The organism is Tissierellales bacterium, from assembly GCA_025210965.1.
In the GTDB taxonomy this organism is placed as follows: Bacteria; Bacillota; Clostridia; order Tissierellales; family JAOAQY01; genus JAOAQY01.
On record JAOAQY010000183.1, the window covers coordinates 1 to 40,563 of the forward strand.

Below are 40,563 nucleotides of genomic sequence, written 5' to 3' on the forward strand. Positions count from 1 at the left end.
TCTGTTGGTACACCGATTAAATCTAATTCGTTCGTTTCATATAAGTTTATTGGTGTATTTAAGTCAACGATCATATCGTACTCTATTCTATCGATGTTTACGTTTTCTTTATCCCAATAATTTTCATTCTTTTCAAGAATGATTTTTTGTTCTTGATTCCATGTCTTTATAACAAATGGACCGCTGCAAATCATATTATCTACACCATTTGCAAAGTTTTCCTTATGTGATTCATGGAACTCTTTTTTTACTGGCATATATGCTGTATACGCTGTCAAGCTCAAGAAATAAGGTGTTGGTCTCTCTAATGTTACCTTCAATGTCTTTTCATCAACTGCTTCAATAGCAACGTCAGCCTCACTACCTTCGCCTTTGTTATAAGCTTCTCCGCCTTTTATAGAATAAAGTAAATAAGCTGATTTAGATGCAGTCTTTGGATTTAATGCTCTTTTCCAAGAATACACGAAATCTTCTGCTGTAATTGCAGTCCCATCTGACCAAAGTGCATCTCTTAATTTGAATGTGTAAACTAATCCATCTTCACTGATATCCCATGACTCAGCTAAACCTGATCCTTCTTCTATAACTCCACCTTCTTGCATTCTAGCAAGGCCTTCAAGCATTTCGTTTAATACTTCACTTGACTGTGTATCAGCAGTAGTTTGAGGATCCATATCTGGTGGATTTGAATGTAAATTTAATCTCAAAACTTTTTCTTCATCTGAACTTGGTGCTGTATCTTGACCATCATCAGACGACTTTTCTGCGGTAGTTTCACTAGCAGTTGATTGATCCGCTGTTCCCTCTGTTGTGCTTTCTGAATTAGCTCCGCATCCTGTCAAAGCCATAGTAGACACCATAAAGCATGTCATTAATAATGCCAGTACTCTTTTTTTCATGTCACTTCCCCCTAGTTAATTTTTTTTAATATTTAAGCATTTACTTCTAAACTAATTATGACATTTGTCGCCTAAATTATAAGACTATATATAACAGTTTGTCAAAATATCGCCTAATTATTAAAAGGTTTGTGACGAATTATTCATTGTTTTTTTGTTTTTTTAATATGATTTATGCGCTCTCTTAATTTAGATTCTTATTTTATATCAAGGTTTAAATTTTTAGTGTCAAATATCCTAAGACTATTTTCTACATTCTCTTCTAACGCTTTTTTGCCATATTCATCTACTGCATTTCTATCTTTTTTACCATGCTTTAATGATGCTGGACCACCTATACATCCTCCTTTACATGCCATTCCTTCGATGAAATTGCCATTTAATTTACCCACTTTGGCCATTAATAAAGCTCTATCACATTCCTCCGCTCCATCACATTTTACTGGCTTAAATTCAACGTCAATTTTCTTTTCGTCAATTACATGTCTCACTGCTTCACTTACTCCACCTGACCTAGCAAAAATTCTTCCAAAGAAAGATGCATTGTTCATATCTATTTCATCACATTGATTCAAGTTAATATCTGCAGCATCAAATAACGCTGACAATTCTTCAAATGTCATCACATAATCTGTACTTTCTTTTAAATTGTCTCTGTATATTTCCATTTTTTTCGCTGTGCACGGACCAATAAATACTACTATTGCATCAGAATCCATACTCTTTATAAGTCTTGATGTAGCTATCATCGGTGATACGCTATTGGATATCTTGTCTTTTAGCATAGGATATTTTTGATTTATTAGCGCTACAAAAGCTGGACAACAGGATGTAGTCATAATTCCTTTTTCCTCTATTGTTTCTGCAAATTCACTAGCTTCATGTTCTGCTATCAAATCTGCTCCTAACGCAGCCTCTACTATATCGTGAAAACCTATCTTTTTTAGTCCACTTATAACCTGCCCCACACTAGCATAGTCAAATTGACTAGAAACAGCTGGTGCTACAACTGCATATACGTTTGGACCATTTTTTTCTTTTGAATTTTTTAAAACCTCTATTATTCTTACAATATCAGATTTATCCTGAATTGCTCCAAATGGACATTTATAGACACAAGCACCACATTGTATGCATTTTGAATCATCTATAACCGCCATTTTTTGCTCATTTATAGATATCGCTTTTGCAGGACATGCCTTTATACATGGTCTCATTATATCTGCTATCGCATTATACGGACATGCATCTCTACATTTACCACATTCAATGCATTTATTTTGATCTATATATGCCTTGTGATCTACATATTGTATAGCTCCAACTGGACATACTTCCATACATTGATGTGCTAAACAACCTCTACATGTTTCAGTAACTACAAATCTATTCGCCGGACATTGATCACAAGCAGATTCTAACACTTCTATTATGTTTTCTCTACTTCTATCCCCACCCATAGCAAGTTCTACTCTACTTTCAGTTATTGCTCTTTCATGATATATACAGCATCTTCTTCTAGGCTCCGGACCTGGATCGACTATTTTGGGTATATCTCTATAATTTTCAAACAGCTTTCCACTCAAAGCCATTTTAGAAACCTCTCTCAAAACTTCATATTTTACTAACTGAACTTCACTCTCAAATTTTCTCATATATTTTTTCCCACTTTCTCTTGATTATTCACCCATCTAATAATAATAAACATTAACTATTTTACCTAATTCTCTAACTACTCTAATTAAATTATCCACAACTTTTAATTTTATACTTAAGTCAATAGGAAAATCTGGATTTTGATGTGCTGGATTTACAGCTTTTCCTATTCTTAAATTCAAATGAGTGCAATCTTCTATAAGCATTTTTGCCAAAACAGTTGCTCCATCTTTTTCTTTCAATGTAACAACCTCTTCAGATTCAACATTACAATACTCTTTTATAACATCTATAGCTCTGCTAAGTGTAAGAACGCCTTCTGTTACCAAATCAATCCCCTTTATTTTCGCAGTAGGTGGAACTTTAGGATTTATATAGTCTAAATTTATTTCCATCTCTCTATTTAATTCTCGAGATATAATCTTAGCTGCCGTTCCTCCACAGACTATTTTCTTTCCCTTATCTCTCATAAATTGTTCTACCAAAACAGAATCATTGTCAGGATCTACTGGTGGTCCAGTAAATAAATCTATTATCTCTGGTTCTCTAATCTTTAATGCTGCAACAGTTGTATCATCTCCGGGCTTGTTTTCATATAAACATTTACATACATCTAGCAATCCTTTTGAAATATTTTCTGCGCATTTTTCTTTTGTAACATTTTTCACCAAATAATCTGCTACATTTTCCCATTGCCATCCTAGATTCAATATAGCCCCCACACCAGCGTGGATAACTCCATCACTTACCAATACCAATACATCATCTAGTTCTATATCAAAAAAACTTTCTTTAATAAGCCTTCCGTTTAATATATGGTCTTTCTTTTCAATATCTAATATTTCACCATTTCTTATCACAAATACTGGTGGATTATCATATTCTATAATATGGCACTTGCTATCTTTACTTATTTGTATTATTCCAAATGTAGAATACGCTAGCTTTCTAACACTACATACTGGCAACGTATTAGTTATAGTATCAACAGTTTCCTCTATGCTAACCCCATCTCTAAGCATTGTACCTGCCATCTTACTAGTCATAGTAGCTAATATATTTGCTTTAACCCCACTTCCTAGTCCATCTGCTAAAACTATGAATGTACTCTCTTCATTTTGGAAAATTTCAACATTATCCCCACACAATTCTTCTCCATACTTGTTGACACTATCGTATGAAATGTCAATAAAGTAACTCATTTTTATTCACCAGCCTCGCCCAATGTTATATTTTTTAATTTAGTCAATATGACTTTTGTTTCAGCTGTTGTTTCTCCCAGCAAACTAGCTATTTCTTGGGCAACTCTCATTTGCTTTTCAATAACTTCTTGAGCTGAATTTATTGTCGTTTCTTTGACTCTTGCCAATTCTTTTCGGCTCTTTTCCTCTTGAGTAACATCTGTAAGAATTGCTAATACTATGCCTTCTTTTTCGATATATATTATATTTTGATATATAACTGCTCCATAATTTGCGAATTCTTTTTTCTCACTTATTATATTTTTACCACTTTCAATGACTTTAGCAAAATCAGAATCGTCAATGATCATAGATATTGGTTTGCCAACAAGATCCTCTGCCTGTACGTTAAATAACTCTTCTCCTGCTGGATTGATTTCTTTGACAAAAAGCTCTTCATCTAGCATCAATATTACATTTGGACTCCTTCCAAATATTATATTTCTAAGACTCTCTGCCTTCGCTCTCATATACGGTAAGCACATAGTTATATCACTCATTCCCTCATATACCGCCTGAGCCTTCTCTCTACAAGTCAAATATCCACAAGCATTGCAGTTAAGTTCATCTTCGGGTCTAAACTTGCCCATTTTTCTCAAAATAGCCGTTATCTCACTCTCACTTGCTTCTCTTCTTATTACTTTTCTATCAATAAATAACTTTCTATAATCCATTTCTTTTTGTTCTTTTGTAAATAATTCAGCATTAACCTTCCAATAATCTTGCTCTTTTTCAACATATTCTCGTACTCTACGTTCCCTAACGTAATAATTATCCTTATTTTTAGGCATACCAGGACCATCTACACAGCTCCCCATGCAAACATTTATTTCTATACAGCTTTTTGTGATATCTTCATTTTTCAGTGCATCTAATATATCCTTACATCGATCGACTCCATCAACTCTAATAATTTCGTACTTATCTTTCGCAGCTTTTTTAACCTCTTCATTTATAAGTCCTCCCCCAATCGGAAAAGCTCTCCCCCTATGGTAAGATGCCTTATCAAAATCAGTTATATTCAATTTTTTCAAATCTATATTGTCTTCAGAAAACCATTCGCTAAGCTCTTCAAACGTCAAAACAGAATCTATTAATGTCCTATGTTCCGGTTCCTCTGCTTCAGCTTTTTTAGCTAGACATGGACCTATAAATACCATATAATTATCCATTCCATAGTGATGTTTCATGATTTTACCATGAGCTAACATGGGTGATACTACCGGCATCATATACTTAACTAATTCTGGATAATACCTTTCAATCATATAGTTAGCCGAAGGGCAACTTGTCGTTATAAGATTTTTTTTATCACCCTTTTCTATTTGCTTCTTATAATAATCGGAAACAATTTCTGCTCCTATAGCCGTTTCCTCGACTACATCAAATCCTAGTAATTTTAACCCCGTAACGATCTGCCTAGCATCATCTAAATCAAATGCTCCTACAAAAGATGGTGCCAAACTTACTAGTACTTTTTTTTCACTGCTGATCGCCATCTTAACTCTATCTATATCGCTTATTATAGTAAGTGCATTTTGCGGACATATCTCTTGACATTCTCCACATTTGATACACATCTCATCTACTATCTCAGCATAATCCTCCAATATAGTAATTGCTTTAGATGGACATTTTCTCAAGCATTTATAACAATGATTACATTTTTCGGTGTCAAAATGAATAAATTTCATCGTCTAAAGCCTCCCTAATATATCTTTTCTAAAAAAGTCCTCCACTGTCTCTTCGCTTACAGAACACACATCATCTTCATTTACCTTCACAGATACTGCTTGAGTACACTCGCCTAAGCAAAATGCCGCTTTAACCATAACCTCTTCTTGCACATTGTTTTCTTGTATCATTTCCTGCAATCGATTAATTACATTATAAGACCCTTTTAAGTGACAAGCACTGCCAATACAGACATTAATAGTTACCATAGTTAACCCTCCTAGAAATTTACATAATAAGTTCTGTTTAATCACCTTTAGTATATCTTATTGTTAAGTATTTATCAATCTTTTTTATTTGGATTTCTTTTTACGCTTTTTTAACAATTTAGACTAAAATAAATAAACCATCCTTTGCTTTAATAAGGATGGTTTACTACAATTATTCAAATTAGAATTTTACTAATTCCAATATTTTTTCTTCTCTATTTGTTGCCAATTTCTCTAAAATTTCGATTTTCTTGTTCATTGCTTCTACAAATTCTTCGTCTTTTATCGATCCTAAATTGATTTTCACATTCAAAAGTGCTGATAATATAGCTGTTCTCGCCATCATAGCTGCTACTAAGCCATCTGTAACTGCATTTTGATTTCCTTTTTTAACCAAAATTTCAATACCATCAAACAATTCAGCCGAAACTGCTGCTATTTCTAAAGGTACCTTCGCTGCCTCTTTAAAGCTTTTTTGCAAATATTCTTTTCTAGTCTTCTTATCTTCATCTGTTTCCTTAGGCAATTTAAATCCTTTCATAACAGCATTAAAAGATTCTGCATCTTCATCTATAAGATTCAGCAATGTAACTCTCTTGTCTTCAAAAGATGATGCTATCTTTTTCATATCTTCTTCTACTTCTATATATTTCTTTTTCCCAATAGTCAAATTAGCAACCATAGCTCCTAAACTACTAGCTAGAGCTCCACTAAGTGCTGCTACACTACCTCCACCTGGAACAGGTTCATTAGAAGCAGTCTTAGCTGTGAATTCATCCACATTTAAATTCTTTAACATAATTTTCTCCCCTTATCATAAATTACTTTTCCATTTTTTATAACAGTCTCAACACAATTAACCCCAATATGATATGGTAAAAATTTATATGATTCATGTTCCAATATTATCATATCCGCCTGTTTGTTCAAATCCAAACTACCAAGTCTATCTGCTCTATCTAAAGCTGCCGCACCATTGAGTGTGAGAGCTGTAACTGTCTCTTCTATAGTAAGATTCATATAAAGTGTTGATAATGCAATTAGAAGTGGGATAGATTCAGTAAAACAACTTCCAGGGTTTAAATCAGATGCCAAAGCAACCGCGCAACCTTGATCTATCATATATCTTCCTCTAGCATAGTTTTCCTTTAAACTAAAAGCCGTAGCAGGAAGTAAGGTCGCGATAGTACCTGTATTAGCTAGCATATCTATTCCTTCATCAGATGCCTGTAACAAATGATCTGCTGATACAGCCTTTAAGTTTGCCGCCAGTTCTGCTCCTCCTAATTGAACTATTTCATCCGCATGTAACTTTAGTTTCAATCCAATTTTACAAGCCTCTTCTAAAAGATATTTAGAATCTTCTATTTCAAAAACATTCTTTTCACAAAAAACATCGCAAAATTCAGCTAAATTCTTCTCTTTTATTTCAGGTAAAATTCGAATCATTTTTTCGATAAATTTTCTTTCATTCCCTTTGTATTCGTTAGGAACCGCATGTGCTCCTAAAAAAGTTGGCACAATATCAAGTTCGTGAACCGAATTTAGTTCTCTCATAACCTCTAATTGCTTAATCTCAGTATCGTAATCTAATCCATAACCGCTCTTTCCTTCAACTGTAGTTACTCCAAATCTCATCATTGAGTCAAGTCTTTTTTCGCCTAGTTTTAAAAGCTCTTCATAACTCGCTTTTTTGGTTCCTTCAACCGAATTGACTATTCCTCCACCGCGTTCCATTATTTCCATATATGACTTACCCTCAAGTCTCCATGAAAATTCTTCTTCTCTATATCCTCCAAACACAAAATGCGTATGTGAATCTACAAAACCTGGCAAGACGCTCTTTCCTCTAGCATCTATAATTTCATAATTGTCAAAATTAAACTTACTCTCAAGTTTATGGGTAGGTCCAATTGCAACTATAACTCCATTTTCAACAACAATCATACCATCTTCAATCCTAGTAAGTTTATTCATATCTTTACCTTTTTTTGCTTCATATCCTGAACTAAATACCAATTCAGATGCATTGTGAATAATTAAATTTCTCACTTGAAAGCCTCCTATTCCATAAGCCTAGATTCTAAGACTTGATTCATAGAAAAATCTTCAATTTGTAAATAGTAAACCGCGCTGTCAATAAGAGCTTCCATAGGAGCTAATCCTATGAGCTCACTTCCAATTATATTTACCCCGTATCTCCTAGCTTCGATTCTTATAAGCTCAACAACACTGTATATTGTAGTTTTGGTATAGTTTGTCAAGTTCATTGATACCTGAACTATTCCTCTATCTTCTAGCTCTACTCCCATAGCTTTGACAAACCTTAGACCGCCCCCTATATGTCTTACTTTTTTTGCTATTTTATCTGCAACATCTAGATTGTTTGTCCCTAAATTTACATTGAAGGCAACCAAAGGCATTCTAGCTCCTACCGCTGTTACACCTGCTGAGGGATGTACTTTGTTTAAACCAAAATCTGGATGCCAAAGTTCATCTTGCATTTTTTCATTCATTCCTTCAAACTGACCTTTTCTCACTTTTGCCAAGTTAGTTCTATGAGTTGCACTAGCTGCTTTTTCGTACAAGAATATAGGAATATCGTGAATTTTATTTACCTCTTCGGCTACTTCTTTAGCCAGTTCAATCGCCTCATCCATTTCCATATTTCTTATAGGAATAAATGGAACTACATCAGTCGCTCCCATTCTTGGATGTTGACCTTCGTGTTCTCTAAGATCTATTAATTCTTTAGCTACGCCAATTGCATCTATAACTGCCTTTTTTAAAGGTTCTACTTCACCAACCACTGTAACAACTGATCTATTATGATCTTCATCACTACTATAATCTAGTAACTTTACACCTTTTTTACCTCGAAAACAATCTACTATTTTTTCAACTTTTTTTAAATCTCTTCCTTCACTAAAATTTGGCACGCACTCTACTAATTTTTTGATTTCAGACATAATAAAGCCTCCTAGTAATGTTTTTTGACTAACTCTTTGATCATTTTTTCATCTGTTACATATGGAATAGTTATATGATCTTTTCCACTCATCTTTTCATTGTATTCAATTGATGTGCTCATAGAATTTTCATTTCTAGCCCAAGACCTTCTTGCAACTCCACCCATTACGTCCCATGGCATTGCAGATCGTATAATTTCATCGGTTCTTTCACTTCCATCAAGTACTAGACCAAAACCACCATTTATTGATTTTCCTATGCCTACTCCGCCACCATTATGAAGTGCTATCATCGTCATTCCTCTAGCAGCATTTCCTGCAAAACACTGTGTTGCCATATCTGCCATTATATTACTTCCATCTTTTATATTGGATGTTTCTCTATATGGCGAATCTGTACCACCTGTATCATGATGATCTCTTCCAAGCATAATTGGACCAACTTCACCATTTCTAACCATTTCATTAAATTTAAGAGCTATATTCATCCTTCCAAGAGCATCTTGATACAATATTCTCGCTTGAGTTCCAACAACTAGTCTATTTTTATCCGCATCTCTAATCCAAACCCAATTATCTCTGTCTTGAAATCTTCTATCAGGATCAATACAAGACATAGCTGCTTTGTCGGTCTTTAATAAGTCTTCTGACTTACCACTCAAGCAAACCCATCTGAATGGCCCATATCCATAATCGAATAGAAATGGTCCTAATATGTCTTCCACATATGATGGGAATATAAAACCATCTAACGTATTTTCTCCATTTTTACAAATTTCTTTAACCCCAGCATCATATACTGCTCGCATAAATGAATTTCCATAATCAAAGAAATAAGTCCCTCTCTTAACAAGTTTTTTTATCAGTTCAAAATGCTTTTGTAAACTTTCATCTACCTTCTTGCAAAAGAGATTTTTATTTTCTTTTAGCAATCTAGTTCTTTCCTCAAAATCAAGACTCTGTGGGCAATATCCACCTTCATATGCTGCATGACAAGATGTCTGATCTGAAAGCAACTCTATTTCTATATTATTTTCAACAGCATATTCCAACAAATCTACAATATTCCCCTCATATGCTATTGCTTCTGCCTTATTTGATTTTTTGCACTCATTTGCTCTATCAAAAACTTCTTTCAAGTCCGAACTTACAAAACTTACCCATCCTTGCTCATATCTAGTTTGAATTCTAGACGGATCAACTTCTGCAATAATGCCTACTCCACCGGCGATTTCAATAGATTTCCCCTGTGCACCACTCATTCCACCGAGTCCACTAGTCACGTATAAATGACCTGCTAAATCTTTATCTTTAGGTATGCCAAGCTTTTCTCTTCCAGCATTCAATATAGTACTATACGTTCCATGTACTATGCCTTGCGGTCCAATATACATCCATCCACCAGCTGTCATCTGTCCATAATTTGCAACTCCTAATTGCATAGCCCTGTGCCAATTTTCATGGTCATCAAACGCTCCTATCATAAGCGCATTTGTTATTATTGCTCTAGGCGCTCCTATATGCGAATGAAATAATCCAAGTGGATGACCTGATTCAACTACCAACGTCTGTGTTTCTTCTATTTCTTCTAAATACCTCATTATCAATTGATATTGCATCCAATTCTGACAAACTTGTCCCGTCTCCCCATAAGTAACAAGTTCGTATGGATACAAGGCAATATCAAAATCGAGATTGTTATTAATCATAAGTTGTATAGATTTCCCCGCTATACAATTTCCTTTATAATCGTCTATGCTTCCACCCTTTATTTCTCCATCTGGTCTAAATCTGTAACCATAGATTCGGCCCATAGTCAAAAGCTCTTCTAAAAATTCTGGTGCCAATTGTTCCTGCCACTGTTCTGGTATATATCGTAGTGCATTTTTCAGTGCTAATTCAGTTTCTGTTTGTGACAATGTAAATTCTCTTTTTGGCGCTCTCCTTTTAGTATCGTCAAATTCTTTTTTACTTGGTAATTCAGAAAATATATCCTCTAATTTAATTTTCATAGATGCTGATATTTGATCGTTGTTTATCATAAATATCCCCCTTTAGAATAAACCTGAAATATTACCGTTCTTGTCGATGTCCATGCCATTTGCAGCAGGTTTTTTTGGAAGACCTGGCATAGTCATTATGTTTCCAGTTAAAACTACTACGAATCCAGCTCCACTAGATAATCTAATTTCTTTTATTTGGACTTTAAATCCTTCTGGTCTTCCTAATAACTGTTTTTGATCTGATAAAGAGTATTGGTTTTTAGCCATACAAATTGGTAAATTATCGTATCCTAATTCCACTAATTTCTTCAATTGCTTCTTAGCTTTTGCTGAAATAGAAATTCCATCTGCTCCGTAAATTTCTTTGCTAATCGTTTCTATTTTTGCTTCAAGATTCATATCATCACTATACAATGTTTCAAAATGCGACTTCTCATTTTCTATAGTATCAACAACCGCCTTAGCCAATTCAACTCCGCCTTCGCCGCCTTTAGCCCAAACTTCTGTCAATATTACTTTTACATCCATAGCTTTACAGAGTTCCTGTAATTTCTGAATTTCAGCTTCCGTATCTGTAGGAAATTTGTTTATAGCAACTACCGCTGGTACTTTAAATTTTCTAACATTTTCTATATGTTTTTCTAAGTTTGAAAATCCTTTTCCAAGAGCATCAATGTTTTCTTCACTTAAAAATTCTTTTCTTACCCCGCCGTGATGTTTAAGTGCTCGTATAGTAGCAACTACCACTGTACAATCAGGTTTTAAATTTCCTTGTCTACACTTTATATTAAAAAACTTCTCTGCTCCTAAGTCCGCTCCAAATCCAGCCTCTGTAACAACATAATCAGTCAGTTTTAATGCAGCCTTAGTTGCTATTAAACTATTACATCCATGTGCTATGTTAGCAAATGGTCCACCATGTATTAACACTGGTGTATTTTCTACTGTTTGCACTATGTTAGGTTTAATAGCATCCTTTAATAAAAGTGTAACTGCACCAGTAGCTTCTATATCATCTGGTGTAATTGGATTCCCACTATAATCATATGCAATTGTCATTCTACCTATTCTATTTTTCAAATCATCTAAATCACTCGCCAAACATAGAATTGCCATTATCTCTGATGCAACTGTAATATCAAAACCATCTTCTCTTGGCACTCCATTTGTCTTACCACCTAATCCAGCAACTATATGTCTGAGTTCTCTGTCATTCATATCCAACACACGTTTCCAAACTATTTGTCTAGTATCTATATTCTTTGAATTTCCTTGATGAATATGATTATCTAAAAGCGCGGCAAGTAGATTGTGAGCCGTAGTGATGGCATGTATATCTCCAGTAAAATGAAGGTTTATATCCTCCATTGGAACTACTTGAGAATATCCACCTCCTGCCGCTCCTCCTTTAACTCCAAAACAAGGTCCTAAAGAAGGCTCTCTAAGTGCACTTATAGCTTTTTTACCAATTTTGTTTAAAGCCATTGATAGCCCTATATTAACGGTAGTTTTGCCTTCTCCTGCCGGAGTCGGATTTATAGCTGTCACAAGTATTAGTTTACCATCTGGTCTGTTCTCTATGCTTTTTAGAAAATTCCCATCTATTTTTGCCTTGTACTTTCCATAAACTTCTAATTGATCAATTCCAACACCAATCTGTTCTGCAATCTTTTCAATGTGTTCCATTTTTGCATTTTGTGCAATCTCAATATCACTTGGTACCTTTGTCATAGCATCCCCACCTTAATTCTCTAGTATTATATGTCATCAAAACATATCCTCACTATATTATACAACATAACCGCAAATGAATTGTCTGATTTTTTGCTATTATTAATTTTTTTTAACATTTCATATAAGACAATACATTATTCTTGGTCAATTTTACAATAACATGGTTATATGATATAATTAATTAAGAATGATTATCATTTTCTTTATCGATTATTTGAGAGGTGATCCTATGACAATATGTAAAAATTGTACTCTATGTGCACATCCAAAATCAAACTATATAAAATGGTTAGTAAATCTACTATCCCCTGTTATTTTTGGGCAAAAACCAAGCGAAATAATAAGCATCCCTAAAAGCAATTTTGAATCAATAGAAGAAATACAAGCGCATTTCTCTGCTTGTAGCAAAATCAAATTTAAAGTAATAGATTTTAGTCAATACAGCTATAAAGTGTTCTTTTTTCACCCTTCAAAATTAGAATCTACATTGAAGAATAAAAGTAATCTTATATTTTTATCAAAACTTGGCTATTCATCTTCTTTTGAAAAAATATTGTGTGAGCTTTTTTTAAAAATTTCATTTGGAAACATTCCAGATGAAATTGGTGTCTTTCTTGGATATCCTCTTAAAGATGTAATCGGATTTATAGGGCATCCTTCTCTTCCATATGTAAAAACTCAAGCATGGCGAATTTATGGAAATCCAAGATTATCAGACCAATTGTACTCGCAATTTGTAAAATCTAAAGAAAAAATGAGTTTTTTACTGGAAACTCAATCTATTGAAGATATATTTGCCTCATATTTACAATAACTTAGTGTTAATATTCCTAATAGAATTAATTCAAACGAAAAAGCTGATTGTATTCAAAAAATCATTGAATACAATCAGCTTTTTCATTTATTATCTAACAGGCTAAACCGTCCATAGTTTGTTTTACACTACTAAGTGATCTCTTAGAATACAGTACTGGAACTTCCGCTATTCTAGCACGTTTTCTTATATTTTCCATCATTGCATGATTTAGAAAATCAGTTAAAATTAGAACATAATCTAATTTTTTTGATATCTTAAATTTTCTCTGTCCTTTTTTCCTTCCATTGTAGTGGTTAATTTCATCAAACCCTTTTCTATTGAGTTCATAACTTATTTTTTCAATATTGTCTCCACCTACAACCAAAATACTCATAATTACACCTCCAATGATAATTATTATCTTTTGATACATATTATCATTTAGGTCTTTTTTTGTCAAGCTCTCTTTAAATTTTTTTCTAACTCTTCATACAATTCTTTGCATCCATCTACATCGTGTTTCCTCGATGTCATTTGTATTTTAAATGCATATTTCTTTATAGTCATCTGATTTTCCTCTTCAGCTAAATATTTTACTTTTTTTGCCAAATTTTCTATTTCTCCAAAGTTATTTGAATTCTGTACTTTATTTCCCAAGACTTCAAGCGTTTGTTTTAAACTACTTCCTATGATAGCAATCTCTGCTGTATTCCTCTTTTTATTTATACTATCCTTTGCTTTTTGGACTAACTCATCAATTTGAACATTTTCTTTCTCCATCTTATCCGCATAGTAGCTAGTATATTTATTTATAACATCGTAAAATTTAGAAACTTCCAGTGGTTTTGACAAGTAATCATCCATTCCAGCTTTTATAAATCTCTCCCGATCACCTTGCAACGCATGAGCTGTAATTGCAATTATAGGAACATGATTTTCAATATCTTTTTCCATAGCTCTAATTCTTTTTGTCGCTTCGATTCCATCCATTTCTGGCATCTGTATATCCATCAAAATTATATCGAAATATTCTTTTTCATATAGTTCTAGTGCTTCTACTCCATTATTAGCTAATAGTATTTGGTGCCCTTGTTTTTGAACTAAATTTAATGTAACCATTTGATTTATTTGATCGTCTTCTACAAGCAAAACTTTCAATTTTTTCAGCGCTTTTGGTATTACAAAATCATCCTCGCCTTCAACAGCTTTCACATCACTCGATCCTAGGTTTATACAAAATCTAAAACAAGTACCAACATGTTCTTCGCTCTCTACTTCTATGCTTCCACCCATCAATTCAATTAATTGTTTAGTAATAGAAAGTCCTAATCCTGTCCCTCCAAATCTTCTAGTTATTGAACCATCTACCTGACTAAAACTTTCGAACAATCTATCTAAATTGTGCTCAGCTATTCCAATTCCACTATCTCTCACTTCAAACTCCAAAACAACTTCATTATTCCTTTTGCTCTTAAGTCTAGCATCTACTTGTATACTGCCAAACTCTGTAAATTTAAGTGCATTACTCAGTAAGTTATTTAGTATTTGTTGTATTCTATTTGGGTCGCCAATAAAATTATTTTCACAACTAAAATGAATATTGTATTTCAACTCTAAACCTTTTTCATCCGATTTGAATTTAAAACTACTAATAATCTTCTTTATCAAATTTTCTAGATTAAATGGTATCTTTTCAAGAACTATTTTTCCAGCTTCTATTTTTGAAAAGTCCAATATATCATTTATCAATTTGATTAAAGTTTCAGCAGAGCTTTTTACCAAATCTAAATTTTCTCTCTGCTCTTCTGTCAAATCTGTCATCAGTGTTAAATTGGTCATACCAATTATTCCATTGACTGGCGTTCTTATTTCGTGGCTCATATTTGCAAGAAATTGGCTTTTAGCTTTATTTGCATGTTCTGCAACTTCCATTGCCTTTTTAAATTTTTCCTGTGCATCTTTTTTAATAGTTATATCCCTACAAGAATATATCTTTCCTTTTATACCCTCCTCTTCAATTTCATTTATTGCCGCCTCTATCCAAATATACGGTCCTCCAAACGTTTTAACCCTTATTTCCACAACTTCATCTAAATTTTTTTTACCGATTTTCTGTTGTGAAAGCCAGCTTCTATCTTGTGGATGAATAAATTCATGTACTGGTTTTCCTATAACTTTATTGTAATTATAACCAAGCAGGCGTTCCGTTGATGGACTAGCATATTCTATTGTTCCTAGATCATCAGTTTGGATAATAGCATCTTTCATATTTTTCGTTATTGTATTTAGTCGAGCCTCTCGCTCTCTTAATTTTTCTGCCATTTTTTTAGATTCTGTTATGTCTTGTTTTATACCTAAAAAACTAGTTACTTCACCATCATGATCGATTATAGGGGTGATCCACGCCTTCTCCCAATAAAGCGTTCCATCTTTTTTCCTATTCAGAAACTCTCCTTGCCAGGCTTTTCCACCTTCTATAGTACTCCACAATTCTTTATAGTAATTTTTATCATGATAGGATGATCTCAATATACTTGGATTTTTTCCAACTACTTCTTGAAAAGAATACCCCGTTATTTCTTCAAATTTTTGATTCACATACTCAATCTGTCCATTAGTATTTGTTATTAGTATAGATGTCGGATTTTGTTCAACCGCTCTCGAAAGCGTTCTTAGTTGTTGTTCGTTCTTTACCAATCTAGAAACATCTCGAAAAACAACAACCATACCAAATATCTTCTCACCAATTATTATAGGAGTACAATTTGCGGATAAATAATATGCATTTCCATGATTATCATATATAACCGAATTCCTTTTTAAATGCATTATTTGACCATTCTCCAAAACTTTTTCAAATATATTTTCGATCAATATATTCTCTTTATAATCATATATTTTTAATACATTTCGAATATTTTTCCCAAGTAAATTTTTTTCAGTCTTCAATATCTCCAGTGCTTTAGGATTGTAAAAAATAATTTTTCCACCTGCATCTGTGTGAATCAATCCATCTCCGATGCTTTCAAGTACCTTTGCCAAAAACATAGGATTTCTCTCAAATTCTCCAATCATCATTTCACCTACTTTACATATATTGATGGTTTTACATACTTAAATGGAACTATGTTTCTGTCAATACTTTCAGAGTGACCTATAAACAAATGACCTCCACTATCTAATACATTATAAAATTTCTTCATAATCTCGTGCTTAGTTTGAAAATCGAAATAGATCATAACATTCCTACAAAATATGACATCAAAATTCTTTTTAAACCTATAGTCGCTTAATAAATTAAGTCTTCTAAACAAAACCTCATCCTTTAACTTATTTGTTATATTGACCTCTGTACTTGTCAATTTATCAAAATACTTCTTGTAATAATAATTAGGTACTTCCATTACGTCATCCTTTTTATAAGAACCGGTTCTAGCTACAGCAAGTACCTTATCTGATATATCTGTGGCTAATATTTGTGTATTCCAAAGTGTTTTTTCTTTTCCAAAAAAATCATCAATAATCATAGCTAAAGTATATGCTTCTTGTCCTGAAGAGCACCCAGCACTCCAAATTCTGAGGTCTCTATCTTTTTTTACTTTTTTCAAATATGGTAATACTTCATTTCTAAAGTATTCAAAGTGCTCTTTTTCTCTCCAAAAATAGCTATGATTTGTAGTTATTCTATTCAAAAACTCTTTCATTAAATTACCCGATTCATCACTTCTAACCGCATTCATATAACTCGAAAATGAATCATATGATTTTTCTACAATATAATTTTCAAGCCTTGCCGCAACTAATGCTCTCTTCTTTTCCGTTAAGTTTATACCGTAATTTAACTTTACAAATTGTGATATTTCTAAAAACTCCTTATTTGTAAGCATATGACCGCCTCCTCACTTTTATTAGATACCCAACATATCAATTTTTTATATTTTTTTATATTTTTTTTATTTTTTTGCTTGACTAAAGCAAAGTGCTGCTATATAATCTATATAAATCAAATATACAAATGCAGTGACAAGGAGAGTACGTTGAGTTGGTAGTTTTAGCGAGTCGATGATGGTGAAAGTTCGATACGGATACCCAATGGAAGAACACCTTTGAGCAGCTGTCCGAAACTTTTACGAAGTAGGCACAGCCGGTTCCAAACCGTTATTTTTGGTAGATATCGAGCTCTAGTCTCCGTATCGATGAGTGATTTTATTTTAAAATAATTTGGGTGGTACCGCGTAAGTTCAGTCTTTCGTCCCATATGTGGGATGATAGACTTTTTTTATACCCAAAAATATTATTTTGCAAGCGTCCGGATGCTTATGCACTTATATTTTTATTTATACCATAATTTAAGGAGTGATTTTAATGGAAAAACTAATTATGCCAAAAGACTATAAAGGATCTCTTTCACTAAGAGAAACAGAACTAGCTATCAAGAAAACTAAGGATTTCTTTCAGAAGGAACTATCTAAAACATTAAACCTTACAAGAGTTTCAGCACCACTATTTGTAAGACCAGAAACTGGGCTAAACGATAACTTAAACGGAACAGAATCTGCAGTTAGTTTCAACGTCAAAGACGCCGACTCTTGCCATGCAGAAATAGTACACTCTTTAGCAAAATGGAAAAGAATGGCTCTTCATAGATATGATTTCGGATTATATGAAGGACTTTATACTGATATGAACGCTATACGATGTGAAGAAGATTTAGATAACATTCATTCTATATATGTTGATCAATGGGATTGGGAAAAAATAATACCAATGGTTGATAGAACAGAAGAAAAATTAAAAGAAACTGTTAGAAAAATTTATTCAGTTTTTAAGAGAACTGAACTTTATCTTTCTCTTGAATACTCTACTCTTCACCCAATATTGCCTGAAGATATTTCTTTTGTAACAACTTATGAATTGGAAAGTCGCTTTCCAGATTTAACTCCAAAAGAAAGAGAATATGAAATAGCTAAAGAAAAAGGAGCTGTTTTCATCATGAAAATTGGTGGAAAATTAGCTTCTGGCGAAAAACACGACGGTCGTTCTCCTGACTACGACGATTGGACTTTAAACGGAGACATCATATTCTATTACCCAGTTTTAGATATAGCTTTGGAACTTTCTTCGATGGGTATTCGTGTAGATGCCGAAGCATTGACTAAACAATTAGAAATAGAAGGTTGTTCTGAAAGAGCATCTCTTCCTTTCCATTCAAAATTATTAGCAGGTCAACTTCCTCAAACAATGGGTGGTGGAATTGGACAATCTAGAATATGTATGTTTTTCTTAAGAAAAGCTCATATAGGTGAAGTTCAAGCCTCGATTTGGCCTGAAGATATGCAATCTATTTGCAAAGAAAAAGGAATAAGACTTTTATAATCATTTAAACAAAAACACTGTTGAAATTTTAGTTATATAACAAAATCTCAACAGTGTTTTCTATTATTTAATTATCGTCACTACCTCATCAATAGATTTTCTTGGAGGTCTTTTACCGATATATTCAGGAACTCCTAGCGGCGTTATCGCAACCAAGTGATACCCCTCTTTTTCAAGTCCTATAAACGACTCTATTTCTTTTATTGCATAATTTGGACTTGTCATCCAGCATGTTCCATAACCTAAACTGCTAGCTGCAAGCATAAAGTTCTGAATTGCTGCTGCAACCCCATGTATTCCTGGCGCTGCCTTTTCTATAATTTCTGCGGTTTTTAAATCTCCCGATTTTCTAACTAGGTCTAAACCTGTTGGATTATAATTTCCTGCATAAACAAGTACCGTAACTGGAGCATTTTTGAATATAGTAGCATATTTAGAAAATTTAACAAACTTTTCTTTTTGCTCACCATTTAAAAATTGGCTCAACTCTTCATTCTTTTCAAGTACTATTTGTTCTAATCTCGCAATCATATCTCTGTTTTTCAAAATAACAAAATGCCAGTTTTGAAGATTTTTTGCAGAAGGAGCCTCTATAGCCGCTTCAATCATTTTTGTTAAATCTTTATCTTTAACATCCTCATCCTTGAACTTTCTAACACTTCTTCTTTCAAATATCATATTCATATCGTTCATATTATATCTCCTTGCATATGCCCTTAAGATACTCTTTAAAAGCATCTCCAACATCTTCGTGTTGCATCCCAAATTCAACAGTAGCTTTCAGGTAACCTAGTTTATCTCCAGTATCATAGCGTTGACCCTTAAAATCATATGCATATATATCTTCAAATTCAGCTAAAGCCTTTATGGCATCTGTCAATTGAATCTCTCCGCCTTTACCCGGTTCTGTTTTTTCTAATAACTCAAATATCTTTGGTGTAAGTATATATCTGCCTAGTATAGCTACATTAGAAGGAGCATTTTCTACAGAAGGTTTTTCTACCATATCATTTACTTTATATGTTCTATCTGATAGTTTTTCACCATCAACAATCCCATACTTGTCTACCTGACTTGGATCAACCGTTTGAACTCCTAGTACAGACGCCCTTTCTTTTTCAAAAACATTTATCAATTGTTTAACACATGGTTCTTCAGAATGTACAATGTCATCACCTAATAGTACTGCAAATGGTTCTTCTCCGACAAATGTCTTTGCACACAATATAGCATGCCCTAATCCTTTTGGCTCTATTTGTCTAACATAGTGAAGATTAGCCATATCTGTTATTTCTTCGACTTTTTGTAACAATTCTATTTTATTTTTTTCTTTAAGATTATGTTCAAGTTCAACAGCTCTATCAAAATGATTGATTATAGATGTTTTATTTCTACCTGTTATAATTAGTATTTCCTCTATTCCCGCTTTAATAGCTTCTTCTACTATATATTGAATTCCCGGTTTATCAACTATAGGTAACATTTCTTTGGGTTGTGCTTTGGTTGCTGGCAAAAATCTAGTTCCTAATCCCGCCGCTGGTATAACTGCTTTTCTTACTCTCATTTTTACCTCCTCCTATATGCGAATTTATTTCCATTTATTCAAAAACACAGGAGATTTGTATACAAATCTCCTTTTATAATTGTATCATTTTAATTTTATTTTGTCATGAATTTATCTCAACTGTGTTTATTCATTTGTCTTAATTTGTTCTGTATCTTTCATAACAAACTGTTTAACTAGCTCATTAGTATTGCTAAGTTTGAAGAATAGCTTATCTAAGAACATAAACAATATCTTATTTCCAACCTTAGGATCTTTTTGTATTAATTTTTCTATATCTTTTTGATCTACAGTCAATAGCTCAACAAATTCATCCGCAACTGCATCTACATGATGATCTTCATTAACAATCGCTGTTTCTCCTAAGATTCCTCTACTACAAATCTTAGACAATGGTATTTCTTCTCCCATATCGTTTCTCTTTACAATTCTAACACATCCGCGTAATATTATATAAAGCCTAGAATCTTTGTCACCTTTTTTGAAAATAACCTCATCATTTTTATATGCTTTTATATAAGTTATTTGCGCTAATTCTGAAAGTTCAAAATCGCTAAATTCTTTAAATTCTGGCATACTCTTCATTATATCTTTTATTTCAACTGCACTTAAATCTTTGAAATGAGCAGGGTCTATTCTCTTGACATCATTCGTCAAATTATTAGTTTCTATTATCCCCCTAATTTCACGTCTATACGTAACCGTTGCTTCTATTAGTTTTTCCCAAGCTTTTTGAATTTTTCTGTATTCTGTAAATGTGTCCATCTTAGGAATTGCTTCATATTTACTCAAATAAATATTGTTAATCGCTTCTCTACACGCTTCAACTTCTCCCTGTGCTAGATAATCAAGAGCTAATAATATATTAGTTTTAAAAATCTTATCCTCCAAATCTTCTTTCAAAAAATCTCCCGGATATGGCTCGAAATCTTCTGCTGTAACCTTTCTCATATTCGCAGTTTCATATTGATTATCTATTTTCGATTTTTCATACAAGAACCTATAAATATCTTCTCTAAATCGTTTCCATATTGGATGATTTTTTGGTGGTGGCAAATGTTTTATATTTAAAGTGTTATCCAAGAAGAAGTCATATCCAAACATCTTTGCATTCATTAGATAATCTATATCTTCTCCTCTAGTTATACTTGGATCAAATGGCACTATTCTATACATATTTTTGTGAATTACCATTAGACCACCAAAAGCAAATGGTGTTTGCTTAAGTCTTGGATCACAAGATATTATTTTATCGAAAGCTTTAGCCTTGCTTCCAAATCTATCCCAATAAGTCATCCAAGCTTTCATGTCAACATCATCATAATATTCGTCTTTTTTATTTAAATAATATCCAGCTACTCCAAATATACTTTTACCATACAATCTCTTTCCTATGAATTCTGTCGCTCTACCTATAAAATCTGCTTTTTCAAAAACCTCATCATCATCTATCAAAATGGTAACATCTGATGACAATATATGAGCCGAATACAAACACATATTTCTAACATTTGAATATCCTTTTAACTCTAAAAGATCAAGTGCTGATTCTTGCAAGCCTTTTTCTCTCAATAATTTTTCTATTGCTCTAGCATTCTTAGGAGTAAATAAATAGGTTTCAATATCTAATTCTGCCTTCTCTACGATTTCCCTAACTCTCTTTTCGGCAACTTCTTCGATTTCTCTTGTAGTTGGACAGATGGGTATTATTAGTTTAAAATTTTTATCATTTAATCCTTTCATACTCTCCAAAGTTCTGCCAAGCGTATCTTCTCCATCTATATAAGTAGGATGGTCGTAAACTGCATCTCCCTCCTGCCAAGGTTCTCCTTTTTTTCTTCCCCAATATGTCGGTATTACAACACTAGTCCTCATGAATAATTCCTCCTCGATAGTTATTTTTTATTTAAGACATCTTGGTATAATTTCTCTAATTCTCCAATAGAATTTTTCCAAGAGAAATTTTCTTTTGCATATTTGTTACAGTACTTACTTCGCTCTTCTTTATCTACTCTTTCAAGCTCATTTACAACTTTTTTCGACAACTCCAATTCATCTTCAACCGGAATAAGTGCCCCTACATCTTCATTTATAAAATCAGGCAATCCGCCTTGATTCGTTCCAATCACTGGAGTTCCACAAGCTAGAGCCTCTACCGCAACAAGTCCAAATGGTTCAGTTCTCGATGGCACTACACTTACATCTGCTATATTGTATATTTTAACTAATTCAGATTGAGACACATGTCCCAGAAAATGAACATTAGTAAGTTTCAAATCTGATTTCAGTTTATTCAATTTTGAATACAATTCGCCATTGCCAGCTATTATCGTAAGAACAGTGTGTCCATATCTTTTCTCATATATATGAGCTGCTTTTAATAAAACATCCACTCCCTTAAAATGAGTCAACTTTCCAACAAAAGAAATAATATATTTTGGTTCTTCCTTTATATCAAATGATTTTAGTATCTCATATCTGTCTATAGTCTCGTCCATCACAAACAATCCATCATCATACCCATTCATTATTCTAGTCCTTTTTTCTAGAGGCACATGATATAATTCTTCAACCTCTCTATCAACCTGCTTCGAAATTGTTATTACTCTTTCCGCTTTCTTTGCTCCTTCTAATGCGTATTTGTGATATCTACCATCTTTCTTAAAACCTTTCAGATCAGTTCCATGCGCTGTAACAACATATGGTATATTGGTTAGACTCGCAATATATGGCGCTAGCCACAAATGCTGTGCATGAATTATATCAGGTTTAAATACTTCAATCTCCGCTTTTACTTTTTTCATAAATATGGAAATATATTCTTCAATTTGATCATGATTCATGTCATAAAATGTATAATTACTTCTAGGATGACTTGTAAAACAAGGAAAATTAAAATCAACATCATAACTTTTTTGATCTTGTTTTCCTCTAAATATAATTGGTACAGATTTAAATCCTTCATAGTTTACTTTTTCAATCTCTGGGAATACTACAACTACCTCGTTACCTCTTTCAGCCAATTCTTTCGCTATATTTCTCGTATAAATACCGCTACCTGATCCTTCCAATGGAAAATGATTGATCATAAGAATTTTCATCAATTGCTCCTCCTCTTATAATAATTTAGTTGTTATTTCACTCCATGAATCTAAAGTATCTCTATATCTGTCAATCATATAATCTAATTGCCCATAAGAAATATCTAAAGCCTCTGATAATTTCAAAAATCTGTCATCTTTCAAATAATTAGCTATAGCTTGTTCTCCTCTTATCAAAGCTTCTCTCTGCTTCTCATAAACATCATTTATATCTCTTTTATGCATCCAATTTAAAAATGGGTTTCTGCCTATCCATCCCATGCAAGCATAGAAAAATCTATCTGTAATGTTTTTGTCATTTATTATATCTGGTTTAAACGGATAGTTATTAAATGTATCATGAAAAATTTTCATATCTATATCTATGCACTTCCTGTTTCCACGGTTAACTGCTAATCCCAATAAAGTATCTTCCCCTCGAGTTAAATAAGGCTTGTTATCAACAACCAAAACATCTGAAAAAAATGGTGGTAAATGCTTAAGTTCCTTTATATTAATTCCCAAATTTCCACCAAGTACTTTATTAGTTTCAAATACATCACGTTTTACTGGTTTTCCAAAAACCAAACAACTATCTTCTCTACATGATTGAACCCGTTCATACATCATTTCTTTTTGTATTCCCTTAAATAAATCTTTCATTCCTTCAAATTTCATCATTGGTATTATGAAATACCCTGAATAATCGCTAGTTGTAATATCGACATTTTCTTTTTTCAAATAATTCAAGTGCTCGCCTACAAAATCTATATCAACTTGCTCTCGCTCATCCTCTATTTTAGATAAAATATAAGGATATACATCAGTATCTATAAATAGAAGAACGTCTGTTTTGTTCAAAATTGCTTTAACTAAAACATTATTTCTATTTTTGCCGTAAGGTACCATCCCAAAATCAATTAATTCCTGTGATTTCAAAATAAAATCACAACTTTTTTGAGAAACTCGGTATTCTAAAAGGTCTTTTACCATGCCCTCATTTTGATTTATCTTTATGAGTTCTATCTTTACCCGTCCCTGTAATCGTTCTACCATTTTAAAATCACAATCAAACGAATAAGCTACTATTACGCTATGTACTCGATGTCCATATTTTTCAGCATTATCTAAAAACAATTCTAAAGTCCCTGGAGTTGTAAAATTTTTAGTAATAATCCCAAACGACACATTCATACAGCTACCTCCTCAGATATATTTGACGCTTAAAAAAAGCTTTAATTTCATCTTATAATTTTATACCCAAGTTTAGAAGTATTTAACAATCTAGTAAACTTCATCTATTTTATTCGTTTTTGCAATATATAAAGCTAAATAATTCATTTGTCTAAAGGTTATTTTTAGTCAAAAGCAACTTTTCCTTCATTTTATGCTCATTGTGCAATATAAAAATTATTGTTTTAATCCTGTTTTGCGGGTATAATGAATGTATAAGATTTAAAAATTGCACGGAACATTTAGTTTTTTATTTGAGGGGGAATTTTAATGTTAGAAAAAAATGAAGGAACTACAAACAACACTTGCGAATCTGATTTTCTTTGTTTGAAAGTTTGTAATGTATGTACTTGCATACACTATGCGAATGGTCATTGTACTTCGTTTAAAGGTGATAATTGCGAAATGTACGAAGTACAATTAATACAGGAAAATTAAAAAAACTGCCGCTATAGCGGCAGTTTTTTTATTTAATTTATTGATCCTTAAACATTTCTTCCAAATCTAATATAAGTATAATGTCCTCTCCGTCATTTATCTTACCAACAGCACTTACAAACTTCTTAGTTTCATCACCTATGGTTAGTTCTCTGACATTTTCTAAATTATCCTTATCAATCTCTTCTACTTCATTTACACCTTCAACTAATAATCCTGTCTTACCCTCATCATTAGCTATAATTATAATTCTTGACTCATCATTTCCTTCAGTCTGTCCCAATTCGAATTTAGTCTTAGCATCAATGATTGGAATTATTTCTCCTCTCAAATTAACTACACCACGCATATGCGTTTTTGACCTTGGAACTCTACATATCACCATAAATTTCTCTATAGTCTGTACTTCCGTGATGTTAATTCCGTACTTTTCCGAGCCAATTCTAGCTATTACATACTTATTACTTTCCATGCTCGTCCCTCCTTATGAAAGCTCTGCTGGATTAATAATTAGCGCAACTTCACCATTACCAAGAATAGTTGCTCCACTTACCAATTTAGAACGCTTCAACTCCGCTTTCAATGTTTTAATTACTATTTCCTGTTGTCCAATTAAAGAATCAACTACAACCCCAACTGTTTTATTACCTTTCTTAGCCATAACAACTGTAAGTTCCTCAGTTTCTTCCATAGCATCTGGTACTTCTAGCAACTCGCACAATCTGTAAATAGGAATAGTTTTATTTCTAAATACAACAACATCTTTTCCTGTAACTTGATGAATTGTTGATTTTTCTATAGTTTCAACACTTTCTACCGTATCAAGTGGCATAGCATAAATTTCGCTTCCTGATCTCATCATTAGCGCTTGCACTATGGCTAGTGTAAGAGGTAATCTGATAGTAAACACCGAACCCTTTCCAAGTTCAGTTTTAACACTCACATTTCCGCCTAAACTCTCAATAGTAGTTTTTACAACATCTAAGCCAACACCTCTTCCAGATAAATCCGAAAGCTGCTGTGCTGTTGAAAAACCAGCTCTAAATAGCAAATCAACCGCTTCATCATCATTCATTTCTTGAGCTTCATGTTCAGTAATAAGACCCTTATCTATGGCTTTTTGCTTTACTTTTTCAACATTTATTCCGCCACCATCATCGGAGCACTCTATAAATACAGAATTTCCCTCTTGATATGCATGCATCTCTAGAGTACCCATATCACTCTTTCCTGCAGCTGCACGCTCTTCTGGCATTTCTAATCCATGATCTAATGAATTTCTAACGATATGCAATAGTGGATCACCGATTTCATCAATAATAGTTCTGTCAAGTTCAGTCTCTTCACCACTTGTTATAAACTTAACCTGTTTTCCAAGTTTCTTAGAGGTATCTCTTACCATTCTAGGGAATCTACTAAATGTTTTCTCTATAGGTACCATACGCACATTCATAACACTATTGTGAAGACTTGTAGTTATTCGCTCTAGATATTCAACAGAATCACGCAAGCCACTAACATTTTCAATAACAGTAATATCATGTAATCTAGTCTTTATTATAATAAGCTCACTAACTAAATTCATTAAATTATCTAATTTATTTATATCAACTCTAACTGTCTTATTAATTGCCCCAGTTTTTTTCTTTGTATCAGCTTTTTTTGATTCTGGCTTTGCTTTTTTCGCTTCCGCTACTTTTTGAGCTTTAACTTCCTCTTTAATTTCTACAGTTTCTTGAATCAATTCCTGCTCTTTAGGTTCTTCAGCAATTTCTACCTGTTCTTGTTCATCAGCTTCCTCGCTTGAAACATCCATAGACATATCGCCTAAATCTTTATCATCTATAAGTTTTACAGAGACACTGCTGATTTCAACTATTTCGCCTACTTTTTTAGCAATTTCATCTATATCATGTTCTGTCACAAATAAAACGTAAAATTCATCACCATAATCATTATTCTCTATTTCTTCCGCTGATGGTAATGATTTAACTATATCAGATTCAAATGTTTCTTCAATTTCTTTAAAGACCATATATGCTCTTACAGCTTTCATTACACAGCCTTCTTCAACTACCACTTTCATTTGGCAAGCTTTTAATCCCTGATCTATAGCCTTAAACAAAGCAGCCTTAGTGTAGTTATCTAATTCAATTCCACCGTCCGATTCTTCATCAGATTCATCGTCAACTTCAGCATTGTCATTGTCATCATCACTACTCTCAACATCTCTACCCTCTTGGATTGCAAGAAGTTTTTCAACTAGCTCGTCTACAAACACTTCCCCTTCTTCTTGGATAGACTCTATATTGTCAACAATTGACTCTAATACATCTAGACATTCAAATATGGAATCAATAATAGACTCGGTTGCCTCTAGCTTTCCATTTCTGATCAAATCTAAAACATTCTCCATTTTATGAGTTACACTCGACATTTTCGAAAAACCCATAGTACCAGCCATACCTTTTAATGTATGGGCCGAACGGAAAATTTCGTTAATAATATCCTTATCATCTCGACTTTTTTCCAATAATAGCACATTTTCATTCAACGATTGCAAATGCTCATGCGATTCATCCAAAAATACGCCCAAATATTCGTTATTATCCAATCTGCTCCCCTCCTACTTATAGAGAATCTTATTATTCTCCATTCATCTCACTTTTATTATACCCAAAAACTATTCATTATGACAATTCTTTCTGGAATATATTTAAATATAAACCTATTTTTATTTCTTCAAGTCTAAACACTCACTCCTAAAATTATCGACAATATATCCAAATACCTTTACCATTATTTTGCAAAAAAATTCCGTATAAACATACGGAATTTTAAACTATAATTCTTTCCTATCTAATTTTAAAATAATCAAATCTTTTAGTAAATAATGTTTCCAAACTCTTTAAGTGTTCATCATTCACACAATTTAGATTTCCTTTACCAGCTAAAACCTGATCTCCATCTCTAAATTTTTGTAAATAAAATTTCTTAGCACCATTGATTATATCAATACATTCTTCAAAATCATGATCATTTAAGAGCTCTTCTGTAATAGTAGTTCTAAATTCATAATCAGGGGCTGTTTTAATAATCAAATCGGCAGATTCTTTTATTCTTTCAAACATTTCTACATCTTTTGAAAAATCTAAGTAAACACTAGCAGGCCCTTTTAAATCCATCGCCACATAGTCAACCAATTCATCTTGAATAATCTGTCTCAGCATTTTAGGATTCGAACCATTTGTATCTAGTTTTACCTTAAATCCCTCTTGCTTTAATTTTCTCAAAAATTCAATTAAGTCACTATGCAATGTAGGCTCTCCTCCAGAAATCACTATAGCGTCTATATTTTTTTGCCTCGATTTAAGCCACTGAATCCAATCTTTATCTTCCAATTCATAATTTTGGTTTAGTAGCTCAGAATTATGACAATAAGGACATCTAAAATTACATCCTGAAGTAAATAGCACTGTAGCTAGTTCGCCTGGATAATCAATAAATGAAGTCTTCTGAATACCAGCTATTTTCATTTTTAGATCACTTCTTTTTTCTCTATTTTTTCACTAGTCAAACTTTTATCCGCTTCAAACGCCTTTCGCTCACTATATTCTTGCTTTTTACCTTTGTTCCATGCTTGAACCGGACGATGGAAGCCAACTACTCTAGTCCAAACCTCTGTGTCTTTTCCGCACTCAGGACAAGTCCATTGCTCTCCCTTCAAGTAACCATGTTCCATGCATATGCTATATGTTGGTGTAATAGTTAAATAAGGTATCTCATAATTTTCAAATGATTTCTTTATTAATTGCTTAACGACCTCTACATCTTCAATCTCTTCACCGATAAATCCATGAAATACTGTTCCACCAGTGTACTTTGATTGCAACCCTTCTTGTAAATCTAATGCTTCGAATAAATCAGCTGTGTGTCCTACTGGTAATTGAGTAGAATTTGTATAGTACGGTTCATTGTCACCGGCAGTTATTATTCTAGGTAACATTTTAACATCCAGTCTAGCAAATCTATATGATGCCCCTTCTGCTGGCGCTGCTTCTAAATTCCATAAATTGCCTGTTTCTTCTTGGAATATTGCTATAACTTTGTTCATGAAGTCCATAATTTCAACAGCAAATTCATGTCCCTCTTCAGTTGTTATATCTTCCCCTAAAAGGTTAAGACATGCCTCATTCATACCATTTAATCCAATAGTACTAAAATGATTCTTAAAGTACCCGCCTTGCATGTCTTTTACACCTCTCAAATAGTGTTTAGAATAAGGATATAGTCCCTTCTCCATATACGCTTCAAGATATTCTCTCTTCAATTCACATATGTCTCTAGCTGTTTCCATAAGCATTCTAACTCTACGTTTAAAATCTTGAATATCCTTAGCTTGGTATCCTATCCTAGCCATATTCAATGTAACTACATTTATTGACCCAGTAAGTGGATTTGCACCAAATAATCCTCCGCCCCTTTTTCTAAGCTCTCTATTATCAAGTCTCAATCTACAACACATACTTCTTACATCTTCTGGTTTCATATCACTATTTAAGAAATTAGCAAAATAAGGAGTACCAAACTTTCTAGTCATATCCATTATATTGTTAACCGTATCTGAATCCCATGGGAAGTCTTCAGTAATATTTACAGTTGGAATAGGAAAACTAAAACTACGTCCAGCTCCATCACCTTCCATCATGACTTCGCAAAATGCCTTATTGAAAAGATCCATTTCTTTTTGGAAATCTCCATATACCTTATCTTGAATTTGACCGCCTATTATAACATTGTGTTTCTTAAGCATTGGATGTGGTGATATATCTAGTGTTACATTTGTAAATGGAGTTTGGAATCCAACCCTTGTAGGTACATTTAAATTATAAATAAACGATCTAACAACTTTTTTAACTTGACCATAATCTAAGTTATCATAGTATATAAATGGAGCTGCATAAGTGTCTAATGAACTAACAGCTTGAGCTCCTGCTGCTTCTCCCTGTAAAGTATACAGCCAATTTACTAATTGACCTAAAAATGTCTGTAAATGTTTCGCTGGAGTTGATTGAATTTTACCAGTTACACCAGTAAATCCTTCCAATAACAATGTCTCCAGATCCCATCCACAACAATACGGTGCCAATAAACCTAAATCATGTATGTGTAAATCACCATTTATGTGATATCTTCTCATCTCTCTTGGATAAATCTTGTTAAGCCAATATTTTTTTGTCATCTCTTCTACTATATGGTTATTAAGTCCCTGTAGACTATAACCCATATTTGAGTTCTCATTAATTTTCCAATCTTTTAATGATATATACTCATCTATCAAATTTTCTGCATCTATAAATAAATTATTGTGATCTCTTAGTGCATTTCTACGATCTCTATAAAGAATATATGCCTTCGCCGTCTTTGCATGACCTTCTTCTATCAAAACCTTCTCTACTACATCTTGTACATCTTCAACTGTTGGAATACCCACTCCATATGCTTCATCTACTATATTAGCCACCATATGTCCTAATCTCGATGCTTCAATTTTATCGTTGCCACCAACTGCTTTTGCTGCTGCAAAAATAGCATCTTCTATTTTCTTCATGCAAAAATCTACAATATCGCCATTTCTCTTTTGTATTCTTCTTATCATGCTTCGGCCTCCTCTATATACTATATCTTGTGTTTTACTTTATCCATTTTAATAAATAACCCCTAGATTTACAAGTCATTTTATTCCATATTTCGCACTGACACACAAAAAAAATAACGAAACCCACTCAATAAGTAGGTTTCATTTTTTCAAAAAAATTTCTTTCAAAGTGTGTTCTTTTTTTTAATACAAATCTTTTAACTTCTTATAAAATGCATCCAAATTTGTAAGTTCTAAATTCGCATATTTTCTTAATATAGTTCTATCCTGACAAAAACTTATAATCTTTTTATTTTGATTGACTGCTGCTCTTAGCAATTCTTCATTTTTTTTATAATTGCCTTTAAAAGGCACACCAGTATCAATAACTACTTTTGCATTTTTAACTAAATCCATTGCTTCTGACAATTTATTATTACTTATAGGCATAAATAGTTCCTCTTCAACAACTTTAAAACCAATTGATTTAGCTATAATTGCATCAATGTCTTCTTCATTCAAGACCCCTGTAATTACTGAATAACCAATTTTATTTAGCATCCTGTAAATATCAGCTGCATACCCACCACCGCCAATTACAAATATATCTTGCATATCTTCATTTGCCAATACTGTTTTCCACTCCAATGTTCCAAGTGTTTTATTGTATGTAGCTTTTTCTATATCAAAAATATAATCAACTGCATGTTCGTTTACAAGTGCCTCCGGTGTTCCATAGCCAATTACCGCCCTGTCTTTTACAAACAAAACATAATCACTGTTTTTTAATGCTAAATCAATATCATGAAGTGATGCTATTACTGTTATATTTTTTTTCTTACAAAGTCTTCTTATAATCGTCAGTACTTCTATTTTATGTTTAATGTCTAAATGAATAGTCGGTTCATCCATTATTATAATTTCTGTATCTTGCGCTAAGGCTCTCGCAATCATAACTTTTTGCTTTTCACCATCACTCAATTCTGAAAAGAGTCTTTCAGATAGCTCTATCGCTCCAACTAATTCCAAAGATTCTCTTATTATATTGTGGTCTTTATCATCTAAATTTCCCAAAAAACTAGTATGAGGATACCTTCCTAATGCAACTAAATCGTAAACTGTACAAAGATTGTTTTGTGGTCTTTCTGTCAACACTAACGATATCTTCTTTGCATAATCTCTTTCACTATATGACTCTATATTTTTACCATCTAATTCTACATGCCCTTCTATTTTAGGGAGCATTCTAGCTAATGTTTTTATCAATGTAGTTTTTCCTGATCCATTTGAACCCATTATCGATACCAAATTACCTCTATCTACATCCATGCTAAATGCATTAATGACCTTCTCCTCGCCATATCCAACTACTAGCTCTTTAATACTTATCAACATTATACAAGAGACCTCCTTTTCAATATCAAATATATCACTATAGGCGCTCCTATAACGGCTGTCATAGCACTGAGTGGGATCTCTGCAGGGGCTAATAATACCCTAGACATCATGTCGCAAAAAATAGAAATAATAGCCCCTAAAAACAATACTCCTGGTATTAACACTCTATTGTTCGATGTTCGAAATACAAGGCGTGTAATATGAGGTACAGCTAATCCAATGAATGAAATTGGTCCTGTAAAAGCTGTAATAATTGCAGTTATAAGACTCGATATAAGTATTATTATTCCTCGTATTCTCTTTATATTTACTCCCATACTTCTAGCATAATTCTCACCTAATACAAAAGCATTTAATGGTTTTGCTAATAATATCACAATCACTATCAGCGGACTCAAAATTTTTAACAATACAAAAATCTTTTCCCAGGACATACCACTATAACTTCCCATAGTCCAAATAACATATCCGTGTAATGCCTCTTTTTCTGCAAAAGCTACTAGACTGCTTGTTATAGCGCTTGTTATGTATCCCATCATGAGACCTATTACCAAAAGCGATAGACTATTCTGAATTTTGTTTGAAACCAAAAGCACCACAATCATAACAATCATCGCTCCAACAAAAGCTATTCCAACCTGTATCGGTGATGATATTTTCTCAAATCCAAATTTTATTCCGCCAAGTATCAGCAAAGCCATAGCTAGAGATGCTCCTGAGGATATACCTAATATATAAGAATCTACCAATGGATTCTTAAACAAAATTTGTAACAATATACCTGCTGTTGCCAAACCTGCTCCGCAAATAAGCGCTCCAAAAACCCTAGGTAATCTAATTTTCCAAATAATTGATGAAAAATCACTACTCCCATTACCAGTATTTATCAATGTATCTACAACATCTTTAAACGGTATTTTCACTGCTCCAAACATAATACCAGCTAAAAAACTTATAATTAATATAAATGCCAAAAAAACAAATAGTAAGAATGTATTTCTGTTTTTCATGCTCTCTCCCCCTAAATATAAAAATAGAAAAGAGCGCAAAAGCGCTCTTTTAAAGATGCTATTTCTTCATTTTTACAAAATGATTAATATCCTGTGTTTCAAATAATTCCGGATAGAACATCATAGCCAAATCTTCTATATAATCATAAGTGTGAGCTAAATCTTGATAAAAATTAGGTGCTTGATACCAAGCATTATTTTCTTTAACAAACTTTGCATTTTCAAGAAGTGGTGTCTCTTCAACCAGTGATTTAATAGAATCTGGTCCTCCATACTGTGGCATAGAAGATGAAATCATTATTTCCGCATCCTTAAACTTCAAATAGTATTCTTCCGCGCTTACATTTTTTTGATCTTTAGTAATAGCTTTTCCTAAATAATCTCCTCCAGCAAGATCAATCATCTCTGCTACATATGATTCTCCTGGTGCTATATTGTATGTCTTAGAATATGTTGAATACGCTCCCCAAGCAATCTTTTTTCTATTCTCAATTCCATCTATCCTCTGTTTTAAATGCTCAAGTTTTTCTACTTGTTCATCATAATATTTCATAGCAGCTTTATCTTTATTTAGAAGAGCGCCCCAAAACTTAACCGTCTCTAATCTTCCAAATGCCCTGTTCTCTTCATAATCGAAGCAGCCAATATATTTATAACCTAGCTCATCATATTTTGCTTTATCATCCCATGCTGATGTCATAAGTATAAGCTCTGGTTTAAGTAATTCTAACGATTCAAAGTTTATGCTCATACCATTTCCTACATTGGATACCTTGCCTTCCAATATCTTATTTTTCATTTCTTCAATTGTCCATACTTCAGCTGGATTAGTAACTCCTGTAACAACATCCATAGAACCAAGTGCATTTAACATGGACACTTGAGTTGTAGAACCAGCCATAACATTTTTCATAGGCGTTCTAATCACCTTCAAATTTTCATAACCATCTGGTATCTGATTGCCATTTGGAACTAGTAAAAATTCCTGTTCTAAAGAATCCTTTATTTTTTTATTACCATTTCCCAAATATTCGATTTCAAATTTAGTTGCATAATCTAAATCTGCTTTTCCAATAGGCATACTATCATTTATATTTACAGCGCTTTCTTTCTCATTCCATTTCACATCGCTATCTAAATTTTCTGCTACAAATCTAACTGGAACAAGTGTCGTACCAGACTCGACCTTAGGAGCAATTTCTAAACTTACACTTTCACCATTTACTAACGCTGTCTTTTTACCTATCTTTAATTCTATATTTTTGCTATCTTCTGCCAATTTTATAGTTTGATTTTCTTGATTCCAACTAACTTCTGCTCCAAGAGCTTCTGCTATAGCCCTAAGCGGCACTAATGTTCTACCATTTTCAATTTTTGACGAAACTGAAGTCTCTATGTGCTCTCCATTTACAAATAAATTTACGACATTAGCTGCAAATACGTGCGTCGACATCAAAAGACTGATAGCAATAACATTCAATCCTAATTTCCATTTTTTCATATTTTACACCTCTTTACTTTTTTTGATGGCATAAAAATACGCAAAGCGTAGTTTTTATCATCCTCGTGATTCTGCGCTTAAATCTGAAATTGGTAGTCTGATTCGTATCTTTTAGATCATTACAGTAGCGGGACTATATTGGAATCTCACCAAATTTCCCCAATCTCAAGTTTAAATTTCATCATCAATTATATCATATCTAAAATGATTATGAAGAGTTTTCTCACTTTACTCTATTCGTATTTTAAATTATATTTAATAATGATATACTTTAATTATTACCATTACTAAATATTTGGGAGGACATATGATTACTAAATCTTTTAAGAATTTCAAAAACACATTTAGATTTCTAATTCCATTTCTAAAAGAAAATCGGATAAACTATTTTTTAGGTATCATATTTTTACTTGGTGCGGATATTTTACAATTGATTATGCCAAAAGTTCTAGGTATACTTACTGACAAACTTCAATCGTACCAACTCAATCAAAATGATTTTATTTATTACATAGCAATAATTTTTTCAGTTGCCATAGGAGTTGCTATCTGTAGATTCAGCTGGAGAATGTTTATATTCGGTTCATCAAGAAAATTAGAATTTTCATTAAGAGAACTACTCTTTAAGCACTTAGAAACTCTGTCTCAAACCTTTTATCACAACTCTACAACTGGTGATCTTATGGCTCATGCTACTAATGATATTCAAGCTGTAAGAATGGCTTTTGGCGGTGGTATTGTAATGGCCGTAGATGCTTTTTTCTTGACACTATCTACTATATTTATGATGGCTATAAACATAAATTTGACTTTAACGTTAATCGCTCTTATACCACTACCTATAATAGCAATATTAATTGGCCTGTTCGGGCCTAAGGTTCAAAACAGATTCAAAAATGTTCAGGAAGCATTTTCCCAACTAACTAATAAGGTTCAGGAAAATTTCTCTGGAATTAGGGTTATAAAATCTTTTGTACAAGAAAGAAATGTAAATAATGATTTTTGCGATGTAAATGATTTAAATCTAAGAAAAAATATGAATTTAGTTAAACTATTTGGGTTTATGATGCCAATGGTGACATTCGTTTCATCTCTTAGCTTTATTGTAGCTCTGTCTTTAGGTGGTTATATGGTAATTAATCTTCAAATCACACTTGGACAATTTGTTTCATTTGTAACATATCTTGGCCTTCTAACATGGCCTATGATGGCGATAGGATTCGTCGTAAATATATTACAGCGCGGAATGGCTTCAATGAAAAGAATAAATAAAATACTTGAAACTATGCCTGAAGTAACTGATAGAGCCGCTGATTTTTCCATTAACGATTTTGATGGAACCTTAGAATACAGAAATGTTTCATTTTCATATCCTAATTCAGATTTCCCAGCGCTCGAAAACATATCATTTAAATTAGAAGCTGGCAAAACACTTGCAATAGTTGGGAGAACTGGCTCGGGTAAAACAACTCTAGTCAATTTGCTCCTAAGACGATTTACAGATTACAGTGGTTCTATAACTATAGATCAAACACCGATAGAACATTACCCTTTAAAAATTTTAACTGAAAAAATTGGTTATGTTCCTCAATCTGTATTTTTATTTTCTACATCAATTGAAGATAATTTGAATTTTGCAGGATTAAACACTACAAGTGACTCTATGGAAAAAGCATGTTCTAACGCAATGATTTTGGATGAAATAAATAGATTTCCCAATGGTTTCAACACTATACTTGGAGAAAAAGGTGTAAATCTATCTGGTGGTCAAAAACAAAGACTATCTATTGCTAGGGCTCTCATAAAAAAACCTCGGATATTGATTCTTGATGATAGTCTTTCTGCCGTAGATACTAGTACTGAAGAACAGATTCTATATCATTTAAATATAAATACTAACGATTCTAGCACTATCTTAATAGCGCATAGATTGTCGACTCTCCAAAATGCAGATCACATAATCGTTTTAGATGAAGGTAAAATCATTCAAAGCGGTAATCATGAACAGTTAGTTACTAAAAACGGTTTGTATAAAGATTTATATGAAAAGCAACAGCTAGAAGACATTTTGTCTAAGGAGGTCTAATATGTCAACCAAACGTTCACATAATATATTCTTACGATTACTAAAATATGCTAAGCCATATATTTCACTTTTATTGATTTGTCTACTATTTGTTTTTCTATCAACTGCTGCTGATTTAGCAAGACCATATTTAATAAAAATAGCAATTGATGATTGTATAACACCATCAAATGAAATAGTTTCATATGATGGTAAAGATTATAAACTCTTGATATATGATAATTCTCCTCTTTTAATAGATGCATCAAACGCAGACAAACCAATTTCATCTGTGGAATTTAATAACTCGTCTGTTATTGTACACTCATCTGAAGAAACATTTAACGCCAAGCAGTTGTCAAAGCTTGAATATGATAACCTCAGAAAAAATGATTTATCAAAACTTTTTAACATAACAATTATATTTTTGATAGTTCTAACTAGTGCAGCTATATTTAACTATGCACAAATATATATATTAAACTATGTTGGTCAAAAAGTAATATACAATTTGAGAGCTGAAATCTTTGCTCACATACAAAAGCTTTCTTTATCATTTTTTAATAAAAATCCAATAGGTAAATTAGTAACTCGTGCTACTAACGATATGAAAAATATAAGCGAGCTATTCACAGATGTATTGATAACTCTGCTTAAAGATATGCTTTTAATACTTGGAACAATAGGTATCATGCTAAAAATAAACATGAAAGTAAGCCTCATATGTTTATCAACTATTCCTTTGTTGATATTATTATCTTTCATCTTTAGAAAATTTGCGAGAAAGTCATTTTTAGAAGTCAAGAAAAAACTAGGTATTATAAATGCTTCACTAAGCGAAAACATAACTGGTATGTCCGTAATCCAAATTTTTGGTCAAGAAGAAAAGATGTTTAATAGATTCCACGACAAAAATAGGGATCACTATAATTCAAGTGTCAAACAACTTTTGATTTTTGCTATATTTAGACCATCTATGAATGTTATTTATACTATGAGCTTATGCTTATTGATTTGGTTTGGTGGAGGAGAAGTCCTTCGAAATGAACTTCCATTTGGGGTTTTATTTGCCTTCATAAACTATACCGAACAACTTTTTAGGCCTATATTTGATTTAAGTGAAAAATTCAACATACTCGAATCTGCCATGGCTTCATCAGAAAGAGTTTTTCAGATTCTAGATACAAAAGAAGAAATTCCAAGAAACGGGTCTAAAATATTAGAATCAAATTTTGATGGAAAAATAGAATTCAAAAACGTTTACTTTGCTTATGACAAAGAATGGATATTAGAAGATGTCTCTTTTGTAATAAAACCTGGACAAACAGCTGCTTTCGTTGGAGCTACAGGTTCTGGAAAAACAACTATAATGAGTTTGTTAACGAGGTTATACGATATACAAAAAGGTCAAATCCTAATTGACAATATAGATATAAGAGACTATGACCTTGACTATTTGAGATCTCAAATAAATTCAGTATTGCAAGATGTATTCTTGTTTGCCGGAACTATAGAAGAAAACATACATCTAAATGACCCTAATGTTTCTTCAGATACTGCTAGAAAAGCTGCTAAATTTGTAAATGCAGATACATTTATATCTAAATTTAATGATAACTATAATCATATGGTTGTTGAAAATGGAGCTACTTTATCTTCTGGTCAAAAACAGCTTATTTCTTTTGCTAGAGCACTTGCTTTTAGTCCATCTATATTGATACTTGATGAAGCTACTTCAAATATTGATACAGAAACTGAACTTTTAATTCAAGATGCAACAACAAAAGTAATGAAAGGCAGAACAACCTTAGTTGTTGCTCATAGACTTTCAACCATTCAACATGCTGATCAAATAATAGTTCTTCATCATGGAAAGATAAAAGAAATTGGAACGCATCAAGAACTATTAAAACAAAACGGTATGTACCACACTCTTTATAAATTGCAGTATAAAGAATCGCAAGTTTCTTAAAGCACTAGCCACTATAGGATACAATTTCACCTCTTATCCTATAAATTTATTAAGCATCAAATTTTATAGAATAGCTTTTTCTCATAAAAGAATTACATTAGTATATAGATTTTTTCACTTCATTAAAAAAGGTACTATCTGATTTTATCAGATAGTACCTTTTCTATTTTCTTTTATTTCCATACAGTATCCAATAATTAAATAGTATACCTGCCGCTCCAACCGTACTTATGAGCTTAAAACTAATTTCCAATGAATATATTTCTGCTATTTTCCCAACTAGCGGAAATGCTATTATCATCATAAAACTAAATGCCATACTCTGTAACGATATAATAGATGCTCTTTGCTCACTTGGAATTAACTCTTGAATGTAAGTGCTCGTAGCTATAAATAACGCCGATTCAAAAACCATTATGCCAACATAGCCAACTATAGTCCATGAATTCCATCCTATAAACAACGCCATAATTAGTATTACAGCTGAACAAAGTGCTATTAATTTTTTATCTCCAATTTTCTTTTCTAATTTGTGGGTATGCATTGCAACAATTGCCCCTACACCTCCGGATACAGCAAATATTATACCCATATCTAACTCACTAAGTCCTTTTAACTTCCAATAGTTCTGAAGGTAATAGTGAAAGCAAGCATTCATAGTCGATATATATTCCACTAAAACTATAAACGCAGCAATTTTAGGCTTATTTTTTATGACTTGTATACTCTTTTCAAGTTGTTCTTTCATTGATTTAAATGGTGATTTTATCTCAGCTTTCTTCTCTGAAATAACTGGTTCTTCAAAAAATAACCCTATCACAAATGATATCAATCCCATAACTAATGTCATGTAAAACGCCCATTTATATGCTATTGTCGCTAGATAACCACCAATCAATTTGGCTAATATAGCACTTACCTGATATATTACTTCTTCTTTGCCAACAACTTTCATATACTCATCTGATTTTCCATCAAGTTTCAAACTATCATACACTAACGCTTCACCAGAACCTGACTCTAAGTTATAAGAAAGAGCCGTTATAGCAAATGCAAATAGATACCCAATAAAACTTGAAGAGAATATCATAAGCAACGTACTTATAACACTACAAATCCGTCCAATCAACCTGCTTACTTTTCTACCATATAGATCCGCTATTATACCTGTCGGAACCTCCATTGTAAATGAAACTAAGTGAAAAAAGCCTTCAAGTATGCCAAGTTCAGTAAGCGATAATCCTCTGTATGCCAAATAAATCATCCAAATTCCTTGTGTACAATCTAGGAATTTGAAAAATGAAAATGCATAATGAATATTAATATTTTTTTTATAATTTTTTGTTAACATCGTGCCCTCCAATATCGATTTTGTTTACATAATATTTTTTCAAATTTAAACTAAACCAATATCAATTGAGTTCCAGTTTTCATTTTTACGTAAACAACACTTCGAATATATCGAGTCACGATGACTTTCCCCTTCCTTTTTTACTTCTATCTAAAATAACCAATAACATCATTCCAAAACATAATATGAACCACGGATGCTGTATACCATCCTATTATAGCTCCAAATAAAACATCCGTAGGAAAATGAACTCCTAAATAAATTCTAGACACAGCTATTCCAAGTGCTATCACTAGTAGAATCTTCATTCCCGGAATATTAAGCATTAGTGTCATAGCTATTGCAAATCCAGCTGTAGTATGACCTGATGGAAATGAATAGTCCTTAAGTTCTGAATGCAAATTATTTACATCGTCAAATTGATTAAATGGCCGAATTCTTCCAACTATTTTTTTCAAAACTTGAACAACTATTGCACTTAATACTAATGTCATTATAAGTTCAAATCCCACCAGTTTTGAATTATTTTTATCTATTACGATCAATGCTATTGGCAATATACATGAAAATAATAATCCTCCAAAGAATGTCAAAATAGGCATCACTCTATCAAATATTTGGCAATTCATATCATGATGAATCAACTTTAAAATTGAATGATCTCCTTTTTTAAACCACTTCGCTACATCTTTAACA

At 32.6% G+C, this 40,563-nt stretch carries 32 protein-coding genes, 1 riboswitch and 1 other annotated feature; of the genes, 5 read left to right on the forward strand and 27 right to left on the reverse strand.

From position 1 onward, the window contains the following. From N4A40_13405 to N4A40_13450, 10 genes are all read right to left on the reverse strand, one after another. A partial coding sequence (locus tag N4A40_13405; GenBank protein ID MCT4662854.1) for a peptide ABC transporter substrate-binding protein occupies positions 1 to 899 on the reverse strand: 899 nt, incomplete at its 3' end. A gap of 197 nt (positions 900 to 1,096) precedes the next feature. Beyond that, positions 1,097 to 2,554, reverse strand: coding sequence for a 4Fe-4S dicluster domain-containing protein (locus N4A40_13410; GenBank protein MCT4662855.1), 1,458 nt, complete (start codon positions 2,552 to 2,554; stop codon positions 1,097 to 1,099). 36 nt (positions 2,555 to 2,590) lie between these two features. After that, the gene (locus N4A40_13415) at positions 2,591 to 3,757 is read right to left on the reverse strand and encodes a serine/threonine-protein phosphatase (protein MCT4662856.1); all 1,167 of its coding nucleotides are present in this window, start codon (positions 3,755 to 3,757) and stop codon (positions 2,591 to 2,593) included. A 2-nt stretch (positions 3,758 to 3,759) separates the two neighbouring features. After that, positions 3,760 to 5,490: a 4Fe-4S binding protein gene (locus N4A40_13420; protein ID MCT4662857.1), complete on the reverse strand. Its 1,731-nt coding sequence runs from the start codon at positions 5,488 to 5,490 to the stop codon at positions 3,760 to 3,762. A gap of 3 nt (positions 5,491 to 5,493) precedes the next feature. Then, positions 5,494 to 5,739, reverse strand: a complete 246-nt coding sequence (locus tag N4A40_13425) for an NAD(P)H-dependent oxidoreductase subunit E (GenBank protein MCT4662858.1) — start codon at positions 5,737 to 5,739, stop codon at positions 5,494 to 5,496. Positions 5,740 to 5,920: 181 nt separating this feature from the next. Next, a complete protein-coding gene (locus N4A40_13430; GenBank protein ID MCT4662859.1) occupies positions 5,921 to 6,538 on the reverse strand; it encodes a cyclodeaminase/cyclohydrolase family protein in 618 nt (205 codons plus the stop codon). Next, positions 6,532 to 7,791 carry an imidazolonepropionase gene (gene hutI / locus N4A40_13435; GenBank protein MCT4662860.1) on the reverse strand — a complete coding sequence of 420 codons (1,260 nt, stop codon included), beginning with the start codon at positions 7,789 to 7,791 and terminating at the stop codon, positions 6,532 to 6,534. The genes N4A40_13430 and hutI overlap by 7 nt, the downstream gene beginning before the upstream one ends. Positions 7,792 to 7,802: 11 nt before the next feature. Further along, the gene (gene ftcD / locus N4A40_13440; protein ID MCT4662861.1) at positions 7,803 to 8,708 is read right to left on the reverse strand and encodes a glutamate formimidoyltransferase; all 906 of its coding nucleotides are present in this window, start codon (positions 8,706 to 8,708) and stop codon (positions 7,803 to 7,805) included. Positions 8,709 to 8,719: 11 nt separating this feature from the next. After that, on the reverse strand, positions 8,720 to 10,750 hold the full coding sequence (locus tag N4A40_13445; GenBank protein MCT4662862.1) for a urocanate hydratase: 2,031 nt from the start codon (positions 10,748 to 10,750) through the stop codon (positions 8,720 to 8,722). A 12-nt stretch (positions 10,751 to 10,762) separates the two neighbouring features. After that, positions 10,763 to 12,442 (reverse strand): formate--tetrahydrofolate ligase, encoded by a 1,680-nt coding sequence (locus N4A40_13450; GenBank protein ID MCT4662863.1) that lies wholly within the window; start codon positions 12,440 to 12,442, stop codon positions 10,763 to 10,765. Positions 12,443 to 12,674: 232 nt separating this feature from the next. Here N4A40_13450 and N4A40_13455 point away from each other — a divergent pair, with 232 nt between their 5' ends. Further along, positions 12,675 to 13,259 (forward strand): DUF3793 family protein, encoded by a 585-nt coding sequence (locus tag N4A40_13455; protein MCT4662864.1) that lies wholly within the window; start codon positions 12,675 to 12,677, stop codon positions 13,257 to 13,259. Positions 13,260 to 13,353: 94 nt separating this feature from the next. On the opposite strand, the gene N4A40_13460 is transcribed toward N4A40_13455, so the two are convergent. The 3 genes from N4A40_13460 to N4A40_13470 all read right to left on the reverse strand — a co-directional run bounded on the left by N4A40_13460 (position 13,354) and on the right by N4A40_13470 (position 17,128). Continuing rightward, positions 13,354 to 13,635: a DUF2325 domain-containing protein gene (locus tag N4A40_13460; GenBank protein MCT4662865.1), complete on the reverse strand. Its 282-nt coding sequence runs from the start codon at positions 13,633 to 13,635 to the stop codon at positions 13,354 to 13,356. 62 nt (positions 13,636 to 13,697) lie between these two features. Continuing rightward, positions 13,698 to 16,316, reverse strand: a complete 2,619-nt coding sequence (locus tag N4A40_13465; GenBank protein ID MCT4662866.1) for a PAS domain S-box protein — start codon at positions 16,314 to 16,316, stop codon at positions 13,698 to 13,700. An 8-nt stretch (positions 16,317 to 16,324) separates the two neighbouring features. Continuing rightward, positions 16,325 to 17,128, reverse strand: coding sequence for a protein-glutamate O-methyltransferase CheR (locus tag N4A40_13470; GenBank protein MCT4662867.1), 804 nt, complete (start codon positions 17,126 to 17,128; stop codon positions 16,325 to 16,327). Positions 17,129 to 17,252: 124 nt separating this feature from the next. After that, positions 17,253 to 17,501, forward strand: a binding site (T-box leader). A 105-nt stretch (positions 17,502 to 17,606) separates the two neighbouring features. On the opposite strand from N4A40_13470, the gene asnA reads away from it, so the two are divergent. Then, positions 17,607 to 18,617 carry an aspartate--ammonia ligase gene (asnA, locus tag N4A40_13475; protein MCT4662868.1) on the forward strand — a complete coding sequence of 337 codons (1,011 nt, stop codon included), beginning with the start codon at positions 17,607 to 17,609 and terminating at the stop codon, positions 18,615 to 18,617. A gap of 63 nt (positions 18,618 to 18,680) precedes the next feature. Here the strand turns inward: asnA and N4A40_13480 are convergent, their stop codons facing one another. From N4A40_13480 to N4A40_13500, 5 genes are all read right to left on the reverse strand, one after another. Then, positions 18,681 to 19,310, reverse strand: a complete 630-nt coding sequence (locus tag N4A40_13480) for a nitroreductase family protein (protein MCT4662869.1) — start codon at positions 19,308 to 19,310, stop codon at positions 18,681 to 18,683. A 1-nt stretch (position 19,311) separates the two neighbouring features. Further along, entirely contained in the window at positions 19,312 to 20,181 is an 870-nt protein-coding gene (gene galU / locus N4A40_13485) for a UTP--glucose-1-phosphate uridylyltransferase GalU (GenBank protein MCT4662870.1), read from the reverse strand. 126 nt (positions 20,182 to 20,307) lie between these two features. Further along, on the reverse strand, positions 20,308 to 22,056 hold the full coding sequence (locus N4A40_13490; GenBank protein MCT4662871.1) for a cyclic nucleotide-binding domain-containing protein: 1,749 nt from the start codon (positions 22,054 to 22,056) through the stop codon (positions 20,308 to 20,310). Positions 22,057 to 22,076: 20 nt separating this feature from the next. Beyond that, positions 22,077 to 23,282 carry a glycosyltransferase family 4 protein gene (locus N4A40_13495; GenBank protein MCT4662872.1) on the reverse strand — a complete coding sequence of 402 codons (1,206 nt, stop codon included), beginning with the start codon at positions 23,280 to 23,282 and terminating at the stop codon, positions 22,077 to 22,079. Positions 23,283 to 23,297: 15 nt separating this feature from the next. After that, positions 23,298 to 24,455 carry a hypothetical protein gene (locus tag N4A40_13500; GenBank protein MCT4662873.1) on the reverse strand — a complete coding sequence of 386 codons (1,158 nt, stop codon included), beginning with the start codon at positions 24,453 to 24,455 and terminating at the stop codon, positions 23,298 to 23,300. Between the two features lie 309 nt (positions 24,456 to 24,764). On the opposite strand from N4A40_13500, the gene N4A40_13505 reads away from it, so the two are divergent. Further along, a complete protein-coding gene (locus tag N4A40_13505) occupies positions 24,765 to 24,932 on the forward strand; it encodes a hypothetical protein (protein ID MCT4662874.1) in 168 nt (55 codons plus the stop codon). Positions 24,933 to 24,969: 37 nt separating this feature from the next. Here N4A40_13505 and N4A40_13510 read toward each other — a convergent pair whose 3' ends face one another. From N4A40_13510 to N4A40_13540, 7 genes are all read right to left on the reverse strand, one after another. Continuing rightward, positions 24,970 to 25,404 (reverse strand): chemotaxis protein CheW, encoded by a 435-nt coding sequence (locus tag N4A40_13510; protein ID MCT4662875.1) that lies wholly within the window; start codon positions 25,402 to 25,404, stop codon positions 24,970 to 24,972. 12 nt (positions 25,405 to 25,416) lie between these two features. Continuing rightward, positions 25,417 to 27,546 (reverse strand): chemotaxis protein CheA, encoded by a 2,130-nt coding sequence (locus tag N4A40_13515; protein MCT4662876.1) that lies wholly within the window; start codon positions 27,544 to 27,546, stop codon positions 25,417 to 25,419. A gap of 241 nt (positions 27,547 to 27,787) precedes the next feature. Further along, on the reverse strand, positions 27,788 to 28,468 hold the full coding sequence (locus N4A40_13520; GenBank protein ID MCT4662877.1) for an anaerobic ribonucleoside-triphosphate reductase activating protein: 681 nt from the start codon (positions 28,466 to 28,468) through the stop codon (positions 27,788 to 27,790). A gap of 2 nt (positions 28,469 to 28,470) precedes the next feature. Beyond that, positions 28,471 to 30,591 (reverse strand): ribonucleoside triphosphate reductase, encoded by a 2,121-nt coding sequence (locus tag N4A40_13525; GenBank protein MCT4662878.1) that lies wholly within the window; start codon positions 30,589 to 30,591, stop codon positions 28,471 to 28,473. Between the two features lie 183 nt (positions 30,592 to 30,774). Then, positions 30,775 to 31,965: an ABC transporter ATP-binding protein gene (locus N4A40_13530; GenBank protein MCT4662879.1), complete on the reverse strand. Its 1,191-nt coding sequence runs from the start codon at positions 31,963 to 31,965 to the stop codon at positions 30,775 to 30,777. Next, positions 31,965 to 32,978 carry an iron ABC transporter permease gene (locus tag N4A40_13535; GenBank protein ID MCT4662880.1) on the reverse strand — a complete coding sequence of 338 codons (1,014 nt, stop codon included), beginning with the start codon at positions 32,976 to 32,978 and terminating at the stop codon, positions 31,965 to 31,967. Before N4A40_13535 ends, N4A40_13530 begins: the two co-directional genes overlap by 1 nt. A gap of 58 nt (positions 32,979 to 33,036) precedes the next feature. Further along, positions 33,037 to 34,479, reverse strand: a complete 1,443-nt coding sequence (locus tag N4A40_13540) for a stalk domain-containing protein (protein MCT4662881.1) — start codon at positions 34,477 to 34,479, stop codon at positions 33,037 to 33,039. 42 nt (positions 34,480 to 34,521) lie between these two features. Then, positions 34,522 to 34,662, reverse strand: a riboswitch (adenosylcobalamin (AdoCbl) riboswitch). 124 nt (positions 34,663 to 34,786) lie between these two features. Between N4A40_13540 and N4A40_13545 the strand changes: the two genes are divergently transcribed. Together N4A40_13545 and N4A40_13550 are read left to right on the forward strand one after the other, a co-directional pair. After that, positions 34,787 to 36,565: an ABC transporter ATP-binding protein/permease gene (locus N4A40_13545; protein ID MCT4662882.1), complete on the forward strand. Its 1,779-nt coding sequence runs from the start codon at positions 34,787 to 34,789 to the stop codon at positions 36,563 to 36,565. A 1-nt stretch (position 36,566) separates the two neighbouring features. Beyond that, on the forward strand, positions 36,567 to 38,516 hold the full coding sequence (locus N4A40_13550) for an ABC transporter ATP-binding protein/permease (protein ID MCT4662883.1): 1,950 nt from the start codon (positions 36,567 to 36,569) through the stop codon (positions 38,514 to 38,516). 163 nt (positions 38,517 to 38,679) lie between these two features. Here N4A40_13550 and N4A40_13555 read toward each other — a convergent pair whose 3' ends face one another. Together N4A40_13555 and N4A40_13560 are read right to left on the reverse strand one after the other, a co-directional pair. Next, the gene (locus N4A40_13555) at positions 38,680 to 39,867 is read right to left on the reverse strand and encodes an MFS transporter (GenBank protein MCT4662884.1); all 1,188 of its coding nucleotides are present in this window, start codon (positions 39,865 to 39,867) and stop codon (positions 38,680 to 38,682) included. Positions 39,868 to 40,013: 146 nt separating this feature from the next. After that, positions 40,014 to 40,563, reverse strand: a 550-nt coding sequence (locus N4A40_13560) for a phosphatase PAP2 family protein (protein MCT4662885.1), incomplete at its 5' end; no start/stop codon positions are given.

Bases quoted from the DNA above. Each gene is read 5' to 3' on its own strand.
- N4A40_13445 (MCT4662862.1), bottom strand. From the start codon at position 10,750: ATGATAAACAACGATCAAATATCAGCATCTATGAAAATTAAATTAGAG.
- N4A40_13500 (MCT4662873.1), bottom strand. From the start codon at position 24,455: ATGAATGTGTCGTTTGGGATTATTACTAAAAATTTTACAACTCCAGGG.
- N4A40_13460 (MCT4662865.1), bottom strand. From the start codon at position 13,635: ATGAGTATTTTGGTTGTAGGTGGAGACAATATTGAAAAAATAAGTTAT.
- N4A40_13505 (MCT4662874.1), top strand. From the start codon at position 24,765: ATGTTAGAAAAAAATGAAGGAACTACAAACAACACTTGCGAATCTGAT.
- N4A40_13545 (MCT4662882.1), top strand. From the start codon at position 34,787: ATGATTACTAAATCTTTTAAGAATTTCAAAAACACATTTAGATTTCTA.
- N4A40_13470 (MCT4662867.1), bottom strand. From the start codon at position 17,128: ATGCTTACAAATAAGGAGTTTTTAGAAATATCACAATTTGTAAAGTTA.
- N4A40_13455 (MCT4662864.1), top strand. From the start codon at position 12,675: ATGACAATATGTAAAAATTGTACTCTATGTGCACATCCAAAATCAAAC.
- N4A40_13450 (MCT4662863.1), bottom strand. From the start codon at position 12,442: ATGACAAAGGTACCAAGTGATATTGAGATTGCACAAAATGCAAAAATG.
- asnA (MCT4662868.1), top strand. From the start codon at position 17,607: ATGGAAAAACTAATTATGCCAAAAGACTATAAAGGATCTCTTTCACTA.
- N4A40_13495 (MCT4662872.1), bottom strand. From the start codon at position 23,282: ATGAAAATTCTTATGATCAATCATTTTCCATTGGAAGGATCAGGTAGC.
- N4A40_13535 (MCT4662880.1), bottom strand. From the start codon at position 32,978: ATGAAAAACAGAAATACATTCTTACTATTTGTTTTTTTGGCATTTATA.
- N4A40_13525 (MCT4662878.1), bottom strand. From the start codon at position 30,591: ATGATAAGAAGAATACAAAAGAGAAATGGCGATATTGTAGATTTTTGC.
- N4A40_13430 (MCT4662859.1), bottom strand. From the start codon at position 6,538: ATGTTAAAGAATTTAAATGTGGATGAATTCACAGCTAAGACTGCTTCT.
- galU (MCT4662870.1), bottom strand. From the start codon at position 20,181: ATGAGAGTAAGAAAAGCAGTTATACCAGCGGCGGGATTAGGAACTAGA.
- N4A40_13550 (MCT4662883.1), top strand. From the start codon at position 36,567: ATGTCAACCAAACGTTCACATAATATATTCTTACGATTACTAAAATAT.
- N4A40_13410 (MCT4662855.1), bottom strand. From the start codon at position 2,554: ATGAGAAAATTTGAGAGTGAAGTTCAGTTAGTAAAATATGAAGTTTTG.
- N4A40_13465 (MCT4662866.1), bottom strand. From the start codon at position 16,316: ATGATTGGAGAATTTGAGAGAAATCCTATGTTTTTGGCAAAGGTACTT.
- N4A40_13420 (MCT4662857.1), bottom strand. From the start codon at position 5,490: ATGAAATTTATTCATTTTGACACCGAAAAATGTAATCATTGTTATAAA.
- N4A40_13530 (MCT4662879.1), bottom strand. From the start codon at position 31,965: ATGTTGATAAGTATTAAAGAGCTAGTAGTTGGATATGGCGAGGAGAAG.
- N4A40_13415 (MCT4662856.1), bottom strand. From the start codon at position 3,757: ATGAGTTACTTTATTGACATTTCATACGATAGTGTCAACAAGTATGGA.
- N4A40_13425 (MCT4662858.1), bottom strand. From the start codon at position 5,739: ATGGTAACTATTAATGTCTGTATTGGCAGTGCTTGTCACTTAAAAGGG.
- N4A40_13480 (MCT4662869.1), bottom strand. From the start codon at position 19,310: ATGAACGATATGAATATGATATTTGAAAGAAGAAGTGTTAGAAAGTTC.
- N4A40_13510 (MCT4662875.1), bottom strand. From the start codon at position 25,404: ATGGAAAGTAATAAGTATGTAATAGCTAGAATTGGCTCGGAAAAGTAC.
- N4A40_13520 (MCT4662877.1), bottom strand. From the start codon at position 28,468: ATGAAAATAGCTGGTATTCAGAAGACTTCATTTATTGATTATCCAGGC.
- N4A40_13540 (MCT4662881.1), bottom strand. From the start codon at position 34,479: ATGAAAAAATGGAAATTAGGATTGAATGTTATTGCTATCAGTCTTTTG.
- N4A40_13555 (MCT4662884.1), bottom strand. From the start codon at position 39,867: ATGTTAACAAAAAATTATAAAAAAAATATTAATATTCATTATGCATTT.
- N4A40_13490 (MCT4662871.1), bottom strand. From the start codon at position 22,056: ATGAGGACTAGTGTTGTAATACCGACATATTGGGGAAGAAAAAAAGGA.
- ftcD (MCT4662861.1), bottom strand. From the start codon at position 8,708: ATGTCTGAAATCAAAAAATTAGTAGAGTGCGTGCCAAATTTTAGTGAA.